Raw genomic sequence first — 41,161 nt, 5'->3', positions numbered from 1 at the left:
TACAGCACCGAGACCCAACGGCGCGCCGCCTTGCCCGGCTGGCTACACGGCTACAACCATCACCGCCACCACACCAGCATCGGCGGCCCACCCGCCAGCCGCGTAACCAACCTCTCAGGTCAGTACACCTAGACGTGGGTCGGCAGGGGGCCGCCGTTGTAGGTGACGGTGTCGCCGAACGCCTCGGCGAGGTCCATGTCGCGGTCGTCGGCCTCGGCGTAGGCGCGGTGGACGTTGAGCACGATGCGTTCGGAATCCGGCCAGTTCGCGAATTCGCCGAGGTCACAGCGCTTCGCGGCCTCCAGCGGGCTGAGGCCGTCGGTGCGGCCCTTGCGCGCGGTGTCCAGGACGAAGCGGTAGTAGCGCGCGTGGTCCTCCAGGACGCGGGGGAGCGCGGAGCCGGGGAACGTCGGGCCGTGGCCCGGAACCACCGCGGTCGGCCGGAATCCGGCCAGCCACTCCAAGGATTTCAGCGCGCCCTCCACCGAACCCATGAACACCAGCGGCGTCACGCCGTGGAACAGCAGGTCGCCGCTGAACAGCACCGCCGCGTCCGGAACCCACGCCACCACGTCCCCGGGCGTGTGGGCGGCGAAACCCGGGTGGTGCAGCTCGACGGCGCGCTCGCCCACGTGCAGCGTCAGCGAGTCCCGCAGCACCACCGACGGTGCGCGGTGCTCGGTGATCTCCCACTGCGGCACGGGTTCCCAGACCGGTGGCGTCGCGGTGAGCAGGGTGTCGGCGAGGATGCCGTCGCGCGTCGCGAAATGCCCCACCACCGCTGTGGAATCCGGCAGCAGCGCGTTGCCGTGGGTGTGGTCGCCGTGCAGGTGCGTGTTGACCGCGAAGCGGATCGGAGCCTCGCCGCCGACCGCGCGGACCGCGTCCAGGAACCGCCGGGTGCGCTCGGCGGTCGCGCAGGTGTCCACCAGCACGATGCCGTCGTCGGTGATCACCGCACCGGCGTTGTTGATCCACCACGAGCCGTCCGGCTGCACCCAGGCGTGCACGCCCGGTCCCACTTCGGCGAGCGCGGCGCGGTCGGGGGCGGAGCGCTCGGGGCCTCGGTCGGGACGACTGGTGTGGGTGTAGCTCACGGTGACCTCCCGGCGGTGCGTGCGAAGATCGTGGACCACCCAGTGTGCCCGCAACCGCACTCGGTGTGGTGGACCGGCCGCCGACGAGGTTCGTCGGGGCTCGCACGTAGGCTGGTGGCGTGGCCGACCCGTCCACCTACCGACCAGCACCAGGCACGATCCCGGACGCCCCGGGCGTCTACCGCTTCCACGACGCCACCGGGCGCGTGATCTACGTCGGCAAGGCGAAGAGCTTGCGCAGCAGGCTCTCCTCGTACTTCGCCGACCTCGCCGGGTTGCATCCGCGCACCCGGCAGATGGTCACCACCGCCACCGGCGTGCGGTGGACCGTGGTGGGCACCGAGGTGGAGGCCCTGCAGCTGGAGTACTCCTGGATCAAGGAGTACGACCCGAAGTTCAACGTCCGCTACCGCGACGACAAGTCCTACCCGGTGCTGGCGGTGACGCTGCACGAGGAGTACCCGCGGCTGCACGTCTACCGCGGCCCGCGCAAGCGCGGCGTGCGCTACTTCGGTCCCTACGCCCACGCGTGGGCGATCCGGGAGACCCTCGACCTGCTGCTGCGGGTGTTCCCCGCGCGCACCTGCTCGGCCGGGGTGTTCAAGCGGCACTCGCAGATCGGCCGCCCGTGCCTGCTCGGCTACATCGGCAAGTGCTCGGCGCCGTGCGTGGACCGGGTCAGCGCCGAGGAGCACCGCGGGATCGTCGAGGACTTCTGCGACTTCCTGGCCGGCCAGACCGACCAGCTGATGCGCAAGCTCGACAAGCAGATGCAGGCGGCCTCGGCGGAGCTGGAGTTCGAGCGGGCCGCCCGGCTGCGCGACGACCTCGAAGCGCTGCGCCGCGCGATGGAGAAGCAGGCGGTGGTGCTCGGCGACGGCACCGACGCCGACGTGGTGGCCTTCGCCGAGGACGAACTCGCCGCAGCCGTGCAGGTCTTCCACATCCGCGGCGGCCGCGTTCGCGGTCAGCGCGGGTGGGTGATCGACAAGCTGGAGGAGACCGACACCGCCGCGCTCACCTCGCAGTTCCTCACCCAGTTCTACGGGGAGCAGGCCGCGCTGGCCGACCAGGCCGACGCCGGTGGGAGCCCGGTGCCGCGCGAGGTGCTCGTGCCCGAGCTGCCCGAGGACTCCGAGACCATCGCCGGCTGGCTCGGCGAGCTGCGCGGCAGCCGCGTCAGCCTGCGCGTTCCGCAGCGCGGTGATAAGCGTGCGCTCATGGAAACGGTGGAGCGCAACGCCAAGGAGGCGTTCCAGCAGTACAAGCTGCGCCGGGCCGGTGACCTCACCGCCCGCTCGGCCGCGCTGCAGGAGCTGCAGGAATCGCTCGCGCTGGACACCGCACCGCTGCGCATCGAGTGCATCGACGTCAGCCACGTGCAGGGCAGCGACGTGGTGGCTTCGCTGGTGGTCTTCGAGGACGGCGTGCCGCGCAAGTCCGAGTACCGCCGGTTCGAGGTCCGCGAGGGCGCCGAAGGCGGCGACGTCGGCTCGATCGACGAGGTCGTGCGCCGCCGCTTCGCCCGCTACCTCAGCGAAACCGCGAAGGAGGAGGCGAGGGAGGACGGAGCCGACGCCCCGTCCGGGATCGACCCGGACACCGGACGGCCCAAGAAGTTCGCCTACCCGCCGAACCTGCTGGTCATCGACGGAGGCGGGCCGCAGGCCAACGCCGCCGCCGACGCGCTGACCGAGATGGGCATCACCGACGTCGCGGTGATCGGCCTGGCCAAGCGCCTCGAAGAGGTGTGGCTGCCCGCCGACCCCGATCCGGTGATCCTGGCGCGCAACAGCGAAGCGCTGTACCTGTTGCAGCGGGTGCGCGACGAGGCGCACCGCTTCGCCATCAGCTACCACCGGTCGAAGCGGGGCAAGCGGATGACGAGCTCCACATTGGACGCGATCCCGGGTCTGGGTGAGACTCGTCGCGCGGCGCTGCTCAAGCACTTCGGCTCGGTGAAGAAGCTTCGCCAGGCATCGGTCGAGGACATCGTGGCGGTACCCGGGATCGGCCGCAGCACCGCGGAAACCGTTCACGCGGCGCTGGCCGAAGGGACAGCCGGAAAACAAGGGGAACAAAGTGAGTGACGAGCATTCGGGCATCGAGGTCGCGGTCGTCAGCGGCCTGTCCGGAGCCGGCCGCAGCACCGCGGCCAAGTGCCTGGAGGACCTCGGCTGGTTCGTGGTGGACAACCTGCCGCCGGAGCTGATCGCCACCATGGTCGAGCTGGGCGCCCGCTCCAGCGGCCAGATCACCCGCGTCGCGGTGGTGATGGACGTGCGCAGCCGCGCGTTCACCGAAGACCTCGGCTCGGTGATCAAGGACCTCGACGCCCGCGGCTACAAGCCGAAGGTGCTGTTCCTGGAGGCCACCGACGAGGTGCTGATCCGCCGCTTCGAGCAGGTGCGGCGCGGCCACCCGATGCAGGCCGACGGCCGGCTGGCCGACGGCATCGCCGCCGAGCGCTCGCTGCTGTCGCGGCTGCGCTCGGAAGCGGACCTGGTGCTCGACACCACCGGTCTGTCGGTGCACCAGCTGCGCAGCAAGATCGAGGACGCCTTCGGCACCGAGGCCAGCACCCGCACGCGCGTGACCGTGCTGTCCTTCGGCTACAAGTACGGCCTGCCGATGGACGCCGACCTGGTCATGGACTGCCGCTTCCTGCCCAACCCGTTCTGGATCCCCGAGCTGCGCGAGTTCAACGGCCTCGACGAGGAGGTGCGCAACTACGTGCTCGGCCAGGAGGGCGCCGAGGAGTTCATGGACAGCTACCAGCAGCTGCTGCGGCTGGTCGGCGCCGGTTACCACCGGGAGGGCAAGCGCTACCTGACGCTGGCGCTGGGCTGCACCGGCGGCAAGCACCGCAGCGTCGCGCTGGTCGAAGAACTGGCGCGCAGGCTCGCCGAGGACGACGGGATGATGGTCAAGACGGTCCACCGGGACCTGGGGCGCGAGTGACGGGCGAAGACCGGCCACTCCGCGCGGTCGCCCTGGGCGGCGGGCACGGGTTGCAGGCGTCCTTGGCGGCGCTGCGCTGGATCACCCCCGACGTGACGGCCGTGGTCACGGTCGCCGACGACGGCGGGTCCTCGGGCAGGCTGCGCCGCGAGCTCGGCCTGCTGCCGCCCGGCGACCTGCGCAAAGCCCTCGCGGCGCTGGCCGACGGCGGGGAGCGGGGGCAGCTGTGGTCGCAGGTGTTCCAGCACCGCTTCGGCGGTTCGGGAGCGCTGGCCGGGCACGCGGTCGGCAACCTGCTGCTCGCCGGTCTGCTGGAGGTGCTGCAGGACCCGGTCGAGGTGCTCGACCACGCCTGCGAGCTCCTCGGCGTGCGGGGACGGGTGCTCCCGATGTCGACCCGGCCGCTGGACATGATCGGCGACGTCGTCGGTTTGGACTCCGATCCGGAGGCCGTGCGCACCATTCGAGGCCAGGTCGCTCTCGCCAGTACACCCGGTCGGGTGAAACAAGTGCGATTGCACGCGAACGGTGATGGTCCCCCGACGGCGTGCCCGCAGGCCGTGGAGGCCGTCACCCACGCGGATCTGGTGCTGCTCGGTCCCGGCTCCTGGTTCACCAGCGTCCTGCCACATCTGCTGGTCCCGGAGCTGCACGAGGCTCTGGTGACCACGTCGGCGCGGCGTTTCGTGGTGCTCAACCTCATCCCTCAGCCGGGTGAGACGGCGGGCTTCTCGCCCGAACAACACCTGGACGTACTCTCGCAACACGCGCCCCGGCTGAAGGTCGACGCCGTGCTGGCCGATGCGGACTCGGTGCCCACTCCGGACCGGTTGCGCTCGGCGGCCTCGGACCTGGGTGCCTGGACCTTGCTGGACAAGATCGCCGCGCCCGCCGTGCCGGGACGGCACGACCCGCAGGCGCTCGCGGCGAGCCTGCGGGCCGCACTGGAGAGGAGGACGGACCAGTGGCGATGACCGCGGCGGTCAAGGACGAGTTGAGCCGGTTGTCGGTGAGCAAGACGTGCTGCCGACGAGCGGAGGTCTCGTCGTTGCTGCGCTTCGCCGGCGGACTGCACATCGTCGCCGGCCGGGTGGTGGTCGAGGCCGAACTCGACAGCGGATCCACCGCGCGCAGGCTGCGCAAGGAGGTCCACGAGCTGTTCGGACACCACTCCGACGTGCACGTGATCACCTCCGGCGGCCTGCGCAAGGGGACCCGCTACGTGGTGCGCGTGGTCAAGGACGGCGAAGGGCTCGCCCGGCAGACCGGGCTGCTCGACCCGCGCGGACGTCCGGTGCGCGGGCTGCCCGCGCACGTGGTCTCCGGCGGCTCCTGCGACTCCGAAGCCGCGTGGCGCGGCGCCTTCCTCGCGCACGGCTCGCTCACCGAACCCGGCAGGTCCTCCTCCCTGGAGGTCACCTGCCCCGGACCGGAAGCCGCGCTGGCGCTGGTCGGCTCCGCCCGGCGGATCGGGGTGTCGGCCAAGTCGCGCGAGGTGCGCGGCGCGGACCGCGTCGTGGTCCGCGACGGCGACGCCATCGGAGCCCTGCTGACCAGGCTCGGCGCGCACTCCAGCGTGCTGTCCTGGGAGGAGCGGCGGATGCGGCGCGAGGTGCGCGCCACCGCCAACCGGCTGGCCAACTTCGACGACGCGAACCTGCGCCGGTCGGCCCGCGCGGCGGTCGCCTCGGCCGCCCGCGTCGAGCGGGCCCTCGACCTGCTCGGCCCCAACGCGCCCGACCACCTCACGGTCGCCGGCCGGCTGCGACTGGCCCACCGCCAGGCGTCGCTGGAGGAGCTCGGCCAGCTCGCCGACCCGCCGATGACCAAGGACGCGGTCGCCGGCCGCATCCGGCGGTTGCTGGCGATGGCCGACAAGCGCGCCCGCGAGCTCGGCGTTCCGGACACGGAGTCAGCAGTAACAGCGGAAATGCTCGAAGCCGAGGCTTGATCTGCGGTGTTCGAGATCTGGTTTGCTTCGCGGTGCGGGTAGCGGAACCTGACACGTCGTCTGGCTGCGGGATCCGTTGCTGATGTGTGTCCACTACACGGCGCAACGGCTGTCCTCGCCAGACGACGTGTCAGAACCCGCGGCGGTGCCGGTTGCTTAGCCGGGGTGATGAGGAAGCGGCTTCGCCGCTTGCCTGACGTGCGTCGGGTCGGTTTCTCGGGCTGGGGGCTTCGCCGAACCGGTGCAGAGATTCCGATCACCGGTGGCGCATTTTCGTCACCGCCGGGGGTGGGCTTCTGAACTGCAAAGATGCCGCCCGCTCGGGGTTCGGCGGGTATGCTCGGCGTCGCTCACCCGAACGCGCTGTGACAGCCCGCGACCGCCCACGTGCGGGGGCTGTCGAGGCAGATAGGGTGAACCCGAGACCATCAACTCACCCGCCGAAGTCATCGGCCGGGTCAGTCACGAGGAGAGATCGGCGTGACCGTTCGCGTAGGTATCAACGGCTTCGGTCGGATCGGGCGGAACTTCTGGCGTGCGGCGACCGCCAGCGATCACGACATCGAGATCGTGGCCGCCAACGACCTGGGCGACGTCGCGACCATGGCGCACCTGCTCAAGTACGACAGCATCCTTGGTCGCCTCGACCAGGAGGTGAAGGTCACCGGTGAGGGCATCGAGGTGGGCGGCAAGCTCATCAAGATCCTCGCCGAGCGTGACCCGGGCAAGCTGCCGTGGGGCGACCTGGGTGTGGACGTCGTCGTCGAGTCCACCGGCTTCTTCACCAACGCCGCCGACGCCCGCAAGCACGTCGACGAGGGCGGCGCCAAGAAGGTCATCATCTCCGCCCCGGCCAAGGGCGAGGACCTGACCGTGGTGCTGGGTGCCAACGACGAGAAGTACGACGGCACGCAGACCATCATCTCCAACGCCTCCTGCACCACCAACTGCCTCGCGCCGATGGTGAAGGTCCTCAACGACACCTTCGGCATCGAGCAGGGCCTGATGACCACGGTCCACGCCTACACCGCGGACCAGAACCTGCAGGACGGCCCGCACAAGGACCTGCGCCGCGCCCGTGGCGCCGCGGTCAACGTGGTGCCGACCAGCACCGGCGCCGCCAAGGCCATCGGCCTGGTCATCCCGGAGCTCAACGGCAAGCTCGACGGCTACGCCATGCGCGTGCCGGTGCCGACCGGTTCGGTCACCGACCTCACCGCCACCGTGCAGAAGGAAGCCACCACCGAGTCGGTCAACGAGGCCTTCAAGGCCGCCGCTGCCGAGGGCCGCTTCAAGGGCATCCTCAAGTACAACGAGGACCCGATCGTCTCCTCCGACATCGTCACCGACCCGCACTCGACGATCTTCGACGCGCCGCTGACCAAGGTCATCGGCAACCAGGTCAAGATCGTCGGCTGGTACGACAACGAGTGGGGCTACTCCAACCGCCTCGCCGACCTCACCGCCCTGGTCGCCTCGAAGCTGGCCTGAGCAACACTGGATGAGACCCGCACGAGCCGCAGCGCTTCCGCCCGGCTCGTGCGGGTCTTCCCGTCTCACGAGGAGTTAGAGCGTGAAGAACCTCGACGATCTGCTGTCCGAGGGCGTGCGGGGTCGTCGCGTCCTGGTGCGCGCCGACCTCAACGTGCCGCTGGACGGCGACAAGATCACCGACGACGGCCGCGTGCGCGCCTCGCTGCCGACCGTCACCAAGCTCACCGAAGCCGGTGCGCAGGTCGTGCTCACCGCGCACCTCGGCCGCCCGAAGGGTGAGCCCGACCCGCAGTTCTCGCTGGCACCGGTCGCCCGCCGCCTCGGCGAGCTGCTGGGCTCCGACGTCGCGCTGGCCGGTGACCTGGTCGGCGAGTCCGCCAAGTCCACCGTCGCGGGACTGGCCGACGGCGGCGTCGCGCTGCTGGAGAACGTGCGCTTCGACGCCCGCGAGACCAGCAAGGACGACGCCGAGCGCGAGTCGCTGGCCGCCGACCTCGCCGCCCTGGTCGGCGACGGCGCCGCCTTCGTCTCCGACGGCTTCGGCGTCATGCACCGCAAGCAGGCCTCGGTCTTCGACGTCGCCAAGAAGCTGCCCGCCTACGCAGGCGGCCTCGTGCTCGCCGAGGTGGAGGTCCTGCGCACCCTCACCGGCGACGCCAAGCGCCCCTACGCGGTGGTGCTCGGCGGTTCCAAGGTCTCCGACAAGCTCGGCGTGATCAAGGCGCTGCTGCCCAAGGTCGACAAGCTGCTCATCGGCGGCGGCATGGCCTACACCTTCCTGGCCGCGCAGGGCTACGGCGTGGGCTCCTCGCTGCTGCAGGAAGACCAGATCGACAACACCAAGAAGCTGCTCGCCGACGCCGCCGACAAGATCGTGCTGCCGGTCGACATCGTGGCGGGCGACCGCTTCGCCGCCGACGCCGAGAAGCAGACCGTCGACGCCGACGCCATCCCGGACGGCTGGATGGGCCTGGACATCGGCCCCCGCAGCGTCGAGCAGTTCGCCGAGGTCCTGCGCGGTGCCGGCACCGTGTTCTGGAACGGCCCGGCGGGCGTGTTCGAGTTCCCGGCCTTCGCCGAAGGCACCCGGGGAATCGCGCAGGCCATCGTCGACTCCGAGGCCTTCAGCGTCGTCGGCGGCGGCGACTCGGCCGCGGCCGTGCGCACCCTCGGCCTGCCCGAGGACGGCTTCTCGCACATCTCCACCGGCGGTGGCGCGTCGCTGGAGTACCTGGAGGGCAAGGAGCTCCCGGGTGTTCAGGTCCTGGAAGGTGAAGCCTGATGGCTCGTCAGCCCCTCATCGCCGGCAACTGGAAGATGAACCTCAACCACCTCGAGGCCATCGCCCTGGTGCAGAAGCTCGCCTTCACGCTGCCGGAGAAGTACCTGGCCAAGGTCGAGGTGGCGGTCATCCCGCCGTTCACCGACATCCGCAGCGTCCAGACGCTCATCGACGGCGACAAGCTGGGCATCAAGTACGGTGCCCAGGACGTCTCCGAGCACGAGTCCGGTGCCTACACCGGTGAGGTCTCGGGACCGATGCTCGCCAAGCTCGGGTGCAGCTACGTGGTCGTCGGGCACTCGGAGCGCCGCGAGTACCACGCCGAGACCGACGAGCTCGTCAACAAGAAGGTCCGCCAGGTCCTCAAGAACGAGATGTCGCCGATCCTCTGCGTCGGCGAAGCCCTCGACGTGCGCGAGGCCGGCGGCCACGTGGAGCACTGCACCACGCAGCTCATCAACGGGCTCAAGGGCCTCAAGGCCGAGCAGGTCCGCCAGGTCGTCGTCGCCTACGAGCCCGTCTGGGCCATCGGCACCGGCAAGGTGGCCACCGCCGCCGACGCCCAGGAGGTCTGCGGCGCGCTGCGGCAGGCGCTCAGCGACAAGTACGGCAAGGAGATCTCCGACGAGATCCGCGTGCTCTACGGCGGCTCGGTGAAGTCCAGCAACATCGGTGAGCTGGTCGGCCAGAGCGACGTCGACGGCGCGCTGGTCGGTGGCGCGAGCCTCAACGCCGACGAGTTCGCCAAGCTCTCCGCCATGGCCGCGGGCGGACCGCTGCCGTGACCTGCGCGAGAGGGCGCCCCGGTCGGCACCGGGGCGCCCTCTCGTCGTTTCGGGTGAATTCCACTTCAAGATTTCCGGTGTCCGGTTGTCGCCCGCCGAAGAATCACAGGTCGGCGTGTGGGACCCTCGGTGCGTAAATGGGTGGACTGGTCAACTGGGGGTTGGCGGGCCGGTACTCTAGGTTGCGAACCGCTGTGCGAACGAGGACGATATGACTCTTTTCCTGCAGATCATGTTGATCGTGACGAGTGTCCTGCTGGTGCTGCTTGTCCTGCTGCACCGGGCCAAGGGGGGCGGACTCTCCTCGCTGTTCGGCGGCGGTATGCAGTCAAACCTGGCCGGCTCCAGCGTGGCGGAGAAGAACCTCGACCGAATGACGCTGTTCGTCATGGCGCTGTGGGTCATCTCCATCATCGGCGTCGGCCTGTTGATCAAGATCGGTTGATCGACCGGGCCTGTTGACGGTCGAGCAACCCCGGGCCGCTTGGTGGGTGAGGATGGATGACTGGCGGTAATGCCATTCGCGGCACTCGTGTGGGCTCGGGCCCCACGGTAGGCGAGTCTGAGCGGGGGGAAGCCGCTCCGCGGAAGCGGATCGACTACTGGTGCGCCAACGCGCACCACAGCACGCCGTCGTTCGCGCTCGACGCCGAAGTGCCGGAGGAGTGGGACTGCCCGCGCTGCGGATTGCCCGCAGGCCGGGACGAGCAGAACCCTCCGGCGGCGAAGCGCAACGAGCCCTACAAGAGCCACCTCGCGTACGTGAAGGAGCGGCGCAGCGATGAGGATGGGATGAAGATCCTCGACGAAGCGCTGGAGAAGCTCCGGGAGCGTAAGGGGCGGTAGAGGTATTGGAGAGCCGGGTTCGGGATTTGTTCCCGAACCCGGCTCTTTCTTTTGGTCAGGTCTACTGCAACTACTCAGTGGTCGTGTTGCTTGGCGGTGCGGGAAGCGGAACCTGAGCGGCTCTCTGGCTCCGGGATCCGAGACTTGTGTATGACCAAACACGGCGCTACGGCTGTCCTCCCCAGAGAGCCGCTCAGAACCCGCGGCGGTGCGAGTTGCTGGGGTGGGGTAGTGAGAAAGCACCTTCGGTGCTTGCCTGACGGGGGCTGGGTTGTTTTGTTGGGGTTGGCTCGTTTTGTTACTGGCGGGTAGGGTTCTTTTGGTCTTTGAGGTTCTCTTGGGAGGCATTGATGGCAACGGCGACGGCTGATCTGGCGGATCGGGAGGGGCCGGAGGTGCGCAGCTGCGATGTGCAGTTCCGCAACTACGGCGGTGTGGTGGCCTTCGAGGGGCGCGTTCGCACGGTCACCTGCTTCCAGGACAACGCGCTGCTGAAGAAGACCCTCTCCGAGCCCGGCGACGGAGCTGTGCTGGTCATCGACGGCGCGGGCTCGATCCACACCGCCCTGGTCGGCGACCTCATCGCCGAGCTCGGCCGGTCCAACGGCTGGAGCGGCATCATCGTCAACGGCGCGATCCGCGACTCCGCGGTCATCGGGGGCATGGAGTTCGGCGTCAAGGCGCTGGGCACCAACCCGCGCAAGTCCACCAAGACCGGTGAAGGCGTTCTCGACGAGGTCGTCGAGCTCGGTGGCGTGAAGTTCGTGCCCGGCGAGTACGTCTACGCCGACAGCGACGGCGTCGTGGTGGTCGGCGAACCCTGATCGTCCCTTCGAAGTAGGGTGCTGCCGTGAGCGTCATCCCTGCTTTCGAGCGCGGGTTCGCCGCCGTCGTGCGGCGTCCATCGGTGCCGATCGTGCTGGGTTTCGCAGCCCTGATCGCGGTCGGCACCGTCGCGTTGATGATGCCGTTCTCGACCGAGACCGGTGAGCCCACCGATCTGCTCCCGGCGCTGTTCACCGCCACCTCGGCGGTGTGCGTGACCGGGCTGATCGTGCTGGACACGCCCACCCACTTCTCCACCGCGGGCGAAGTGGTCATCATCGTGCTGATCCAGCTCGGTGGCCTGGGCATCATGACCGTCGCCTCGCTGCTCAGCCTGGTGATGTTCCGCCGCTTCGGACTGCGGATGCGGCTGACCGCGCAGGCCGAGACCAAGGCCCTCGGGCTGGGCGACGTGCGCCGCACGGTCTTCCGGGTGATCGGCCTCAGCCTGCTGTTCGAGCTGGTCGTGGCGGCGCTGCTGACCGCGCGGCTGGTCATCGGCTACGAGCTGGGCCTGGGGCGGGCGATCTACGAGGGCGTCTTCCACGCGGTCTCGGCCTTCAACAACGCCGGGTTCGCGCTGCGCAGCGACAACCTGATGTCCTTCGCCACCGACCCGTACTTCCTCCTGCCGATCTGCCTCGCGGTGATCGCCGGCGGTCTCGGCTTCCCGGTGTGGGTGGAGATCTTCCGGCACCTGCGGGTGTCGCGCCGCTGGACCATGCACGCCAAGGTCACCCTGCAGGCGACCGCGTTGCTGCTGGTCGTGGGCGCGGTCGGGATCACCGCCGCGGAGTGGACCAACCCCGGCACCCTCGGGCCCATGTCCTGGCCGGGCAAGCTGGTGGCCGGGTTCTCCAGCGGGGTCATGCCGCGGACCGCCGGGTTCAACATCCTCGACGTCGCGGCCTTCCACCCCGGGACCTTGCTGCTGCAGGACATCCTGATGTTCATCGGCGGCGGCAGCGCGGGCACGGCCGGTGGCATCAAGGTCACCACCTTCGCGCTGCTGGCGTACGTGATCCTCGCCGAGATCCGCGGCGAGCCCACCGTGCACGTGATGGGCAGGCAGCTGCCGGGAGCGGTGCAGCGCCAGGCGCTCACGATCGTGCTGCTCGGGGTCGCCCTGGTCATGCTGACCGTGCTGATCTTGCTGGTGATCACCCCGTTCGGGCTGGACGAGGTGCTCTTCGAAGCGGTGTCGGCGTTCGCCACGGTCGGTCTGTCGACCGGGATCACCGCACAGCTGCCGGCATTCGGGCAGACACTGCTGGTGCTGCTGATGTTCATCGGCAGGCTCGGTCCGATCACCCTCGCGTCCGCGCTGGCGCTCCGCGAGCGCGGGCGCCGCTACGAACTACCGGAGGAGCGACCCATCGTTGGCTAAGAACGACGACACCAACCAGATCGTGGTCATCGGCCTCGGCCGCTTCGGCAGCTCGCTGGCCGCCGAACTCGTGCGGCGCGGCTCGGAGGTGCTGGCGCTGGACTCGCGGCCGAACGTGGTGCAGCGCCACGCCGACGAGCTCACTCACACCGCCGTCGCCGACAGCACCGATCCCGAGAGCCTGCGCCAGCTCGGCGTGCACCAGTTCAAGCGGGCCGTGGTCGCCATCGGCACCGAGCTGGAGGCCAGCATCCTCACCACCTCGCTGCTGGCGGACTTCGGCATCCCGCACATCTGGGCCAAGGCCACCAGCCGCCAGCACGGACGCATCCTGGAGCGCGTCGGCGCGCACCACGTGGTGCTGCCCGAGCACGAGATGGGGGAGCGGGTCGCGCACCTGGTCAACGGCCGGATGCTCGACTACATCGAGCTCGCCGAGCACTACGCGCTGGTCAAGACCCACGCGCCCGCCGAGGCCGTTGGCAACACCCTGGGCGAGCTGAAGCTGCGCTCCAAATACGGCGTGACGGTCGTCGGCATCAAGCGGCCGGGGGAGGACTTCACCTACGCCACGGCCGAGACCACCGTCGGCCAGCAGGACACGCTGATCGTCGCGGGAACGACCACCCAGGTCGAAGCCTTCGCCGAGCGCACCTGAGCGACCAGCGCTCGCACGTCGTTCCCAAACGGCCCTCCGGTCGGTATTCTTCTGTATACAGTCGTGTGCAGGAGGTGCGTGGTGGACTTCGACGTCGTGGTGGTCGGTGGGGGCAACGCGGGGTTCTCGGCGGTGCACTCCGCCGCCGAGCGGGGTGCCCGGGTGTTGCTGCTGGAGAAGGCCCCGGAAGCCGAGGCAGGTGGCAACTCCTTCTACACGGCGGGGGCGTTCCGGTTCACCTTCGACGACATCGACGACGTCGCCGACCTGCTCGAACCCGATGAGCGGCACGCCGATTCGGTCGTGCCCGCCTACCCGCCGAGCGCGTTCCACGCCGACATGGACCGGGTGACCGGGGGACGCTGCGACCCGGTGCTCACCGAGGTCCTGGTCTCGCGGTCCACCGACACCGTGCGGTGGCTGGCGGGCAAGGGCCTGACCTGGCGGCTGATGTACGAGCGGCAGGCCTACCTCTCCGGCGGCAAGTGGGTGTTCTCCGGCGGGCTCTACGTCGGCACCGTCGACGGTGGCAAGGGCCTGATCGCCCAGCACACCGCCGCCGCGCGGCAGGAGGGCGTCGAGATCCGCTACGGCGCTGAGGTCACCGCGCTGCACCTCGACGACCGCGCCGTCACCTACCGGGCCGGGGGAACCGAGCACCGGGTGTCGGCCGGGGCGATCGTGCTGGCCGCCGGGGGCTTCGAGGCCTCCGCCGAACGCAGGGCTCGCCACCTCGGCCCGGAGTGGGCAGCCGCCTACGTGCGCGGCACGCCGACCAACACCGGCGACGTCCTCGACCTCGCGCTGGCCGCCGGCGCCGTGCCGCACGGCGACTGGACGACATGCCACAGCACCGCGTGGGACGCCGACGCCGACCCCGACGGCGGGAACCGCGAGCTGACCAACCAGCTGACCCGGCAGAGCTATCCGATCGGGATCGTGGTCAACCGGGCGGGGGAGCGCTTCGTCGACGAGGGCGCCGACTTCCGCAACTACACCTACGCCAAGTACGGCCGGGAGATCCTGCGCCAGCCCGGAGGACGGGCCTTCCAGCTCTTCGACGCGAAAACCCGCCCGCTGCTGCGCGCGGAGGAGTACGACTCGCACCCGATCGCCGCCGCGCAGGCCGACACGCTGCCCGAACTCGCCGAGGCGCTGGGCATCGACACCGACCGACTCGCCCGGACCGCGCGGGAGTTCAACGAGTCCATCGTGGACGCCGAGTTCGACCCCGCGGTCAAGGACGGCCGCGCCGCGCACGTCGAACCGCCCAAGTCCAACTGGGCCCTCGCCCTCGACACCCCGCCCTACTGCGGATTCGCGGTCGGGTGCGGCATCACCTTCACCTTCGGCGGACTGCACGTCGACGCCGACGCCCGCGTGCTCGACGCCTCCGGCTCGCCGATCGCGGGACTGTTCGCCTGCGGCGAGATGGTCGGCGGGCTGTTCTCCGGGAACTACCCGGGAGGCAGCGGACTGACCTCGGGCGCGGTGTTCGGCAGGCTCGCCGGGGCGGGGGCTGCGACGGTCTGAGTATCCTGGCCTTCTGCCAGGTGGACCCAGCGATGAAGGAGATGGCGGCCCTGTCCGAGGTGTACGAGCGGCTGCGCGGCGAGATCGTGGACGGCACCTTCGACGCCGGTGCCAACCTGGTGGAGCTGGCGCTCGCCGAGCGGTACGGCACCAGCCGCACGCCGATCCGCGAAGCCCTCCGCAGGCTCCAGCAGGACGGACTCGTCGAACGCGGTGACCGCGGCATGCGCGTCCGCTCCCGCAGTCCTGAGGAGATCCTGGAGATCTACGAGGTCCGCATCGCCCTGGAGGCCACGGCGGCTTTGGCCGCCGCGACCCGGCACAGCGACTTCGACCTCATCCGCATCCACAAGGCCCAGTCCGCCATGGACGCCGTCTCCCAGGAGGACCCGGCGGCGATGGCGTCGGCCAACCGCGCCGTCCACGAGGCGATCTGGACCGCGAGCCACAACGGCACGGTCGTGGACCTGCTGACCAGGCTCAACAACCACCTCACCCGGTACCCGGCCACGACCCTGGAGATCCCCGGCCGCTGGGCCGAAGCCCTCGCCGAACACCACGAGCTGATCCAGGCCATCGAATCCCGAGACGCGGACCGCGCCGGCGCCCTCGCCAGAACCCACATGACCAAGGCCCGGGACCTCCGCCTCCAGCTCTACCGCGAAGCCTGACCCGTCCCGGTTCAGGAATACCGCAGCAATCCGTCGCCGGAACACCGCAGTAATCCGGTACCCGATTACTGCGGTATTCCGGGTTCCAGCAGGTTTCCGGGGCCACGGGGGTGGTCGGGGTCGGATTGCGGCGGTAATCGGGGGTCTGATTACTGCGGTATTCCGTCCTCGGATTACTGCGGTGTTCCGGGTTCAGGGGGTGTAGTGGTCTTGGACCACTCGGGCCATGGCTTCTTCGGCGACCGTGGTGAGGGACTTGGCGCTGAAGTAGATGTCGCCCGCGACGTTGGGTTGGCCGGCGTTGAAGGCGAGGTGGTTGGTGAGTTCGGCCGGGTCGGTCCAGTGGGGCTGGCCGACCTTGTAGGCGGCCTGGCCGATGTAGAGCTTCACGTCGGTGCCCTCGACGGTCCCGGACCACCAGGGGACGACCTTGGCGTAGTCGGCAGCCGGGTGGCCGAACTGCCAGTAGACCTGGGGAGCGATGTAGTCCACCCAGCCTTCGCGGACCCAGCGGCGGGTGTCGGCGAAGATGGACGAGTAGGACTCCATGCCGTTGGTGTCCGAACCGGCGGGGTCGCTGCTCGCGTTGCGCCAGATGCCGAACGGGCTGACGCCGAACTCGGCGCGCGGCCGGACCGCGTGCACCCGCTCGTCCAGCCCCGAGATCAGGTCGTTGACGTTGTCGCGGCGCCAGTCGTCGATGTTGTCGAAGCCCTTGCCGTGCGCGGCGAAGGTCCCCTCGTCCGGGATCCGCTGACCGTCGACGGGGTAGGGGTAGAAGTAGTCGTCGAGGTGCACGCCGTCGACGTCGTAGCGCGACACGGCGTCCATGATCGCGTCGGTGACGAACTGCCGGACCTGCGGCACGCCCGGGTCGTAGTACAGCTTGCCGCCGTAGGAGAACGTCCACTCCGGATGGATCCGGGCCGGGTGCGTGGGGACCAGCGAGTTCGGGTCGTCGGTCATGCTGACCCGGTACGGGTTGAACCAGGCGTGGAACTCCAGGCCGCGCTGGTGCGCCTCGTCGACGAGGAACCGCATCGGGTCGTAGCCGGGATCGCGGCCCTGCTGCCCGGTCAGCCAGTGCGACCACGGCTCCAGCGGCGAGGGCCAGAACGCGTCCGCGGTCGGCCGGACCTGCACGAACACCGCGTTCATCCGGTTCGCCACGGCCCGGTCCAGCACCGCCCGGTACTCGGACCTCTGCTGCTCGGCCGACAACCCCTGCCGACTGGGCCAGTCGATGTTGGCGACGCTGGCGATCCACACGCCGCGCATCTCGGTGCTCGACGGCGCGGCGACCCCGGCCGTGCCCAGCAACCCCACCAGGGCCGCTGCCAAACCCATTGCCGTGCCGAGCAAACCGAGCTTCCGCATCGGATCCCCTTCGCCGCGATCATCGACCGCGCCACAGCGTATTGCCCCACCGCGCCCGCCGCACAGGTCATCACCGATCGGGGCTAACGTGAACGCGCCCCCTTCAGCGAGAAGGAGGCGCGTTCACGTTCTTGCCGGAACTAGGAGCTGTTCATGAATGCGGCGGAGCCGCATCCTCAACAGCTCTCAGCCGAGCTGGGCCGCCGCGTCGGTGTCGAGCAGCCAGAGCGTGCGATCGCGGCCGACGGCTCCCGCGGCGGGGATGTCGACCGGCTTCGCGCCGCCCAGAGCGGACGCCACTGGTTCGGCCTTGGCCTTGCCGGTGGTCATCAGCCAGACCTCGGACGCGGCGCCGATCGCGGGCAGCGTCAGCGAGATCCGGGTGGGCGGCGGCTTCGGGCAGTCGTGCACGCCCACCACCGTGCGGGAGTCCTCCCGCACGTACGGCGTGTCCGGGAACAGCGAGGCCGTGTGGCCCTCCTCGCCGACTCCCAGCATCAGCACGTCGAACCGCGGCACGGCAGCACCCTCGGGTGCCAGCCCGGCGAGCAGCTCGGCGTAGTGCGCCGCGGCGGCGTCCGCGTCCGAACCGAACTCGCCGTCCGAAGGCGCCATCGGGTGCGCTCGCGCCGGGTCGACGTCGACGTGGTCCAGCAGAGCCTGCCGGGCCTGCGTCTCGTTGCGCTCGCCGTCGCCGTCGGGCAGGAACCGCTCGTCGCCCCAGAAGACGTCCACAGCGGACCAGTCCACCGCGCCCAGCGCGGGGGAGAGGCGGACCTGCTCCAGCACGCCGATGCCGGTGCGGCCACCGGTGAGCACCACCGACGCCGAGCCGCGAGCGGCCTGCGCGTCGGTGATCGCGGTGATCAGCCGGGCCGCCACCGCGGCGGCGAGCACGTCGCCGCCGGAGTGGACGAGGGCCTCGGGACGGCTCACTGCTCGTCCCCTTCCTCGTCGGAGTCCTCGGCGTCCTCGCCGCGCACGATGCCCTTGAGCCCACCCAGGGTGACCTCGTAGATCTCGTCCGGGTCGAGGCGGCGCAGCTCCTCGCTCAGGCAGTCCTGGACCTCGCGGCGCTGCAACGAGATCCGCCGGTCCGGCTGCCCCGGCTGGGTCAGCGTGCCGACCTTGCCGTCCGGCCGGACGATCTCGATGTTGCCGGAGGGGCGCTCCAGCAAGGCCGAGTAGATGCCCGAACCGGCCCGCGTGCTCTCCAGCCGGCGCACCGGGATCTCCAGGTAGGCCGACAGCCAGCCCGCCAGCAGATCCGTCGAGGGCGAGTCGGAGGCACCGGTGACGGTCGCCGAGGTGACGCGCTCGTGCGGAGGCAGGTCCATCGCCGCCGACAGCATCGCCCGCCAGGACGTCAGACGCGTCCAGGCCAGGTCGGTGTCACCGTCCACGTAGGACTGGATCCGCTTCTGCAGGGCCTCGATCGGGTCGCCCTCGGCCGCCGCGTCGGTGATGCGGCGGTGCGACAGCGCACCCAGCGGGTCCTTCGCCGGAGCAGCCGGCGCGTCGGTCGGCCACCAGGTCACCACCGGGGCGTCCGGCAGCAGCAGCGGCACGACCGAACCCGCGCCCTCGTCGGCCAGCGGGCCGTACAGCCGCAGCACGATGACCTCGGAGGCACCGGCGTCGCCGCCCACGCGGATCTGCGCGTCCAGCCGCGGAGCCGCCTGGCGGGCACCGCTGGCGACCACGATCACGCGGCACGGGTGCTCCCGGCTCGCGTCGTTGGCGGCCTGGATCGCCTTCTCCACCTCGGTGCCGTCGCCGGTGGCGATCACCAGCGTCAGCACCCGGCCGAGCGCCACCGCGCCACCGGACTCGCGCAGCTCCACCAGCTTCTTGTTGACCTGCGAGGTGGTTGTCGACGGCAGGTCGATGATCACGGTCGCCTCCAGACGCGTCCGGTGCGGGCCAGCATCTCGTCCGCGGAGGACGGACCCCAGGTCCCGGCCTTGTACGGCTCGGGCTTGCCGCGGGACTCCCAGTGCTGCAGCACCGGGTCCAGGATGTTCCAGGACAGTTCGACTTCTTCGTTCACCGGGAACAGCGAGGGCTCACCCAGCAGCACGTCCAGGATCAGCCGCTCGTAGGCCTCCGGCGAGGACTCGGTGAAGGCGTGGCCGTAACCGAAGTCCATCGTGACGTCCCGGACCTCCATGGAGGTGCCCGGAACCTTCGCGCCGAAGCGCATCGTCACGCCCTCGTCCGGCTGCACCCGGATCACCAGGGCGTTCTGCCCCAGCTCCTCGGTCATCGTGGAGTCGAACGGCAGGTGCGGCGCGCGCTTGAACACCACGGCGATCTCGGTGACCCGGCGGCCCAGCCGCTTGCCCGAGCGCAGGTAGAACGGCACGCCCGCCCAGCGGCGGCTCTCCACCTCCAGGGTGATCGCCGCGTAGGTCTCGGTGATCGAGTCGGACGCGAAACCGCCCTCCTCGTGCAGACCCGGCACCAGCGAACCGCCCTGCCAGCCACCGGTGTACTGACCGCGAGCGGTGGTGTGGTCGAAGGGGCCCACCGGCTTGGTCGCCGAGAGCACCTTGATCTTCTCCGCGCGCAGGTCGTCCGGCGAGAAGGAGACCGGCTCCTCCATCGCCGTGAGCGCCATCAGCTGCAGCAGGTGGTTCTGGATGACGTCCCGGGCCGCGCCGATGCCGTCGTAGTACCCCGCGCGACCGCCCAGGCCGATGTCCTCGGCCATGGTGATCTGCACGTGGTCGACGTAGTGCGCGTTCCAGATCGGCTCGAACAGCTGGTTCGCGAAGCGCAGCGCCAGGATGTTCTGCACCGTCTCCTTGCCGAGGTAGTGGTCGATGCGGAACACCGACTCCTCGGGGAAGACGTCGTTGACGATCCGGTTGAGCTCCTTGGCGCTGTCGGAGTCGTGCCCGAACGGCTTCTCGATGACCACCCGGCGCCAGCTCTCGTCGGTCGGGTCGGTCAGACCGGACCGGGACAGCTGCTTGAGCACCGTCGGGAACGCCGACGGCGGCACCGACAGGTAGAACGCGTGGTTGCCGCCGGTGCCCCGGTCGGCGTCGAGCTCCTTGACGGTGTCGGCGAGTTTGTCGAACGCCGCGTCGTCGTCGAAGGAACCCGGCACGAACCGGATGCCCTCCGCCAGCCGGTCCCAGACCGTCTGGTGGAACGGGGTCCGGGCGTTCTCCTTGACCGCCTCGTAGACGACCTGCATGAAGTCCTGGTCGGCCCAGTCGCGGCGGGCGAAGCCGGTCAGCGCGAAGCCCGGCGGCAGCAGGCCGCGGTTGGCCAGGTCGTAGATCGCCGGCATCAGCTTCTTGCGGGAGAGGTCACCGGTGACGCCGAAGATCGTCAGGCCGCAGGGCCCGGCGATCCGCGGGAGTCTTTTGTCCCGGGGATCCCGCAGCGGGTTCGTCCATTCGCTGCTGTTCACGCTCGTCCTCCCTGGTGGAGGTTCTGCACGGCCTTGACGAGCTCGACGAGCCCGGCCGCGCGGTCGGTGAGGTGCAGGCGCAGCACCGGACGGCCGTGGTCGGCCAGCACCTGCCCGTCGCCCAGCGCCTGGGCGCGCTGCAGACCGGCCAGCGTGTACGGCCGCTCCGGCACCTCCAGGTCGCCCTCGGAGTCGCCGGTGATCTGCAGGAACAGGCCGTTCTGGTGGCCGCCCTTGTGGTACTGGCCGGTGGAGTGTAGGAACCGCGGACCCCAGCCGAACGTGGTCTGCAGCCCGGTCCGCCGCGCCAGCTCGGTGCGCAGCACCGCGGCGGAGGCGTCGTCGAGGCGGTCCAGGTAGGCCTGGATCGCCAGGTAGCCGCTGGTCGGGGCGGTGGCCAGGAACGCGCGCAGCGCCTCGGTCACGTTGCCGACGCCGGCCGAGGCCCAATCGCCGGAGGGGTGCACCTCGATGGAGCCGTCGACGACCGCCGGGGTCGCCGCGGGCCCGCCCGCCGGGCCGTCCAGCAGCGCGCGTGCCGCCTTCTTCGCGGCCTCCACGTCGGGCTGGTCGAACGGGTTGATGCCCAGCAGCCGGCCGGCGAGCGCGGTGGCGAACTCCCACAGCAGCAGCTGCCCGCCCAGCGGGCCGTCGGTGCTGATCCTCGCGGTGTCGACACCCGGTCCCACGGCCACGGTGGTGGCGTCGGCACCGGCGTCGACGAAGCCGGGGGCGTCGGGGCTCTCCACCACGACCGGCAGCACGCCGGTGCCGTTCTTGCCGGTGGACTCGGCGATCAGCTGCTCCACCCAGTCACCGAAACCGACGATGCCGGAACCGGTGTCGGCGAAGACCAGCTTCTCGGCGCCCCTGTCGTGGGCCGCGCCGATGGCGGCGGCGAGGACGACGGCCGGGTTCTCGGGCGAGTCCAGGCTCACCGCCTTGAACGCGCTCGCGGCGTCGTCGAGCAGCGCGGCGACGTCGGCGCCCGCCAGACCGGCCGGGACGAGACCGAACGCGGTCAGCGCCGAGTAGCGGCCGCCCACGTTCGGGTCGGCCGTGAAGACCTTGCGGTAGCCGGCCTCGCGGGCCGCGGTCTCCATCGGGGAACCGGGGTCGGTGACCACGATGATGCGGGTCACAGGATCGATTCCGTTTTGCGAGAAGGCCTTCTCGAAGATCCGGCGGTGCGAGTCGGTCTCGACGGTCGTGCCCGACTTGGAGGAGACGACCAGCACGGTCCGGTCCAGATCACCCGCCAGCGCGTCGGCGACCTGGCTGGGGTCGGTGGTGTCGAGCACCGTCAGCGGGACACCGGTGGTGCCGGTGATCACCTCGGGTGCCAGCGAGGAGCCGCCCATGCCGGCCAGCACGACGCGGTCCAGCCCTTCGGCGTGCAGCTCGGCGCGCAGCGCGTCGATCTCGGCGAGCAGCGGGCGGGAGCTCTCGGCGAGGGTGGTCCAGGAGAGGCGGATGGACGCCTCGGGCTCGGCGTCGGTGCCCCACAGCGTGGCGTCCTGGGCGGCGAGCTTGCCGGCAACCGCGTCGGCGGTCAGCCGCTCGACCAGTGGGCGAGCCTCGGCCGCCAGCGCCGTGTCGGCAATTTCGACAGAAACATCGGTTGCCATGAAGATCCTTCAGGGCTCGAAAGAGTTTTTAGTTCGTAGGGGATTCTCGCCGATCCGGGCCGGTGCGACATGACGCCGCACCGGCCCGGACCGACTCAACGCACGTGGCGTTACTTACTTGGCCTGCTCCAGCTGAGCGGCGACCGTGTCCAGGAGTTCGGTCCAGGACTTCTCGAACTTGTCGACGCCTTCGGTTTCCAGGGCGGTGAAGACGTCGTCGAGGTCGATGCCCGCGGCGGCGAGGTCGTCGAAGACCTTCTGCGAGGCCTCGGCGGTGCCGCTGACCAGGTCACCGCGCACGTCAGCGTGGTCGGCGGTGGCCTGCAGCGTCGACTCCGGCATGGTGTTGACCGTGTTCGGCGCGGCGAGCTCGTCGACGTAGCGGGTGTCGGAGTAGGACTTGTCCTTCACCCCGGTCGAGGCCCACAGCGGGCGCTGCGCCCGAGCACCCTCGGCCTGCAGCGCCTTCCAGCGCTCGGAGGAGAAGACCTCCTGGTAGGCGGCGTAGGCCAGGCGGGCGTTGGCGATCGCGGCCTGCCCGCGCAGCGGGTGGCCCTCCTGCATGGCGTCCAGCCGCTTGTCGATCTCGGTGTCCACGCGGGAGACGAAGAACGACGCCACCGACTCGATCGAAGCGAGGTCGTGGCCGTTAGCCTTGGCCTGCTCCAGACCGGCGAGGTAGGCGTCCATGACGGCCTTGTAGCGCTCGACGGAGAAGATCAGGGTCACGTTGACGCTGATGCCCTCGGCGATCACCTTCGTGATCGCCGGCAGGCCCGCCACCGTGGCCGGGATCTTGACCATCAGGTTCGGCCGGTCCACGGCCTTCCACAGATCGATCGCCTCGGCGACCGTCTTGTCGGTGTCGTGCGCCAGCCGCGGGTCGACCTCCAGCGACACCCGCCCGTCGACACCACCGGTCTGCTCGTAGACGTCGCGGAAGATGTCCGCCGCGTCCCGTACGTCCGCGGTGGTCAGCTCGCGGATGGTGTCGTCCACGCTCGCACCGCGCGCCGCGAGGTCCTTGACCTTGTCGGCGTAGTCGGCGGCGTTGGACAGCGCATTGGCGAAGATCGTCGGGTTGCTCGTGACCCCGACGACCGCCTGGTCGGTGATCAGCTGGGCCAGGTTGCCCGAGCTGATGCGATGGCGGGACAGGTCGTCCAGCCAGATCGAAACTCCGGCCTCGGTCAGGGCCTTGAGGTTCGCGTTGGTCGTCACAGAAATTCCTCCGCTCACGCCTGCTTGGCGTTGCTCAGGCTGCGTCGAGCAGCTGCGACAACGGCTTCGGTGGTGATGCCGAACTGCTCGTAAAGGGTCTTGTAGTCGGCGGAAGCGCCGAAGTGCTCCAGCGAGACCGACTCACCGGCGTCCTTGACGAACCGGTACCACGGCATGGCGATGCCGGCCTCGACCGAGACGCGGGCCTTCACCGAGCTCGGCAGCACCGACTCGCGGTACGCCTCGTCCTGGGCGTCGAACCACTCGACGCACGGGAACGACACGACGCGGGTGGCCACGCCCTCGGCTTCCAGGGCCTGGCGGGCCTCGACGGCCAGCTGGACCTCGGAACCGGTCGCCATCAGGATCAGCTCGGGGTTGCCGTTGGTGGCGTCGGCCAGGACGTAACCGCCCTTGGCGACGCCGTCGGCGGTCACGCCCTCCAGCGTCGGAACGCCCTGGCGGGTCAGCGCCAGGCCGGCCGGGCCGCTGGGGTTCTCCAGGATCGTCTTCCACGCGGCGGCGGTCTCGTTGGCGTCCGCCGGGCGGACCAGCGAGAAGCCGGGGATCGCGCGCAGCGAGGCGACGTGCTCGATCGGCTGGTGCGTCGGGCCGTCCTCGCCGAGGCCGATGGAGTCGTGCGTCCAGACGAAGATCGACGGGACCTTCATCAGGGCCGCCAGGCGCACCGCCGGACGCATGTAGTCGCTGAACACCAGGAAGGTGCCGCCGTACGGGCGGGTGCCGCCGTGCAGCGCGATGCCGTTGAGGATCGCGCCCATGGCGTGCTCGCGGATGCCGAAGTGCAGCGTCCGGCCGTAGGGGTTGGCCGACCACGCGTCGGTGGAGATCGACTCCGGACCGAACGAGGGCTGGCCCTTCATGCTGGTGTTGTTGCTCTCGGCGAGGTCCGCCGAACCGCCCCAGAGCTCGGGCAGCACGTCGGCCAGCGCGTTGAGGACCTCACCGGAGGCCTTGCGGGTGGCGACGCCCTTGCCGTCGGCCTCCCAGCTCGGCAGCTTCTCCTGCCAGCCGGCCGGCAGCTCGCGGGTGGCCAGCCGGTCCAGCAGCGCCTTGCGCTCCGGGTTGGCCGAGGCCCACTTGTCGAAGGCGACCTGCCACTCGGCGTGCGCCTGCTTGCCGCGCTCGACGACCTCGCGGGCGTGCGACAGGACCTCGTCGGTGACCTCGAAGGACTGCTCCGGGTCGAAGCTCAGCGCCTTCTTGATCTCGGCGACCTCGTCGCCGCCCAGCGCGGCACCGTGGGCCTTGCCGGTGTTCATCTTGGTCGGAGCCGGGTAGCCGATGACCGTGCGCAGCACGATCAGGGTCGGGCGGGCCGTCTCGGCCTTGGCGGACTCGATGGCCTCCAGCAGACCCTGCACGTCCTCACCGCCGTGGACGGTGAGCACCTGCCAGCCGTAGGACTCGTAGCGCTTGGCGGTGTCCTCGGTCAGCGCGATGCCGGTGTTGTCCTCGATGGAGATCTCGTTCGCGTCGTAGATCACCGTGAGGTTGCCCAGCTGCTGCACGCCGGCCAGCGAGGACGCCTCGGAGGTCACGCCCTCCTCGATGTCGCCGTCGGAGGCGATCACGTAGATGTGGTGGTCGAACGGGCTCTCGCCCGCGCCGGCCTCCGGGTCGAACAGACCGCGCTCGCGGCGCGCGGCCATCGCCATGCCGACGGCGGTCGACAGGCCCTGGCCCAGCGGGCCGGTGGTGGTCTCCACACCCTTGGTGTGCCCGTACTCGGGGTGACCCGGGGTCAGCGAGCCCCACTTGCGCAGCTGCTTGAGGTCCTCGAGCTCCAGGCCGTAGCCGGAGAGGAACAGCTGCACGTACAGCGTCAGGCTCGAGTGCCCGGCCGACAGCACGAAGCGGTCGCGGCCGATCCACTCGGGGTCGGTGGGGTCGTGCCGCATGACGCGCTGGAACAGGGCGTAGGCGGCGGGCGCGAGGCTCATCGCCGTGCCCGGGTGTCCACTTCCGCAGTTCTCCACCGCGTCGGCGGCGAGCACGCGCGCGGTGTCGACGGCGCGCTGATCCAGCTCGGTCCAGTCGTTGGGCAGTCGCTTGGTCGTCAAGCGGGCAAGGTCGTCGGTGACGGACACGGACGCAGCTCCAGTTTTCCTTCGGCGGTATTTCCCTCAACGCGGCGAACGGTCCACTGGACCGATTCGAACCGCAGTTATCCCTCGTCCGTCGGGCAGCCTAGTCTCTCCGGATCAGGCGCCCGGCGGCCCGTTGAGAAACGGTGCAGACCCCCTGCTGACCAGCCTCGACCTGCGAGGACCGTTCCTCAGGCGATGGGGGTGCCGGCGATTCGTCGACCAGCGTGCACGAGAACCGGTCTTCGCGCTGCTGAACCGCCGGAACGCGGCTGATCGCCGAACGGTTCCAGTTTAGCCCGTGACCCGTGTGAACAGGCGCACTCGCACCCGCGCGGAATCGGCTTCTGTAGCGCGACTACTATTGCCTAACGGTTCGGTTCCGTTCTTCGGGAACCGGTGGGAGCGTGACTCGGCAAGTGCGGGGAGTGTCATGTCGTCGGTGAGCGCAGCGTCGTGACCACCGCCGCGCACCTCTCCGGTCAGCCCGCCCGCAAGGCCGCTGACCTGCTCAAAGCCTATCTGGGGCTGACCAAGCCGCGGGTCATCGAGCTGCTGCTGGTCACCACCATCCCCGCCATGCTGCTGGCCGTGCGCGGCATCCCGTCGCCCTTCCTGGTGCTGGCCACGCTCGTCGGCGGAACCATGGCCGCGGGCAGCGCCAACGCGCTCAACTGCGTGGTCGACTCCGACATCGACCAGGTGATGAAACGCACGCGGGCCCGGCCGCTGGTGCGGCACACGGTGTCCAACCGCCACGCGCTGATCTTCGGCATCGCGCTGGGCGCCGGCTCGTTCCTGGTGCTGTGGGCGGCCACGAACCTGCTGGCCGGCGTGCTCGCCGTGGCCACGATCCTGTTCTACGTCTTCATCTACACGATGGTCCTCAAGCGGCGGACCGCGCAGAACATCGTGTGGGGCGGCGCCGCCGGTTGCATGCCGGTGGTGATCGGCTGGGCCGGGGTGACCGGGCGCATCGACTGGCCCGCGCTGGTGATGTTCGGCGTCGTGTTCTTCTGGACGCCGCCGCACACGTGGTCGCTGGCGATGAAGTACAAGGACGACTACGAGCGCGCCGGTGTGCCGATGCTGCCGGTCGTGGCGAGTCCGACCGCGGTGTCCCGGCAGATCGTGCTGTTCACCTGGCTCATGGTGATCTGGACGCTGCTTCTGGTCCCGGCCACCGGCTGGCTCTACACCGCCTTCGCCCTCGTCTCCGGCGCGTGGTTCATCGTGCTGGCCCACCGCTTGCACGCGGCCACCAAGCGCGGCGTGCCGACCAAGCCCATGCGCCTGTTCCACATGTCCAACACGTACTTGATGATCGTGTTCGTGGCCCTCGCGGTGGACTCGGCCCTGAGCCTCCCGGTCCTCGGCTGGCCCTGGTGACCCCCTGACCAGCCACTGCACGCCCGACCGCGGGGCAGGATCCGAATTTCGCGCGAAATTCGACCCCGAAAGTTCGGGCTCGAATTTCGCGCGAAGTTCGACGAGGGCTGGTCAGGGGACGATGAGGAGCTTGCCGGTGGTCCGGCGGCCTTCGAGGTCCTCGTGGGCCTTGCGGGCGTCGGTCAGCGGGTAGGTGCCGCCGATGCGGATGTTGATCGCGCCGCTGGCGATCCAGTTGAAGACGTCGCCCGCGCGCCAGTCGAGCTCCTCGCGGTTGAGGAGGTGGTGTCCCAGCGACGGCCGGGTCAGGAACAGCGAGCCACCGGAGTTCAGGCGCTGCGGGTCGACCGGCGGCACCGGGCCGCTGGAGGCGCCGAAGAGCACCAGCGTCCCGCGCGGGCGCAGGCTCGCCAGGCTCGCCTCGAACGTGGACTTGCCGACGCCGTCGTAGACCACGTCCACGCCGCGCCCGTCGGTGAGATCGCGGACCTCGGCGGCCACGTCGGCCTGCGTGTAGCGGATGATCTCGTCGGCACCGGCCTCGCGCGCCAGCCGCTCCTTCTCGTCGGTGGACACGGTGCCGATGACGTTCGCGCCCCTGGACTTGATCAGCTGGGTCAGCAGCAGCCCCATGCCGCCCGCCGCCGCGTGGACCAGCACGGTCTCCCCGGTCTTGACCTCGTGGGTCGAGTTGATCAGGTAGTGCGCGGTCATGCCCTGCAGCATCGCCGCAGCGGCGACGTCGGCGGCCACGCCCTCGGGGACCTTGACCGCCGAGCTCGCCGGGACCAGCGTCTTCTCGGCGTAGCTGCCAGGTGCCATCGCCCACGCGACCCGCTCGCCGACCGCGAACCCGTCGACGTCCTGGCCCACCGCCACGATCTCGCCCGCGCCTTCCGAGCCCGGGGTGAACGGCAGCTGCATCGAGTACAGGCCGCTGCGCTGGTAGGTGTCGATGAAGTTGACCCCGGCGGCGGCGACGTCGACCAGCAGCTGACCCGGGCCGGGCTCGGGCACCTCGACCTCACCGAGTTCGAGGACCTCCGGACCACCGTTGGTCGCCACCCGAATCGCGCGCATCTGTCTTCTCCTTCGCAGGGCTAGCTTCATGGCCGTCAGGAGCAACGCGACGGCCGCCGTCGATCATCCCGCCCACGTCCACCGCCTCCCATCTTCGGGTGCGAGCCGCTGGAGCGCCCGAGATCGAGTGTCGTGCGCAACGACCGGTTCTGCCCCGGGGCTGAACCTGTTTAGGATCCCGGCATGACAGCCGAGAAGGACACCGAGCAGAGCACCGCGCCGACACCGAAGGCCCTGGCAGTGGCCAAGGCGTTCGTCGCCGACCACGGTGGGTCGGCCCGCACGGTGGTGGAGAACATCGGCCGTGCCGGCGCCCGGGTGGTGCTGATCGGCGAGGACGGCCGCCTCGGCGACGTCATGGTCACCAGTCCCGCCGTCGGCGAGGCCCTGGTGGAGGCCGTCGACGGTCTGACCGCCAACGAGTGGGATTCCGAGACCACCGCGGCCCTGAAGATCGGCGCCGCTCACCGCCGCAAGATGGCCGGCCGGAACGCCGGCTGACCTGGCACTTCCGGACACGCCGCGGTCACCGGCTGGTCGAGTCGTTCGCTGTGGTTTATGTTTTCAGCGGATACTGAACTCGATGTAGAGGGAGGCGGCGTGTCCGAGGCCGAGGAATACCTGCAGCGCACCGACCGGCCCGCCATGTCGGAGTGGATCGAGCAGATGGCGGCCCACTTCGAAGCGACCGAGGGAATGCCGCTCATCGCCGGCCGCATCCTCGCGTTCCTGCTGATCTGCGACCCGCCGGAGCGCACCGCCAACGAGCTCTCCCACGCCCTGGCCGCCAGCACCGGATCCATCAGCACCAACGTCCGCCTGCTGATGCGCCTCGGCGTGATCTCCAAGACCACCCGCCAAGGCCGGGAAGCCGCCCTCTACCAGGTGGAGGAGGACCGCTGGCCGGCGCTCGTGCGCCAGCGCATGGAGCGCGTCACCGACCTCGAGGAGCTCACCGCCACCGGCCTGCGCATGTTCAGCGGCCAAGGCGAACGAGCCCGCCGCCTGCGCACCGTCAACGAGTTCTACAAGTGGCTCTCCGGGGAGATGCCAGAGCTGTGGCGGCGCTGGGAAAGAGAAGGCAAACCCAAACTGAAGTTCTAGGCGATGATGGGTGGTCGCTCTGCTTGGCGGTGCGGGTGGCGGAACCTGAGCGGCTTCGTGGACTCCGTGCGCCGCTCCTGATGTATGTCCAGTCCAATACACGGCGTCCCGGCGTACTCGCCACGAAGCCGCTCAGAACCCGCGGCGGTGCCGGCTGCCAGGGTGGTGAAGGAGAATGCGGCTCCGCCGCATGCTCCTAGACCGCCACGGAGTGCTGGGGTTCGGCGACCTCTGGGTGGGGGAGAGGGCCGCGGTTGCGGGACTCGGTCCAGAGGATCGCTGTTGTGATGATCACGCAGGTGGCGGCGGCGACGTGCAGCACGACCAGGACCTCCGGGACGCCCAGGAAGTACTGGACCGAGCCGATCGCGCCCTGGACGAGGACCATCGCGCACGCCGCGACGTAGGCCTTGATCAGCGCCTTGGTGGGCCGCGCCGAGCGCAGCCACACGCCGAAGACCGCCAGCAGCAGCACGTAGGCCATCACCAGCAGGCCGTGCAGCTGCACCAGGGTGGCCACGGCGAAGCCCAGGCGAGGCGTGTCCGGATCACCCGCGTGCGGACCGGCGGCGGTCACCAGCGTTCCCGCCACCAGCACCGCGGCGGTGACCACGAGCAGCGCCACCAGCAGGCGGCGCATCGGCCGGGTGACCACGGCCAGCGGGGCCCGGTCGCCCTCGGTGGTGGCCTTGACCAGCACCGAGGCCAGCCAGATCAGGACCGCCGAGGCCATGAAGTGCACCGAGACGCTCCACCAGGCCAGATTCACCAGCACCGTCAGGCCGCCGATGATCGCCTGCGCGACCACGCCCAGCGGCATGATCAGCGCCAGCAGCACCAAGCGCTTGCGGTGGGGGCGGCAGCGCCACGCGGCCACCAGGCAGGCCAGCGCGATGAAGCCGACGACACCGGTGAGCAGCCGGTTGCCGAACTCGATCACCTGGTGCAGGACGGCGACCTCCGCGTGCGGCATCGGGACCATGCTGCCCGGGAAGCACTGCGGCCAGGTCGGACATCCCAGTCCGGAGCCCGTCACGCGGACGGTCGCACCGGTCACCGAGATCAATGCCTGCGTCACCAGCACGGCGATCGCGAGGATTCGCACGGTGCGCGGTGACGGGCGGGAGATCCAAGTAGGTAGCGCCACAACCGAATGGTATTCGGCGCCTCGGATCACCCCGCCCGCAGGTCACGCCTGTGAAAGCTCGATCACTTGAACAGCCCGGCAGGCAGGGCTCCTGCTTCGGCGAGGGCCTTGCTGAGCTTGCCGCCCTTCTCGACCAAGGTCGCGGTGCGCTCCTCGCCGAGGTGCTGCCACGGGGCCAGGGCCATCTCGTCGGTGCGGAGCTCGATGGACTCGCGGAACTGCTTGCCCTCCTCGGTGAGCTCGCCGTCGGCGTCGATCAGACCGCGCTCCCGCAGCTGCTCGTCGGCCTCGGCCCACTCCTGCTCCGACCACTCGCGCAGCGTGCGGGCGGCCTCCGGGGTGAACCCGCCGCGCATGGTGCTGTGCAGCACCAGCGACTGGATGCCGGAGATGCCCGCCTGCTGCAGGGCGGCGATGTGGCCGTCGCCGCGGAACTCGCGCAGCAGCGTGATCGCGTGCCACAGCTTCAGGTGCGGGGTCTCCGGCCAGTCCAGGTCGGCGTGCGCGGCGTAGAGCGGCTTGCCGTCCGGGAGACACGCCTCGGAGGCGATCCGCGCCAGCTCCGCGCACTCCACGACGTCCTCGGACGCCAGCACCTCGTCGCCGAGCAGCCGGTGGTACGCCGCGTCCACGGCGTCCAGGCGGGCGTCGAGCACCTCGGCGGGGGAGACGATGTCCCAGGCGGCCGGGATCGACTTGGCGACCGAGACCGGGTTGAAGTTGTAGAAGGTCGCCGCCACCACACCGGCGCCGACCGGACCCATCGCGGCGGAACGTCCCGCGTAGTAGCTCATCCGGCCGGGCTTGAGACCGAGCTTGGTGAACCGGTCTTCGGCCTCCGGGGCGAAGTAGATCATCGCGTGGAGCAGTTCGAGGGATGCCTTGGCATGCCGAGCGATCTTCGTCATGCCCGCCACTTTAGAAGGAACAGCGGCCCTTTCCGCCCAGCGGTGTCAGCAGCGCGACCTCGACTCCGGGAGCGTCGGACGCGCGGCGTCGCGGCCGTCCTCGCCGGCGGAGGACGCCCTTCCGGGTTCCCTCAGGTCAGCCGGGTCGTGCGGAGCGCCGTCGCTCCGCAGGCGACGCCCCAGGCGAGCAGGACCAGGATCGGCTGCGCGCCCGGCAGGGCGCTGTGGACCAGGACGGCGTCGAGCGCCTCGGCGAGCGCGCCCGAGGGCAGGAACCCGGCGATGACGGCGAGCGGGCCGGGCAGGTCGTCGGCGGGCAGCGCCAGGCCTCCGGCCAGCAGCAGCACGAACCAGATGGCGTTGGCCAGCGCCAGCACGATCTCCGGGCGCAGCGCGCCGCCGACCAGCACGCCGGCCGCGCCGAAGGCGAGCGTGCCCAGCACCAGCAGCCCGATGCCGGGCAGCAGCCCGGTCAGGGCCGGTGACCAGCCCAGGAACAGCGCGGTCACGCTCAGCACCACGGCCTGCAGCGCCACGACCAGCAGGGTGGCCAGCACCCGGCCGGAGATGAGCGTCCAGCGCGGCAGGGCTGTGGCCGAGAGCCGCTTGAGCACGCCGTAGCGGCGGTCGAAGCCCAGCGCGATGGCCTGGCCGGTGAAGGCCGTGGACATCACCGCCAGCGCCAGGATCCTCGGCATCACCGAGTTGACCCGGGGTTCGGGCAGGTCGCCGATGTGGATCGTGCTCATGCCGATGAGCAGGGCGATCGGGATGATCAGCGTCAGCAGGGCCTGCTCGCCGTGCCGGACGATCAGCAGCGTCTCGATGCGGGTCTGGGCTGCCAGCATCCGCAGCGGCCTGCCGCGGCCGGGGGAGGGGGAGAAGGTTCCGGCGGGGAACCGGTCACCGAGCTCGGCGGTCACGATCGAAGCTCCCGTCCGGTCAGGTCCAGGAAGACGTCCTCCAGGCTGCGGCGGGTCACCCGCAGCTCCTGGGCCAGCACGCTGTGCTGGGCGCACCAGGCGGTCACCGTGGAGACCACCTGCGGGTTGATCTCGCCGCGCACCACGTAGTCGCCGGGCCGCAGCTCCTCGGCGTTGTAGCCCTCGGGCAGCGCGGCCAGCAGCAGGTCCAGGTCCAGCGCGGTCTGCGAGCGGAACCGGAGCTCCTGCTTGCCGTCGGCGGGTGCGGTGAGCTCTTCGGCGGTGCCGTCGGCGACCGCGCGGCCGTGATCGACGATCACCACCCGGTCGGCCAGCGCCTCGGCCTCGTCCATCAGGTGCGTGGTCAGCAGCACGCTCACGCCGTCCCGGCGCAGCGCCGCCACCAAGTCCCACACCATGCGGCGGGCCTGCGGGTCCAGCCCGGCGGTCGGCTCGTCGAGGAACACCAGCTCCGGCCTGCCGATGAGCGCGCAGGCCAGCGACAGGCGCTGCTGCTGGCCGCCGGAGAGCCGCTTGTAGGAGGTCCGGCGCACCGATTCCAGCCCGAGCACCTCCAGCAGCCAGGCCGGGTCGAGCGGGTCGGCGGTGCACGCGGCGACGAGGTGCAGCATCTCCTCGGTGCGCACGCCCGGGTAGGCGCCGCCGCCCTGCGGCATCACGCCAATGCGGGGTCGCAGCTGCTCGCCCTGGGTGTGCGGGTCGAGGCCCAGGACGCGGACCTCGCCGCGATCGGGACGCTGGAAGCCCTCGCAGATCTCCACCGTGGTGGTCTTGCCCGCGCCGTTGGGACCCAGCAGCGCGAGCACGCTGCCGCGCGGCAGGCACAGGTCGAGGCCGGCGACCGCGGTGGTGTCCCCGAAGCGCTTCTCCAGCCCGCGCAGCAGGACGGCCGGACTCTCGTTGCTCACGGATTCACAGCCTATTGCGTGACGGGCCGAACACGGCCGAGGGTGGGCCAGAGGGCGGGCATGCGCTTCCTCACCAGCAGCAGGATGATCGCGAAAGCGACGAGCGCGGCGATCACGGCGAGCGGGACCTGGTAGGCGCGCAGCAGGAATCCGGCCCCGGTCGGCGGGACCACCAGGGACACGGCCGCGCAGATCACCGTCGCGGTGACCCGGAACCGGGAGCTGTTGGTCGACAGCGCCAGCGGCACCACCGACCACAGCAGGTACCAGGGCCACAGCACCGGCACCGCCAGCGCCAGCGTGAGGAACGTCGCGCCCATGGCCACCAGCGGCTGGATGCGCCCGCGGAACGACAGCCACAGCATCCACAGGCACGCGGCGGCCACGATCAGGTAGCCGATGATCTTGGTGATGGCCAGCATCGCGTCGGTCTGGTTGCCCAGCCCCAGCAGCGTGGACACCCCGCCGCCGGTCATGCCGAACGCGGTCAGCGGGGCCATGAAGGTCTTGACCCGGTTGGGCACGTCGAAGGTGTCGATCCAGCCCAGGCCCCAGCCGCTGCCCACGGTGATCACGGTCATGGTCGTGAGGAACACCGCACCGAGCAGGCCGCCGATGCGGAACAGGTCGCGCCATCGACCGCCCTGCAGCAGCACCAGGCAGATGCCGAAGAAGCCGAGCGCGATCCAGCCCGGTGGTTTGATCGCACCGGCGATGGTCAGCAGCACGCCGGCGGCGACGGTCCCCGGGATCGACTGGAACCGCAGGCCCAGCTCGATGGCGGTCAGCATGATGCCGACCATCAGCGCCTCGTTGTGCATGCCGCTGATCACGTGGAACAGCACGATCGGGTTGGCCACGCCGAGCCACAGCGCGGCGGCCGGGTGCACGCCGCAGCGGCGGGCCAGCCGCGGGATCGCCCAGATCGCCAGCGCCAGGCCGCACAGCATCACCACGCGCCAGAGCAGCACCCCGAAGATCACGTTGTCGCCGATGATCCGCGAGATGAGCTGCCCGAACATCAGGAACAGCGGCCCGTAGGGCGATGGGGTGTCGCGCCAGATGTTGGGCACGTTGCTGGTGAACGGGTGGTCCACGCCGAGCCCGATGACCGGGCTGACCAGGTACGGGTTCAGCCCGCGCGCGGCCACCTCGCTCTGCGCGAGGTAGCTGTACATGTCGGTGCTGAACAGCGGTGGGCACAGCGCCAGCGGCAGGGCCCACATCGCGGCGGTGCGCGCCAGCTGGCCGACGGTGAGGATGCGCTCGCGTCCGGGCAGGCACAGCCGCCCGAGCCACAGCCAGGCGGCGATGATCATCAGCATCCCGAGCCAGCAGATGGCCATCGCCACCGTGGGCATCCGGGTGAGCAGGCCGAGCAGGCGGGCGCCGTAGAGCGGGTTGATCACCGGGTTGGCGCCTGCGCCGAACGCTCCGGCGGCCAGGATCAGAGATCCGGTGGTGCCGAAGCGACGGATGTGGTCGAGCTGCCTCCGTTCGGCATGGTCGATCGGCAACGTGCTGGTCCGTTCGGAGGAGTCCGACCCGGGGAGCAGCGCCGCCTGGTTCGTCGTTTCGCCTGCAGCCACGAGGACGAAGCCTAATCGCGTGAGTCAGGTCACGTGCCCGCCCCGCGCTCTGGTGCATGCGATCGAAATAGGTAACATTCGTGTTGTGAAAAAGGTCGGGACGTCGAAGCCGACCGCAGCCGCCACCGAGACGGGGCCTGCGGGCCATCTCGGCACGGCTGCGCAAGGCGACGGCCGGACCCGTCACACGGTTGCGCGGTTGCTGCTGGAACGGGGGCCGATCACCGCTGCTGCGGTGGCCGAAGAACTCGGGGTCAGCCCCACCGCGGTGCGTCGGCACTTGGACGTGCTGGTCGCCGAGGGTGAGGCCTACACCCGGGAGTCCTCCCCGCGCGGCCGTCGGGGTCGTGGCCGGCCGGCCAAGCTCTACCTGCTCACCGAGTCGGGCAGGGCGAGGTTCGGGCACGCCTACGACGACCTGGCGGTGGCGGCACTGCGGTTCATCGCCGAACACGAAGGGGAACAAGCGGTGCGCGAGTTCGCCGAGCGGAGGATGGCAGCCCTCGTGGCCCATCACCGCGACGCTCTCGTAGCCGCTCGGACCCCGGCCGAGCGCGCGGAGGTACTGGCCGACGCGCTCACCCGGGAGGGCTACGCTGCCTCGGCGCGCAGCGTCGGAAGCGGCGAGCAGCTCTGCCAACACCACTGCCCGGTGGCGCACGTGGCTGCGGACTTCCCGCAGCTGTGCGAAGCCGAGACGGCGGCGTTCGCCGAAGTACTCGGCACCCACGTGCAGCGGCTGGCCACGATCGCGAACGGTGATGCGGCCTGCACCACGCACGTACCAACCGCGCGGTTGACGGATCCGGGCCAGAGCCCGGACGCCGAACAGACCTCTGCCGGTTCGGTCCCGAAGGACCGGCAGAACACCGCCCCGATTCCTGCTGGAGGGGAGTCCGTATGACTGCCGCTGCGGAGCAGCGCAATCCCACCACCGACGGTTCTGGTCAGCTCACCCAGGAAGAAACCCTGGCGACGCTGGGCAGCTACGAATACGGCTGGGCCGACAACGACGTCGCGGGCGCAACCGCCAAGCGAGGTCTGTCCGAGGACGTCGTCCGCGACATCTCGGACAAGAAGAGCGAGCCCGAGTGGATGCTCGAGACTCGCATGAAGGCCCTGAAGCTGTTCGACCGCAAGCCCATGCCGAACTGGGGCGCGGACCTGTCGGGCATCGACTTCGACAACATCAAGTACTTCGTGCGGTCCACCGAGCAGCAGGCCCAGACCTGGGAAGACCTGCCCGAGGACATCAAGAACACCTACGACAAGCTGGGCATCCCGGAAGCGGAGAAGCAGCGGCTGGTCGCCGGTGTCGCCGCGCAGTACGAGTCCGAGGTCGTCTACCACCAGATCCGCGAGGACCTGGAGGCCCAGGGCGTGCTGTTCCTGGACACCGACACGGCCCTGCGCGAGCATCCGGAGATCTTCAAGGAGTACTTCGGCTCGGTCATCCCGGCCGGTGACAACAAGTTCTCCGCGCTGAACACCGCCGTGTGGTCGGGTGGCTCCTTCATCTACGTGCCGCCGGGCGTGCACGTCGACATCCCGCTGCAGGCCTACTTCCGGATCAACACCGAGAACATGGGCCAGTTCGAGCGGACGCTGATCATCGTCGACGAGGGTGCCTACGTGCACTACGTCGAGGGCTGCACCGCTCCGATCTACTCCAGCGACTCGCTGCACTCGGCGGTCGTGGAGATCATCGTCAAGAAGGGCGGCCGCTGCCGCTACACGACGATCCAGAACTGGTCGAACAACGTCTACAACCTGGTGACCAAGCGCGCCAAGGCCGAAGAGGGCGCGACCATGGAGTGGGTCGACGGCAACCTCGGCTCCAAGGTCACCATGAAGTACCCCTCGGTGTTCCTGATGGGCGAGCACGCCAAGGGCGAGGTCCTGTCCGTCGCCTTCGCCGGCGAGGGCCAGCACCAGGACGCCGGCGCGAAGATGGAGCACCTGGCGCCGCACACCTCCTCGACGATCGTCTCCAAGTCGATCGCCCGCGGTGGTGGCCGCACGTCCTACCGAGGTCTGGTCAAGGTCGCCAAGCGCGCCCACCACTCCTCGTCGAACGTCAAGTGCGACGCGCTGCTGGTCGACACCATCAGCCGCTCCGACACCTACCCGTACGTCGACGTCCGCGTGGACGACGTGACCATGGGTCACGAGGCGACGGTGTCCAAGGTCAGCGATGACCAGCTGTTCTACCTCATGCAGCGCGGTCTGACCGAGGACGAGGCCATGGCGATGATCGTCCGCGGCTTCGTCGAGCCCATCGCGCGCGAGCTGCCGATGGAATACGCACTGGAACTGAACCGACTGATCGAGCTGCAGATGGAAGGGGCCGTCGGCTGAGATGAGCACCACCAAGACCGACGACGCCGCTCAGCACGGCCTCGCCGAGCACTCCCACGGGGGGCCTGTCGTTCCGCAGGCCTCCCGCGGGGAGCGCTTCCGCTCCTACGACGTCGAGGCCTTCGAGGTCCCGGGCGGGCGCGAGGAAGACTGGCGGTTCACCCCGCTGAAGCGGCTCAAGGGCCTGCACGACGGCTCCGCCACCGCCACCGGCAACCTCAAGATCGAGGTCACCGGTGAGGCGACAGTGGAGACCGTGGGCCGCGACGACGCGCGCATCGGCAAGGGCGGCGTGCCCGCCGACCGCGTCGCCGCCCAGGCCTGGAGCGCCTTCACCGAGGCCACCGTGGTCACCGTGCCCAAGGAGACCAAGCTCGCCGGGCCGGTCACCGTCACCATCGACGGCCCCGGTGCGGACCAGGTCGCCTTCGGCCACCTGCAGATCCACGCCGAGCAGTTCGCCGAAGCCGTGGTCGTCATCGACTACCGGGGTTCGGGCACCATCGGCGACAACGTCGAGTTCGTCGTCGCCGACGGCGCGCAGCTGCGGGTCGTGTCCATCCACGACTTCGCCGACGACGCCACGCAGGTCAGCTCCGAGCACGCCACCCTCGGCCGCGACTCGGTGTTCCGCCACTTCGCCGTCACCCTCGGCGGCGACCTGGTGCGCGTGAACACCACCGTCAACTACGCCGACAAGGGCGGCGACGCCGAGCTGCTGGGCATCTACTTCGCCGACGCGGGCCAGCACCTGGAACACCGCATGCTGGTCGACCACAGCGTGGCCAACTGCCGCAGCAACGTGCTCTACAAGGGCGCGCTGCAGGGCAATTCGGCGCACTCGGTGTGGATCGGCGACGTGCTCATCCAGGCCGCCGCCGAGGGCACCGACACCTACGAGCTCAACCGCAACCTGGTGCTGACCGAAGGTGCGCGGGCCGACTCGGTCCCGAACCTGGAGATCGAGACCGGCGAGATCGAGGGAGCCGGCCACGCCAGCGCCACCGGCCGGTTCGACGACGAGCAGCTCTTCTACCTGCAGGCCCGGGGCATCCCGCAGGACCAGGCCCGGCGCCTGGTCGTGCGCGGCTTCTTCGGCGAGCTGCTGCAGAAGATCAACGTGCCCGAGGTGCGGGAGCGCCTCGAGGCCGAGATCGAGGAAGAGCTCGCAGTCGTCGGCGCCTGAGCGCCACGATCGATTCCAGACTTTCGGCACCACACACCAGGAGAACGAGAAGAAATGGCCACCCTGGAGATCAAGGACCTGCACGGTTCGGTCCTCACCGAGGACGGCCCGAAGCCGATCCTCAAGGGCGTCAACCTGACCATCGACTCCGGTCAGATCCACGCCATCATGGGGCCCAACGGCTCCGGCAAGTCGACCCTGGCCTACGCGCTGGCCGGTCACCCCAAGTACCAGATCGACTCGGGCACGGTGCTGCTCGACGGCGAGGACGTCCTGGAGATGTCCGTCGACGAGCGCGCCCGCGCGGGCCTGTTCCTCGCGATGCAGTACCCGGTCGAGGTGCCGGGCGTGTCGATGTCGAACTTCCTGCGCACCGCCGCCACCGCCGTCCGCGGTGAGGCCCCGCAGATCCGGCACTGGGTCAAGGAGGTCAAGCAGGCGATGTCCGACCTGGACATCGACCCGTCCTTCTCCGAGCGCAGCGTCAACGAGGGCTTCTCCGGCGGTGAGAAGAAGCGCCACGAGATCCTGCAGCTGGACCTGCTCAACCCGAAGTTCGCGGTGCTCGACGAGACCGACTCCGGTCTGGACGTCGACGCCCTGCGCGTCGTCTCCGACGGCGTGAACCGCTTCAAGGAGAAGGGTGACAAGGGCGTTCTGCTGATCACCCACTACACCCGGATCCTCAAGCACATCACCCCGGACCGCGTGCACGTGTTCTCCGACGGCAAGGTCGTCGAGTCCGGTGGCGCCGAGCTCGCCGACGAGCTCGAGACCAACGGCTACGTGCGGTTCACCGGCAAGAAGGAGGCGGCCGCCCAGTCATGACCCAACAGCCTCTTCGCACCACTGGTGCGAGCACCCCACTGGACGTGGCGGCCATCCGTGCGGACTTCCCGATCCTCGGGCGCACGATCCGCGACGGAAAACGCATGGTCTACCTCGATTCCGGGGCGACCTCGCAGCGGCCGCGCCAGGTGCTCGACGCGGAGCGCTCCTTCCTGGAGACCTCCAACGCCGCCGTGCACCGCGGCGCGCACCAGCTGGCCGAGGAGGCCACGGACGCCTATGAAGGCGCGCGAGAACGCATCGCGAACTTCATCGGCGTCGGGGATGACGAGGTGGTGTTCACCAAGAACGCCACCGAGGGCGTGAACCTCGTCGCCTACGCCATGAGCAACGCCGCGACGGCCGGGGCGGAAGCCGAGCGCTTCCGCCTCGGCCCCGGCGACGAGGTCGTGGTGACCGAGATGGAGCACCACGCCAACCTGGTGCCGTGGCAGCAGCTGTGCGAGCGCACCGGCGCCACGCTGCGCTGGTTCGGGGTCACCGACGAAGGCCGGCTCGACACCACCGACGTCGCCTCGGTGATCTCCGAGCGGGCCAAGGTCGTGGCCTTCACCCACCAGTCCAACGTGCTGGGCACCGTCAACACCGGCGAGGACATCATCCGCCGCGCCCACGAGGTCGGCGCGCTGGTCGTGCTCGACGCGTGCCAGTCGGTGCCGCACGCACCCGTGGACTTCAAGGCCATGGGCGTGGACTTCGCGGTGTTCTCCGGGCACAAGATGCTCGGCCCCTCCGGGGTCGGCGTGCTCTACGGCCGCTGCGAGCTGCTCGACGCGATGCCGCCGTTCATCAGCGGTGGCTCGATGATCGAGCTGGTGCACATGGAGCGCTCCACGTTCGCCCCGCCGCCCCAGCGGTTCGAGGCGGGCGTGCCGATGACCTCGCAGGTCGTCGGGCTCGGTGCGGCCGTGGACTACCTCAACGAGGTGGGCATGGACCGGGTGGCCGCGCACGAGCACGAGCTCACCGAGACCGCGCTGCGCGAGCTCAGCGCGATCGAGGGCGTGCGGATCATCGGCCCCACCAGCACCGAGCACCGCGGTGGCGCCGTGTCCTTCGTGATCGACGGCGTGCACCCGCACGACGCCGGCCAGGTGCTCGACGATCAGGGCGTGGAGGTCCGCGTGGGCCACCACTGCGCCCGGCCGCTGCACCGCCGGATGGGAATTCCCGCGACCGTCCGGGCGTCGTTCTACCTGTACAACGAACTGGATGAGGTCAAGGCGTTGGTGGATGCGGTGCGCGAGTCGCAGCGCTTCTTCGGGGTTGCCTGACTTTCGACCGAGGATCGCGACATGCAGCTTGAGCAGATGTACCAGGAGATCATCCTGGACCACTACCGCAACCCGCACCGGCACGGGCTGCGGGAGCCGTTCGACGCCGAGTCCTTCCAGGTCAACCCGACCTGCGGGGACGAGGTGACGCTGCGGGTGCGGTTGACCGGCGAGGACGAGAACGCCATCGTCGAAGACGTCTCCTACGCGGGACAGGGCTGCTCGATCAGCCAGGCGGCGGTGTCGGTGCTGACCGACCTGGTCGTCGGCAGGCCGTTGAAGGAAGCCCTGGAAACCGAGGCCGCGTTCAGCGAGCTGATGCACGGCCGAGGCAAGATCGAACCGGACGAGGACGTGCTGGAAGACGGCATCGCCTTCGCCGGCGTGGCCAAGTACCCGATGCGAGTGAAGTGCGCCTTGCTCGGCTGGATGGCCTTCAAGGACGCGGTCTCCCGAGCGTGAGTTCGGTGCCAACAGACTTTCAGGAGGCAATGTGAGCGACGAGACCCAAGTGCAGGACGAGGCGCGCACTGCCGACGCCCTGCCTGAGCAAGCCGCCCCGGCGGCCGAGGTCGCCAAGCTGGAGGACGTCGAGGAGGCCCTCCGCGACGTGGTCGACCCCGAGCTGGGCATCAACGTCGTCGACCTCGGGCTGGTCTACGACGTCCGCGTCGAGCAGGACAACTCCGCGACCGTGGACATGACGCTGACCTCGGCGGCCTGCCCGCTGACCGACGTCATCGAGGACCAGGCCCGCGCCGCGCTGTGCGGCGGACCGGGCGGCGGCCTCGTCTCGGACTTCCGGATCAACTGGGTCTGGATGCCGCCGTGGGGACCGGAGAAGATCACCGAAGAGGGGCGCGAGCAACTACGAGCCCTCGGCTTCACCGTCTGATCTCCGCTCTGTGATTCCCCTGCGTTGCGGTGCGGGTAGCGGAACCTCAGACGTCTTCTGGCTCCGGGATCCGCGACTTGTGTATGGCCAATACACGGCGCTGCGGCTGTCCTCACCAGAAGACGTCTGAGAACGCGCGGCGGTGCGGGTTGCTCAGGTGGTGAAAAGAGAAAGCGGCTGCGCCGCTTGCCTGATGAGGCCCCGGCATTCGTGCCGGGGCCTCTTCGCGTTCAGTAGCCGTAGTGCATCTCCTCGGGGTCATGGGTGGGGAAACCCATGGGC

38 protein-coding genes and 1 pseudogene are annotated in these 41,161 nt (G+C 69.9%); 25 read left to right on the top strand and 14 right to left on the bottom strand.

From position 1 onward, the window contains the following. Positions 1-132 (top strand): annotated as a pseudogene (locus E1181_RS24155) (IS481 family transposase); the annotation flags it as partial. Here the strand turns inward: E1181_RS24155 and E1181_RS24150 are convergent. Next, positions 129-1,097, bottom strand: a complete 969-nt coding sequence (locus E1181_RS24150) for an MBL fold metallo-hydrolase (protein ID WP_132678109.1) — start codon at positions 1,095-1,097, stop codon at positions 129-131. The pseudogene E1181_RS24155 and the gene E1181_RS24150 sit on opposite strands and share 4 nt — an antisense overlap. Positions 1,098-1,216: 119 nt before the next feature. On the opposite strand from E1181_RS24150, the gene uvrC reads away from it, so the two are divergent. The 14 genes from uvrC to E1181_RS24080 all read left to right on the top strand — a co-directional run bounded on the left by uvrC (position 1,217) and on the right by E1181_RS24080 (position 15,490). Next, positions 1,217-3,187: an excinuclease ABC subunit UvrC gene (gene uvrC / locus E1181_RS24145; protein ID WP_132678107.1), complete on the top strand. Its 1,971-nt coding sequence runs from the start codon at positions 1,217-1,219 to the stop codon at positions 3,185-3,187. Continuing rightward, positions 3,180-4,058: an RNase adapter RapZ gene (rapZ, locus tag E1181_RS24140; protein WP_132678106.1), complete on the top strand. Its 879-nt coding sequence runs from the start codon at positions 3,180-3,182 to the stop codon at positions 4,056-4,058. Before uvrC ends, rapZ begins: the two co-directional genes overlap by 8 nt. Beyond that, complete coding sequence (locus E1181_RS24135; RefSeq protein ID WP_132678105.1) at positions 4,055-5,032, top strand: gluconeogenesis factor YvcK family protein; 978 nt, start codon at positions 4,055-4,057, stop codon at positions 5,030-5,032. Before rapZ ends, E1181_RS24135 begins: the two co-directional genes overlap by 4 nt. Beyond that, positions 5,023-6,009, top strand: coding sequence for a DNA-binding protein WhiA (gene whiA / locus E1181_RS24130; protein WP_132622499.1), 987 nt, complete (start codon positions 5,023-5,025; stop codon positions 6,007-6,009). The genes E1181_RS24135 and whiA overlap by 10 nt, the downstream gene beginning before the upstream one ends. Before the next feature lie 480 nt (positions 6,010-6,489). Then, positions 6,490-7,500: a type I glyceraldehyde-3-phosphate dehydrogenase gene (gap, locus tag E1181_RS24125; RefSeq protein ID WP_132678103.1), complete on the top strand. Its 1,011-nt coding sequence runs from the start codon at positions 6,490-6,492 to the stop codon at positions 7,498-7,500. Between the two features lie 82 nt (positions 7,501-7,582). After that, the gene (locus E1181_RS24120; protein WP_132678102.1) at positions 7,583-8,785 is read left to right on the top strand and encodes a phosphoglycerate kinase; all 1,203 of its coding nucleotides are present in this window, start codon (positions 7,583-7,585) and stop codon (positions 8,783-8,785) included. Further along, on the top strand, positions 8,785-9,570 hold the full coding sequence (gene tpiA / locus E1181_RS24115; RefSeq protein WP_132678100.1) for a triose-phosphate isomerase: 786 nt from the start codon (positions 8,785-8,787) through the stop codon (positions 9,568-9,570). The genes E1181_RS24120 and tpiA overlap by 1 nt, the downstream gene beginning before the upstream one ends. 211 nt (positions 9,571-9,781) lie before the next feature. After that, positions 9,782-10,015, top strand: coding sequence for a preprotein translocase subunit SecG (gene secG, locus E1181_RS24110; RefSeq protein ID WP_010310736.1), 234 nt, complete (start codon positions 9,782-9,784; stop codon positions 10,013-10,015). A 56-nt stretch (positions 10,016-10,071) separates the two neighbouring features. Further along, positions 10,072-10,416, top strand: a complete 345-nt coding sequence (locus tag E1181_RS24105) for an RNA polymerase-binding protein RbpA (protein ID WP_132678099.1) — start codon at positions 10,072-10,074, stop codon at positions 10,414-10,416. 350 nt (positions 10,417-10,766) lie between these two features. Next, complete coding sequence (rraA, locus tag E1181_RS24100; protein WP_132678098.1) at positions 10,767-11,240, top strand: ribonuclease E activity regulator RraA; 474 nt, start codon at positions 10,767-10,769, stop codon at positions 11,238-11,240. A gap of 92 nt (positions 11,241-11,332) precedes the next feature. Next, complete coding sequence (locus E1181_RS24095) at positions 11,333-12,628, top strand: TrkH family potassium uptake protein (protein WP_408010546.1); 1,296 nt, start codon at positions 11,333-11,335, stop codon at positions 12,626-12,628. After that, positions 12,621-13,286 carry a potassium channel family protein gene (locus E1181_RS24090; protein WP_235877001.1) on the top strand — a complete coding sequence of 222 codons (666 nt, stop codon included), beginning with the start codon at positions 12,621-12,623 and terminating at the stop codon, positions 13,284-13,286. The genes E1181_RS24095 and E1181_RS24090 overlap by 8 nt, the downstream gene beginning before the upstream one ends. Positions 13,287-13,367: 81 nt before the next feature. After that, entirely contained in the window at positions 13,368-14,819 is a 1,452-nt protein-coding gene (tcuA, locus tag E1181_RS24085) for an FAD-dependent tricarballylate dehydrogenase TcuA (RefSeq protein ID WP_235877000.1), read from the top strand. 20 nt (positions 14,820-14,839) lie between these two features. Then, positions 14,840-15,490 (top strand): GntR family transcriptional regulator, encoded by a 651-nt coding sequence (locus E1181_RS24080; protein ID WP_207922286.1) that lies wholly within the window; start codon positions 14,840-14,842, stop codon positions 15,488-15,490. 192 nt (positions 15,491-15,682) lie between these two features. Here E1181_RS24080 and E1181_RS24075 read toward each other — a convergent pair whose 3' ends face one another. From E1181_RS24075 to tkt, 7 genes are all read right to left on the bottom strand, one after another. Next, positions 15,683-16,867 (bottom strand): glycoside hydrolase family 10 protein, encoded by a 1,185-nt coding sequence (locus tag E1181_RS24075; protein WP_132678094.1) that lies wholly within the window; start codon positions 16,865-16,867, stop codon positions 15,683-15,685. A gap of 186 nt (positions 16,868-17,053) precedes the next feature. Then, entirely contained in the window at positions 17,054-17,803 is a 750-nt protein-coding gene (gene pgl / locus E1181_RS24070; RefSeq protein WP_132678093.1) for a 6-phosphogluconolactonase, read from the bottom strand. Continuing rightward, positions 17,800-18,762, bottom strand: coding sequence for a glucose-6-phosphate dehydrogenase assembly protein OpcA (gene opcA, locus E1181_RS24065; protein ID WP_132678091.1), 963 nt, complete (start codon positions 18,760-18,762; stop codon positions 17,800-17,802). Before opcA ends, pgl begins: the two co-directional genes overlap by 4 nt. Continuing rightward, the gene (gene zwf / locus E1181_RS24060) at positions 18,759-20,291 is read right to left on the bottom strand and encodes a glucose-6-phosphate dehydrogenase (protein WP_132678089.1); all 1,533 of its coding nucleotides are present in this window, start codon (positions 20,289-20,291) and stop codon (positions 18,759-18,761) included. Before zwf ends, opcA begins: the two co-directional genes overlap by 4 nt. After that, positions 20,288-21,919, bottom strand: coding sequence for a glucose-6-phosphate isomerase (locus E1181_RS24055; protein WP_132678087.1), 1,632 nt, complete (start codon positions 21,917-21,919; stop codon positions 20,288-20,290). The genes zwf and E1181_RS24055 overlap by 4 nt, the downstream gene beginning before the upstream one ends. A 114-nt stretch (positions 21,920-22,033) precedes the next feature. Next, positions 22,034-23,140, bottom strand: a complete 1,107-nt coding sequence (gene tal, locus E1181_RS24050; protein WP_132678086.1) for a transaldolase — start codon at positions 23,138-23,140, stop codon at positions 22,034-22,036. Between the two features lie 14 nt (positions 23,141-23,154). Further along, the gene (gene tkt, locus E1181_RS24045) at positions 23,155-25,224 is read right to left on the bottom strand and encodes a transketolase (RefSeq protein WP_132678084.1); all 2,070 of its coding nucleotides are present in this window, start codon (positions 25,222-25,224) and stop codon (positions 23,155-23,157) included. 480 nt (positions 25,225-25,704) lie between these two features. Here tkt and E1181_RS24040 point away from each other — a divergent pair, with 480 nt between their 5' ends. Then, the gene (locus E1181_RS24040; protein ID WP_132678082.1) at positions 25,705-26,637 is read left to right on the top strand and encodes a heme o synthase; all 933 of its coding nucleotides are present in this window, start codon (positions 25,705-25,707) and stop codon (positions 26,635-26,637) included. A 111-nt stretch (positions 26,638-26,748) separates the two neighbouring features. Here E1181_RS24040 and E1181_RS24035 read toward each other — a convergent pair whose 3' ends face one another. Beyond that, a complete protein-coding gene (locus E1181_RS24035; protein WP_132678080.1) occupies positions 26,749-27,717 on the bottom strand; it encodes a quinone oxidoreductase family protein in 969 nt (322 codons plus the stop codon). Positions 27,718-27,900: 183 nt separating this feature from the next. Here E1181_RS24035 and E1181_RS24030 point away from each other — a divergent pair, with 183 nt between their 5' ends. Beyond that, on the top strand, positions 27,901-28,218 hold the full coding sequence (locus E1181_RS24030; protein ID WP_132678078.1) for a hypothetical protein: 318 nt from the start codon (positions 27,901-27,903) through the stop codon (positions 28,216-28,218). A 99-nt stretch (positions 28,219-28,317) separates the two neighbouring features. Next, entirely contained in the window at positions 28,318-28,821 is a 504-nt protein-coding gene (locus E1181_RS24025; protein ID WP_235876999.1) for a GbsR/MarR family transcriptional regulator, read from the top strand. Between the two features lie 196 nt (positions 28,822-29,017). Here the strand turns inward: E1181_RS24025 and E1181_RS24020 are convergent, their stop codons facing one another. The 5 genes from E1181_RS24020 to mptB form a co-directional block, all read right to left on the bottom strand. Next, positions 29,018-29,968, bottom strand: a complete 951-nt coding sequence (locus tag E1181_RS24020; protein ID WP_207922284.1) for a COX15/CtaA family protein — start codon at positions 29,966-29,968, stop codon at positions 29,018-29,020. A gap of 62 nt (positions 29,969-30,030) precedes the next feature. Further along, the gene (locus E1181_RS24015; RefSeq protein ID WP_132678076.1) at positions 30,031-30,876 is read right to left on the bottom strand and encodes an SCO6745 family protein; all 846 of its coding nucleotides are present in this window, start codon (positions 30,874-30,876) and stop codon (positions 30,031-30,033) included. A gap of 131 nt (positions 30,877-31,007) precedes the next feature. Continuing rightward, entirely contained in the window at positions 31,008-31,799 is a 792-nt protein-coding gene (locus E1181_RS24010) for an ABC transporter permease (RefSeq protein ID WP_408010535.1), read from the bottom strand. Beyond that, positions 31,796-32,728, bottom strand: coding sequence for an ABC transporter ATP-binding protein (locus E1181_RS24005; RefSeq protein ID WP_132678074.1), 933 nt, complete (start codon positions 32,726-32,728; stop codon positions 31,796-31,798). Before E1181_RS24005 ends, E1181_RS24010 begins: the two co-directional genes overlap by 4 nt. Positions 32,729-32,739: 11 nt before the next feature. Continuing rightward, positions 32,740-34,317 (bottom strand): polyprenol phosphomannose-dependent alpha 1,6 mannosyltransferase MptB, encoded by a 1,578-nt coding sequence (gene mptB / locus E1181_RS24000; protein WP_132678072.1) that lies wholly within the window; start codon positions 34,315-34,317, stop codon positions 32,740-32,742. Positions 34,318-34,402: 85 nt separating this feature from the next. Here mptB and E1181_RS23995 point away from each other — a divergent pair, with 85 nt between their 5' ends. From E1181_RS23995 to E1181_RS23965, 7 genes are read left to right on the top strand one after another with little or no spacing between them, the layout of a single operon-like run. After that, complete coding sequence (locus tag E1181_RS23995; protein ID WP_132678070.1) at positions 34,403-35,221, top strand: helix-turn-helix transcriptional regulator; 819 nt, start codon at positions 34,403-34,405, stop codon at positions 35,219-35,221. Next, entirely contained in the window at positions 35,218-36,675 is a 1,458-nt protein-coding gene (gene sufB, locus E1181_RS23990) for a Fe-S cluster assembly protein SufB (protein ID WP_132678068.1), read from the top strand. Before E1181_RS23995 ends, sufB begins: the two co-directional genes overlap by 4 nt. 1 nt (position 36,676) lies before the next feature. Continuing rightward, positions 36,677-37,861, top strand: a complete 1,185-nt coding sequence (sufD, locus tag E1181_RS23985) for a Fe-S cluster assembly protein SufD (RefSeq protein WP_132678067.1) — start codon at positions 36,677-36,679, stop codon at positions 37,859-37,861. A gap of 54 nt (positions 37,862-37,915) precedes the next feature. Continuing rightward, positions 37,916-38,689, top strand: coding sequence for a Fe-S cluster assembly ATPase SufC (gene sufC / locus E1181_RS23980; protein ID WP_132678065.1), 774 nt, complete (start codon positions 37,916-37,918; stop codon positions 38,687-38,689). Beyond that, entirely contained in the window at positions 38,686-39,984 is a 1,299-nt protein-coding gene (locus E1181_RS23975) for a cysteine desulfurase (protein ID WP_132678063.1), read from the top strand. Before sufC ends, E1181_RS23975 begins: the two co-directional genes overlap by 4 nt. Before the next feature lie 21 nt (positions 39,985-40,005). Beyond that, complete coding sequence (gene sufU, locus E1181_RS23970; RefSeq protein ID WP_132678062.1) at positions 40,006-40,446, top strand: Fe-S cluster assembly sulfur transfer protein SufU; 441 nt, start codon at positions 40,006-40,008, stop codon at positions 40,444-40,446. Positions 40,447-40,477: 31 nt separating this feature from the next. Beyond that, the gene (locus E1181_RS23965) at positions 40,478-40,879 is read left to right on the top strand and encodes a metal-sulfur cluster assembly factor (RefSeq protein WP_132678060.1); all 402 of its coding nucleotides are present in this window, start codon (positions 40,478-40,480) and stop codon (positions 40,877-40,879) included. The last annotated feature ends 282 nt before the right edge of the window (positions 40,880-41,161 follow it).

The sequence above is a fragment of the Saccharopolyspora terrae genome, assembly GCF_004348435.1.
In the GTDB taxonomy this organism is placed as follows: domain Bacteria; phylum Actinomycetota; class Actinomycetes; order Mycobacteriales; family Pseudonocardiaceae; genus Saccharopolyspora; species Saccharopolyspora endophytica.
The sequence above is the reverse complement of the archived record's forward strand: the minus strand, read 5'-3'. Positions and strand labels throughout refer to the sequence as shown.

Excerpts from the sequence above, each read along its gene's own strand:
- tpiA (WP_132678100.1), top strand. The coding sequence starts at position 8,785 with ATGGCTCGTCAGCCCCTCATCGCCGGCAACTGGAAGATGAACCTCAAC.
- secG (WP_010310736.1), top strand. The coding sequence starts at position 9,782 with ATGACTCTTTTCCTGCAGATCATGTTGATCGTGACGAGTGTCCTGCTG.
- E1181_RS24105 (WP_132678099.1), top strand. The coding sequence starts at position 10,072 with ATGACTGGCGGTAATGCCATTCGCGGCACTCGTGTGGGCTCGGGCCCC.
- rraA (WP_132678098.1), top strand. The coding sequence starts at position 10,767 with ATGGCAACGGCGACGGCTGATCTGGCGGATCGGGAGGGGCCGGAGGTG.
- E1181_RS24075 (WP_132678094.1), bottom strand. The coding sequence starts at position 16,867 with ATGCGGAAGCTCGGTTTGCTCGGCACGGCAATGGGTTTGGCAGCGGCC.
- E1181_RS24055 (WP_132678087.1), bottom strand. The coding sequence starts at position 21,919 with ATGGCAACCGATGTTTCTGTCGAAATTGCCGACACGGCGCTGGCGGCC.
- E1181_RS24035 (WP_132678080.1), bottom strand. The coding sequence starts at position 27,717 with ATGCGCGCGATTCGGGTGGCGACCAACGGTGGTCCGGAGGTCCTCGAA.
- E1181_RS24030 (WP_132678078.1), top strand. The coding sequence starts at position 27,901 with ATGACAGCCGAGAAGGACACCGAGCAGAGCACCGCGCCGACACCGAAG.
- E1181_RS24015 (WP_132678076.1), bottom strand. The coding sequence starts at position 30,876 with ATGACGAAGATCGCTCGGCATGCCAAGGCATCCCTCGAACTGCTCCAC.
- sufB (WP_132678068.1), top strand. The coding sequence starts at position 35,218 with ATGACTGCCGCTGCGGAGCAGCGCAATCCCACCACCGACGGTTCTGGT.
- sufD (WP_132678067.1), top strand. The coding sequence starts at position 36,677 with ATGAGCACCACCAAGACCGACGACGCCGCTCAGCACGGCCTCGCCGAG.
- sufC (WP_132678065.1), top strand. The coding sequence starts at position 37,916 with ATGGCCACCCTGGAGATCAAGGACCTGCACGGTTCGGTCCTCACCGAG.
- E1181_RS23975 (WP_132678063.1), top strand. The coding sequence starts at position 38,686 with ATGACCCAACAGCCTCTTCGCACCACTGGTGCGAGCACCCCACTGGAC.
- sufU (WP_132678062.1), top strand. The coding sequence starts at position 40,006 with ATGCAGCTTGAGCAGATGTACCAGGAGATCATCCTGGACCACTACCGC.